This window comes from Peptostreptococcus russellii (assembly GCF_900110295.1).
In the GTDB taxonomy this organism is placed as follows: Bacteria; Bacillota; Clostridia; order Peptostreptococcales; family Peptostreptococcaceae; genus Peptostreptococcus; species Peptostreptococcus russellii_A.
The window spans coordinates 1-57,671 of the sequence record NZ_FODF01000009.1; the positions used below are offsets into that span (position 1 = coordinate 1).

The following is a 57,671-nucleotide window of genomic DNA, read 5'->3' on the forward strand; positions in this document are numbered from 1 at the left end:
TTCAACAGTAACAGTAGAAGGCTTAGGAGATGGATTAAGCTTTGAAGATGGAACAATTCAAGGAACACCGAGTGTAGACTGGAATGGAGCAGAAGAAACAAAAGATATCACGATAACAGTGAAAGCAGAAAAAGATGGAGCAACAACAAGAAAAACATTTGTAGTCACAGTGCAAAGGGATACAGATGGAGATGGAACACCAGACATCACAGATACTGACGATGATGGAGACGGAATTCCAGATACAGAAGAAAATGAAAAAGGTTCTAATCCAAAAGACCCTAATTCAATTCCAAAAAATAACTCCGATACGGGTTCAACTGATACATCTAATACAGGAAATAATTCCGGTTCGTCTGATACTAACAATCCTGACAATACGGGAAATAGCTCTGACCCTAATAATTCAAATACAGGTAAGGATGATGTGAATTCAAATAAAGCAAACGACAATGATAATACCTCAAGTTCACAGAATCCAAATAATAACGCAGGGAAAATTGATGTAAAGAAATCGAATAACTCTGTTAATAAGCTTGGGAATTTACCAAAAACTGGTGATGAATCTCAAACTGGTTTGTATGGGATTTTAGCATCGTTAGCTGCAAGCATATTACTACTTCTTGGTATCAAAAAAAGAAAAGAAGAGGGGAATGAACAAGATTAATTAATAATCATAAATCATTAGTAATTACACTAATGTATAGTGACAGGTAAGGTTTGTTATACCTAAAAAACAATGTGTCCTAATATCTTGTTATTTGCACCCTCAAAGATTACTATAGTTAGTTTATATGAAGAGTGTAGATATAGAATGTTTGGGAGGTACTATGAAAAAGGTAACAATGGTAAAGCGATATCCGTTTAGGACATGAAAAAATACAACTTAATATAGCAATAACAAGATTGATACAATTTAATATTGTACCTTTAGGAGGACTTTTTACGCCGTTGTGTAGGAGTCCTCCTTTTTTGTTTTTTAAAACGGAAAACGAAAAAGGAGGATTATACAATGAGCAAAAAAGAATTCTATTTATATGTCAAAGGGAAGAAAATTTCTGTAAATGAAGAAGTATATAAAACTTATTGGAAAAGCATTGAGCATGAAAAATATCTTAGAAAATTGGATAGAAAAAATAAATTAATACTTTTTTCAGAATTAAATCATGACGGACATTTTGAAGATAATCTTCAAGACAATAGCATTGATGTAGAAAAAATTGTGGTAACACATTCTATGATTGAAACTACAAGAAAAGCGATATCAAAGTTAAGTGAAGAAGAAAAGGATATAATAATAAGATTATATTTTATGGATGAAACTGTTCGTTCAGTTGCCAAATTCAAAGGTATTTCTCATCCTGCACTTATTAAGAAAAGAAATAAGATTCTTGAAAAGTTAAGAAGGCTAATTGAAGATTTTTAGAAAAAATGACGAGCAGTGTATCTTTAAGATGCACTGCTCATTTAGATATATAAAAAGTTTAATCAAAGTTGTTTTTACATTTATCACATTCTATGGTACAGTTTCCTTTTTTTGCGAGTTTTCTAACATCACGAGGATAAATTCCTTTAACTTTTTTAAAATAAGAACTGAATTTACTATGGGAAGAATAACCTACGGATTCAGAAATCTCTTTAATGCTAAGCGGTGAATTAAGCAATAGAGTTTCTGCTATATTCATGCGTCTTCTTTGGGAATATTCTGTGATGCTGACCTGATATTTTTGTTTAAATAATTTTTTCAGTTTTGTACCACTCATGGAGGCGATTTTTTCAAGAGTATCTTGCGCAACATCAATTGCATAATGATCATCAAGATATTTTGCCACATCCATTAATGCTTGATCATCGTCTTTTGAAATCGTGATATTTCTGTTATTGAAAAAAGCATTAATGGTTAAGCTAAGCCATTCTTTTGCTTTTGCTTCAAAAAATAATTCTGCGGCAGGAGACGCCATTTTACAATTTAAGATCTCTCTTGCTAATGGCGCAAAGGATTTTACAACGGAAGGATTGATAGAGGTAAATATATCTGAATAAGAAATATTCTGCTCTTTCTTTAAAGAAGAAAGATATTCTTCAATCATTTCTTTTTTGAAGCTAATCCCAACACTTAAATAGGGAAAGTTGTTGTGTAACAGAAATTTATAATCTTTATGCATGTTTTCTATATCAACAATATACAACGAATTTGCTGATAATGTTTGATAAGGGTTGAAACTCTCGCCATTACCAGTGATTATATAAGAAGAGGAAAAGGACATAAATTGATTCATATTAGGGGTTGCAGAATGAACAAGTTCTTTTTTTATAAAAAAATCATGTATCTCAACAATGAACAAATTTGTCTCATAAAACCAATAACAACCTTCAACTTCTTCTCTACAAACACAGAAAGTAGTTCCAAGATTACAGTATTTGGGATTTTCCATACAAGAGTCTGCTTCTAAATAGTTTTTAACGAATTCGTAGTAATTTATCATAAATATCCCCACCTTTATTGTCATAAAATATCCCAATTAGACATTATCCCTTTTAGACTTTAAACTTGTATTCTTATTGTAACATAACAAGAGAGATGATACAATAAAAATGATTAAAATAAGGACTAAGTAGAAAGAAAAGCGATTGAAAGTTGTCTAATTGGAATAATAATAGTTATTCTGTATTTTTTAAGATTTTAGCATTATTTTTACATAGAAAGAGAGGGATAAAATGAAAAAGGAAAAGAAAACACCTGTTTTAAAAAGAATAATGCCTTATGCCGGAGATAAAAAATATATACTTTTTTTAGCGATGTTTTTTTCGGCTATTTCAGGAATTCTGTTGCTAATGCCCATGTGGTATATTCATAAAATTGTAAGGATGATGATATTGGATGAAAATCTGACTGCTATAATGATTAAAGAGAATATTCTATATGCAACAATCCTTCCTTGCATTGGACTTTGTCTCTATGTGTTTGCAGGTATCTTATCCCATCTTTTTGCATTTGAGGTTGAGGATAATTTAATAAAGATTAGTGTAGAAAGATTACTGAAAAAGCCATTGGGATATTTTACAAATAAAGAAAGTGGAAAACTTCGTGGGATTATTATAGGGGGTGCGGCTGAAACGCATAATATTTTAGCTCATCAACTTCCAGACATTGCTTCAACCTTTGTTTCTCCAATCGTAATCGTGGTATTTCTGTTTTTATTTGATTGGAGATTAGGTTTGGCAAGCCTTGTCCCTGTTTTTATTGGTTTCATTTTTATGGCAACAATGATGACCTCTGAGGGAAAGAAAAATAGAGAAGAATATTATGAACATATTAATATTTTATCTGCCGAGACAGTTGAATATGTTAGAGGAATTCCAGTGGTAAAAACTTTTGGGCAAAGCGTGGAAAGTTTTAAGCGTCTTTACGACGCTATTAACACCATGAAAGACAGTGTATTGAAAATGATTATGGGCTACAGAAATAAAATGTCTATGTTTGAAGCAACTTCTGGATCGACAGCTTTCTTTCTTGTTCCTGTTGCTCTGTATATTATTGCGACAGGAGAAAGTCCTCATGGCGTTGTTGCAAATTCGGTTATCTATTTTTTAATCGGACCGATTTTTGGAGTACTTATTATGCGCTCTGCAACTATCGGTCAGTATCTTTATTTTGCAGAACTGGCTCTTAACAAAATAGAAGACGCCCTTGATTATGAGGAAATGACTTATGGAAAGGAAAAACAATCAACTGGTGGGATTGAGTTTAAAAATGTCTCTTTTTCTTATGGAAATGAAAAAGTATTAGACAATATTTCTTTTAAAGTAAATAAAGGCGAGACGGTCGCTTTAGTGGGACGCTCTGGGGGTGGAAAGACAACGATCGCCCGCCTTGCGGCGAGGTTTTACGATGCTGATGAAGGAAAAATTTTACTTGGTGGGAATGATATAAAAGAATATGACAAAATTTCTCTTATGCAGAAAATTTCATTTGTATTTCAAAATGCCCGACTTTTTAAAATGAGCTTGAGAAAAAATCTCCTAATAGGAAAGGAAGATGCGACGGATAAAGAGATTGAACAGGCACTTTCTGATGCAGGAGCAAAGGAATTTGTAGAAAATTTAAAAGATGGGCTAAAAACGGTTTATGGTTCAACAGGCACTTACTTTTCAGGAGGAGAAGCGCAGCGTCTTGTAATTGCCAGAGCTTTTTTGAAAGATGCTGACTATGTAATCTTAGATGAGGCAACAGCTTTTGCAGATCCTGAGAATGAACACATTATACAGGAATCTTTTAAAAAATTAGCCAAAAACAAAACCACTTTGATGATTGCACATCGACTTTCAACGGTGATAGACGCAGATAAAATCCTTGTCATTGAAGATGGACAAATTGCAGAAGAAGGAAAGCACGAAGAACTTTTGGGAAAACAAGGTGTATATAAATCGCTTTGGGAGGAATACCAAAGGTCAGTGAACTGGAAGATTGGAGGTAAAAATGATTAAGCATTTTATGAAAAAGTATGCCATGTCAGAGACTGGAGCAAATAATCTAACAAAAGCTATTTTTTCTCATACACTTTTAAACTTGACAAAAATGTTCCCACCAATTATCGCTTTCATGTTTATCTTTCAATTTCTAAGCGATATCGATGGAACAGAGGGATCCATACCATTAACACCACAACACTATGTATTTCTTATCTTGGTGATGTTACTGGCAATGTTTTTTGTTGCCAGATGGGATTACACTCGCTTGTACACCAATGTGTATAGTGAAAGTGCTACTGTTCGAGTGGATATTGCAAACAGACTTAAAAAATTACCATTGTCCTATTTTGGAAAACGCAATACCTCGGATTTAGCTGCTACGATGATGGGCGATATGTCACTGTATGAAGAAATTTTTTCTCATGCTGTTCCTCAAATATATGCTACGGCGATTTCAACAGCGATTATTTCCATTTTAATTCTTAGCTATAATTTAAAACTTGGGTTAGCAGCATTGTGGGTCATTCCTGTTTCTCTTTTAATTTTCTTTTTATCTAAAAATAAACGAAAAAAAAACAATGAAAAATGGATAGAAAAAAATAGAGAGGTGCTTGATGATCTTCAAGAAAAAATCGAACAGATTCAGGAAATAAAGTCGTATAACTTAGAGGAAAAGGCACAAAAACAATTTTTTGAAAAACTACACAAAAGTACAAAACTAAAGGGAAATGTCGAAATTGTAACCAATGTTGCAGTAGCTTTTTCCGGAATACTTTTGAAAATGGGGTTAGTGACGGTTGCAGTTACAGGTGCACAAATGCTTTTTGTGGGAGAAATCAGTATTTTGGTATATATTGTATTTCTAATTATGACCGCAAGTATCTATCTTCCAATTGAGGGGATCATTGCCTTTATGGGCATGATTGATATGTTGGATAGTGTTGTAGGCAGAATAAAAGAAATAAAGACAATGCCAATTCAAGAGGGGAAAACAGATTTTTCTCCCCAAAATTATGATATTGAGTTTAAAAATGTTTCTTTTGGTTATGAAGATTACTCGGTTATTAAGAATGTGAATTTTACAGCTAAACAAGGAGAAGTAACAGCACTTATTGGCGCATCAGGAAGTGGGAAAACCACTCTTACAAAACTTGCTGCAAGGTTTTGGGACATCAATGAAGGAACAATTTTTTTGGGAGGGGAAGATATTCGTAAAGTAGACCCTGAAACATTACTAAAGAATTTTTCCATTGTTTTTCAAGATGTCGTGTTGTTCAATGCAAGTATAAAAGACAATATACGCATTGGTAAAAAACAAGCGACAGATGCTGAAATTCTACGAGTGGCTGAAATAGCAAGATGTAATGAATTTATTAAAAAAATGCCAAATGGAATTGATACAATTATAGGTGAAAATGGAGAAAGATTATCGGGAGGAGAAAGGCAACGAATTTCAATTGCAAGAGCACTTCTTAAGGATGCTCCAATTATCTTAATGGATGAAGCAACAGCATCTTTAGATGTGGAAAATGAAAGCCTTATTCAAGAAGCTCTATCTGAGCTGATTAAGCAAAAAACGGTCATTGTAATAGCCCACCGAATGAGAACAATTCGAAGTGCGGACAAAATTGTTTTGCTTGATAATGGTAAAATTGAGGCGATTGGGAAAGATGACGAACTGCTTGAAAGATCAATAACCTATAGAAAAATGATAAATGACTCGAAAATGAATTAAGTAATGAAAGATATGATATTTTTATAAAGAAAAGAGGAAAACTATGAAAAATACACTTGAGATAAAAGATTTTGTTTTAATGGGAATTTTTAGTGCTCTCATGTTTGCGTTGATGATGTTCCTGATGATGGTCACTGGAATAACACCAGCGGTATATTTGTTTTATCCTGCGATATTTTCGTTTATATGTGCACCACTATATATGTTGTTAGCAGTAAAAATTAGGAAAAAAGGAACTTTTCTAATTCCCTCTGTTATTATGGGAATATTGTTAGGTTTAATGGGAGCACAAACGCTACTCATTACGATGATTGTTTTTGGTATTATTGCAGAAATCATTGTATCTTTGGATGGGTATAAAAGTTATAAAAAAATGGTATTGGCGTATCTTGTCCTAATGATCGGGTTTTATGCCGGAGATATTGCCCCGATTTATGTTTTTACTGATTGGTACATCAAACAAGCGACAGGAGGAGTAACAGGTACAGACATGAGTTATGTGAATACCCTTGTAGATGTTGCAAGATCTTATCTGGGGATTACATCAGCAGTAGCGTTAGTGATTGCTTCTTTACTGGGGGCAGCAGTTGGCAAAAAAATATTAAGAAAACATTTTGAAAAAGCAGGAATGATTTAAATAATCTGTCATTTTAAAAGGCTATTGACTTTATCTCAATCCGAGAAGTAGTCAATGCCTTTTAAAGTTTAGAAAAATGAGAGGAAGTGATGAATTGACAGATCCTTTAGTTCTATCGGACAAAAAAATGATGCCTCATATCGATCCAAGGATAAAAATTTTAAACACATTCGCACAGACCTTTCTGTTATTTGCAGTTAAAAGTAATTTGGGGATTATAATTAATTTGTGTTTTATGGCATTGATTTTAGCATATTTTAGAAAATTCCTATATGTCAAGAGGTTGTTACAGTATGGGTTCTGCTTATTTTTGTTCATGGTTTTACTGGGTTTCTTAGGATCAATTGGCAAGTTTTTTGGTTTAACGGCTTATATATTGTTTAAATTTTCGCCTGTATTAGGGAATTATTATTTAATGACAAAAACAGTAAGTATAAGTCAGTTTATCAGTGCTTTAGAGAAAATGAAACTACCAAAGAGTATAACTATTACATTAGGGGTAACATTGAGGTTTATTCCAACGATTGCAGAAGAAATTCAAACCATTAAGCAATCCATGAAGATTAGAAATGTTTCGCTGAGTATAAAAAATATTTTGACTAAACCAATTACTATGTTGGAGTATATGTTGGTTCCTTTAATGATGCGTTTTGTCAAAATCTCAGAGGAGTTAGCGGCTTCAGCGATTGTTCGAGGGATTGAAAAGCCTGGATTACGCACCTCTCTTATTGAATTAAAGATGACTTGGAAAGACTTGATATATTTGATTGTGCTTGTAATTTTTTCGGGGGTTATGTGTTTTTTTGAATCTCAAGCGTAAAGGAGGTTTCAATGGAAATAATAAATCTAAAAAATGTGTCATTTAAATATCATAATGTGCCTATAAATTCCTTAAAAAATATTAATCTTAAAATTTTAAAAGGGGAAGTTATCTTGCTAACAGGAAGAAGTGGTTGTGGGAAAACGACATTAACACGAACAATAAATGGCTTAATTCCAAAGTTCTATGAAGGTGTATTAAAAGGTCAGGTTTTGATAAATGGCAGAAGTATTAAAGATTTAAAAAGTTATGAATTAGCAAGCTTTGTGGGAACAGTTTTTCAAGATCCAAGAACGCAATTTTTCACAACAGAAACTGTTTCGGAATGTGCATTTGGCTGTGAGAATTTACACTTTCCAAGTGATGTTATTAAAGAAAGAGTAGATGAAGTATTCTCTTTATTTCAGATTGAAGAGCTTAAAAATCGCAGCATTTTTTCATTATCGAGTGGAGAAAAACAAAAGATTGCAATTGCCTCTATCTGTGCAGTCAATCCAGAGGTGTATATCTTTGATGAACCTTCAGCAAATTTGGATATGAGATCAACTATGCAGCTTGCAACAGTTATTAAAAAGTTAAAGGATATGGGGAAGACAATTATCATCTCTGAACATAGATTATATTATTTGCATGGCATAGTGGACAGAGTAATTTATATGGAGAATGGAGAGATCATAGACGAAACTTCATTTGAAAAAGCATTTTTATTGAAAGATGAAGAAATTGAAGAAAGAGGGTTGCGTCTGTTTGATTTATCCAGTATAAAAAAACCTGACCATTCATATAAGACGATTGGTACGGAAGAAATATTATATGAAGTCGAAAATTTGACTGTTAGATTAGGCGGAAGGAAAATAATAGAAGACATTAGTATAAAGGTTGACTCAGAAAACTGTGGGATTGTTGGGATAATTGGCAAGAATGGTGTTGGGAAAACAACTTTGGCAAAAGTGTTGTGTGGAATTATAAAAAGCAAAAATGGTAAAGTAACATTAAATGGAAAAAAACTATCCACTCGAGAATGCCTAAAAACTTCATATTTTGTGATGCAAGATGCAGATTATCAATTATTTACAGAAAGCGTTCATGATGAAATGCTTTTGGGCAAAAAATCGTCAAAAGACCTAAATGAGAAAATAGAAAAATCATTGAAAGAGTTGAATTTAGACGCATGTATTAATCAACATCCAATGTCATTATCTGGAGGGCAAAAACAGCGAGTAAGCATTGCAATAGCTACAATAGATGAGGCAAAAATAGTATTTTTTGATGAACCGACCAGTGGTTTAGATGGTGAAAATATGCGCCATGTCAGTCAAATATTAAAAGAAATAAGTAGAGAAAAAATAATTTTTATTATTTCACATGACATTGAATTTATTGCGAATACTTGTGAGAGAGTGCTATGCTTACATGAAGGAAAAGTTTTTGATGATTTCATTTTAGGTCATGAAAACCTAAGCAAGTTAAAGGCACTGTTAGAATAAATTTACTTGGAGCTGTGTTGTAAAAGAAGGCTACATACTTACAAGTGATAGTGATAAACAAGATAAGAACAATTATATAAGTAAATAAAAAACAGAAGAAAAAATATTCCCTTATTGAGGACTTTCTGTACTTAAATACAGAAGTCCTTAATTTTATTGGAAAATATATCAAGCAAAAATGAGAAAATTATATGTCAAAAGAATATCTTATTTAACTTGTTGGCAATGCGGAGAGTATATATTATAATAGAAAATGAAGAAACAGAGAAAAAATTTTTAATATAAAGATAAAACTTTTGAAAAAGGAGGTGTTATTATACTTTAATGAAACAAAAGAAAAGTAATTTTATGAGAATTATAGTGATTCTTATTTGTATAACTATACTATTCTTTTCGGTTTTTCAAATTGTAAAAGTAAAGATAAATGATAAGAAAGAAGCAGAGAAATTTGAAATTTTAAGGGAGCGGGTTTCTGAAGAAAAAAACACAGACAATGATAATAAACAAGATGGTAATTTCGTTGCTGAAGTAGTGCCTACAACAAAAAACAAAGATGAGCGAAACCCTTATAAAGAAATATATCAAACGAATAATGATTTAGTTGGATGGATTTCTATTGCAGATACGCCAATCGATTATCCGGTAATGAGTACTCCCGGTAATCCGAATTATTATCTTAGACGAAATTTTGATAAAGAGTATTCGTTGAGCGGGACTCCGTTTATAGGAGATGGCTTATCTCCAGAAAGTAAATCGTTTATTATATATGCACATAATATGAAAAATAAGACGATGTTTGGAACATTAGAAAATTACAAGGATATTGATTACAAAAATAATCATAAATATATAGTTTTTAACACTTTGAATGAAAATAGGGTTTATGAAGTAATCGGAGCTTTTCATACAGAAATAGATGAGGGCAACCCTAATTTATTTAAGTATTACAATTATTGTGGTAATTTAGAAAGAGAACAAATGGAGGAATTTATTCATAAAATATCTGATATTTCGATTTACGGAAAACTAAGAGATATTACTTATGAGGATCAAATTATGATGCTCTCAACATGTAGCTACTTTGCTGATGAAGGAAGGTTTATAGTTGTTGCAAAAAGAATACAGAACTAAAAGGTTGTTTATAATAAATGGCGGTTAAGAGATCTTAGCCGCTCTTTATTTGAAAAAATAAAGAAGTTAGTAATTTTTGGTTACCAAAGAGGTCAAATTTTCCTTTATAAAGTGAAGGGGAGTTTGACCTCTTATGTTTTAATAAGAAGAATATTTGATAATGCAAATGAAATGAATATAAAGTAAAGCCCTTTCGATTTTTGATCCTTGACAACAGAATAGACCAAGGTAGGACTTTATCTACTTGTGGAGAATTATGACTTACGCCATGACCTTTCTGCTAAATGTAAATTTGGTTTTATGAATACTGAGAATATAAAGGATATAAGAAAGAGAGCGATAAATAAGAATACATAAAAACAGATGTGGCAACCTGTTCTATGAAGCAAGTAGTGATAATGATACTTCAATAGTTTAAGCCGGCTCATCTTAATAAGAGGCGGAGGTGAGATTCCTATGTTGCTGCCAAGCACCTACTAATGTCAAAAAACTTTAATTAGATGGAAAATTTATGTTTTATATATAATTAGTAAATAAGGAGGGAGGCTTGTGGACAATAACTGGAATGGATTGGCGGATTTAATTGCAAATATGATTACAAAGTATGCTGGTGTTTTGGATTTAGATAATCTGCCTACTCCAATGCCAGTAAACAATCCTAAAGAAGATAAAAACAAAGAGAAAAGTATTGACATGGTAAAAACTCAGATTGAGAAATTATAATAAAAATGCTATAATAGTCTTGAGAGAAATGTCCAAACCTGTTTAGCAAAAAAATAGAGAATGAATTAATGAGGTTAATGCTATGTCAAAAGAAAAAATAAAAGTATACATTTATACAAGAGTATCAACATCAATACAGATAGATGGATATTCTTTAGAAGCACAAAAATCAAGAATGAAAGCTTTTGCTCTATATAATGATTATGAAATTGTAGGAGAATATGAAGACGCAGGAAAATCAGGGAAGTCTATTGAAGGCAGAAAACAGTTTACTCGTATGATGGAGGATATAAAATCTGGAAAGGATGGAGTATCTTTTGTTCTTGTCTTCAAATTATCAAGGTTTGCAAGAAATGCTGCTGATGTTTTATCAACACTACAAACGATGCAAGATTTTGGAGTTAATCTTATTTGTGTTGAAGATGGAATTGACTCTTCTAAAGATGCCGGTAAATTGATGATTTCTGTTCTTTCAGCTGTTGCTGAAATAGAAAGAGAAAATATTCGTGTTCAAACAATGGAAGGTCGTATCCAAAAAGCGAGGGAAGGCAAATGGAATGGCGGATTTGCCCCATATGGATATAAACTTGTAGATGGTAAATTAATAATTAATGAGGAAGAAGCAGTTGCAATAAGGATTATTTTTGATCAATATGTAAACACAAGTATTGGAGCAAACGGTATATCAAAATATTTAGAAAACCATGGCATAAGAAAAATACCAAGACAAAATGGTAAAAATCCGTTATTTGATGCAGGACTAATAAGAAAAATTCTTAAAAACCCAGTATACAATGGTAAAATAGCATTTGGAAGAAGAACATTAGAGAAAGTTCATGGAACAAGAAATGAATATAAACAGGTAGAACAAGATGATTACTTGATAGCAGAAGGTATCCATGAAGCAATAGTTTCTGATGAAATATGGCAAGCAGCACAGGTAAAATTGAAAGTACAAGCTAAAAAATATGAACATGTAAACAAAGGAAAAAACATGCGAACTCACCTATTGTCAGGAATCGTAAAATGTCCATTATGCGGTGCGGGAATGTTTGGGAATAAGTCAATTAAATATAAAAAAGATGGAACGAAATACAAAGATTTTTATTATTATGGTTGCAAACATAGGCAGATGAATAGAGGCCATAAATGCACCTTTAATAAGCAGATTAGAGAAGAGCTGTTAGATGATGCTGTATCAGAAGTGATAATAAAATTAGTGAGCAATCCAAAGTTTGCAACTATGATGCAGGAAAAAATTAACATGAAAGTTGATACATCAGCTATCGAAACTGAGATAGATAATTATCAAAAGGAATTGAGGAAAAGTCATTCAACAAAATTTAAACTCATTGAGGAAATAGATAGTTTAGATGTTGATGATAAGCATTATAAAAGAAGAAAATCTGATTTAGACGATAGACTTTATCGTATGTATGATAGAATAGAAGAGTTAGAAGGACGATTAATAGAGGCTAAAACCAAGAAAGAAACTATAGAAACAGAAAAACTGACTGGAGATAATATATATAAAGTATTAATTTATTTTGATAAACTATATAAAGTAATGAATGATGTTGAACGCAGACAACTTATAGAAGCTCTTATTTCAGAAATTCAAATTTATGAAGAGAAACAGGAGAATGGGCAATGGTTAAAATCCATTACTTTTAAGCTACCTATCATTGATGAAGATCTAAGCATAAGTTTGGACAATGATGAGCAAGATGAGACTGTTGTCTTGTTGTCAAGAAAATACAAATAAGGATTAAAAATAACTATTTTCGAGATTTTTACGAATGGATGTTTTGTATATAGATATAAACGTGTAAAAGATAAAATTTATAGAAAAGTTCGTAAAGATAGTAGTTGCTTAAATATAACACTTAATACATATGGTTCGAAATATGGACTGTAACTCACTCATGGAAATAATAATTTAATTGATCCGGTTTATTGTCAATATAAGAGCTAGAAAGTTATTTTTACAGAAAGTGAGTTAATAGTTATTAATGTTGAAAAATATTTCATAATTGATAATACAAGAGAAAACAAGATTGTGATAATGTGTAATAATGGGAGTAAATATTATTCTATACATATTTGATAAAAGTAAATAATAATATTGTACTATTTTCGAACCATTATTACACATATTTAATTTATTTTAGTACAAAGGTTAGTAATCAAGTAATTGTAATAAAAATAGTTTTGTAAAATATTGAATGAGTGTATGTAATTTTTTCTGTAAATTAGCCTTCTATGGCTAATCTGCCAATCAGGCAGTAAAAAAATAAATATTTGATTATCGGGAAGGCTGTCGAAAATCCAACCTTCCTTTAATTATAGGGACGTGTCCCAGTTGAGCTCGCAAAGCGTGCGAAACAATAAACCATCCGCTATGCGGGTGCGCGACAGGTGTTATACAAAAAAATCACCATTCCATAGTATAATTGAATTGTTCAGGCTCAATAATACTAATAGGAAGGTGATTTTATGGCAAATAGAGCGAACAGCTTATCACATACAAAATGGATGTGTAAGTATCACAATTTATGGGATACCTCAAAGGAAAAAGTGCATTAATGATATTTGATAAGCACGCAAATCTTAAGTATAAATTTGGTAATAGACACTTTTGGTCTGAAGGCTATTATGTTAGTACAGTTGGTCTTAATGAAGCAACAATAAAGAAGTACATTCAAGATCAAGAAAAGCATGATATAGCATTAGATAAAAAGAATTATCTAAATGGAGCTATGTTAATTACATATTGGTTATATTCATGTCAATGACTATTTTAAGTATTTGTTTAAGTGAGAAAACTACAATAGCGATCTCTTTAAAAGAATGTTTTTCTAATATAAGAGTATCTTATTCAATAATTGGTGCTACTTTTATAACAGTTTTAACTCTTACAAATAGATATAAAGAGGAAAAAGTAGAAGTTAGTGTAAAATGGTCTATAACTTTAGCTATAATAAATACAATAATTTTTTACTTTGTTTGTTGTTATAATATTTTGGGATTCAGTGAAGAAATATATAAACCTTTAATGCTAGTATGTATTATATTTATAGCTAATTTGTACAAAAAAGTTAGGAAAGATTATCTTAATATATTAAAAAAGTTTAAAGAATAAATATAATTACATTGTTATAATTTTCCAAAAGAAAGATATGGATTGACAAAAGTTTTTATAGTGGTATTAATTGTATAAAGGGAGAATAATAAAATGAAAATAAGAAATGAAAAATATGAAGAGCAGCTTGCTCGTGTAATTCATATGGAAGAAATATGCGATAGAGTGATTGAGGCTTTATTATCAAAAGAAGATGTATATAAGAATCTTAAAATATTGAAATCTCAAATTCAAGAGTTAAAAGCATATTATGAAGGACCAGATTGGTTAGAGGATTTTGATGCAGATAGAAGAGAACTTTTCCCCAAAGATTTGAAAAGAGGGATTTTAGCAGAAGATACACTTTATAATTTATTGTATGATGTAGATAAGGTTTTACGTATTAAAGGCAAATAGCCGAGAAATAATATATTTGGGAGGTGTATATATGCATCCAAATTTTTGGATAATTATTTTGTGTGCAGTTTCTGCAATTTTAGGTGCAATATCTGTTAATAAAATAAAAAAATAGAAATATAGCAACATATATAGAAGCTTAGGAGTATATCCTAGCTTTTTTATTTTAATTCATTTTTAAAAATTAAAATTATATTCTTTATGATTTACAGTTTTGTATAATGGTGTCATAATGAGGCTGATAATCATAGCTGATTTTTATAGTAGTTAATATGGCTTCCAATTGAAAAGATAGAAAATAAAGAACTTATTAAGCAGAGTCCTAAGTTACTAATAATGAAGTTGATGTTAGAAATTAAAGCTGAGCAAATAAAGGAAAGAGAAAATGTTTGGAATGATGAAAAGATAGAAAAGCATAATACTTGTATGATTAAACTTATTAAAAAAGATATTGAGAGGAAGCTTCTAAAATAGAAGTTTAAATTAAAAAAATTAGTATATGAAAAAGCTACCTGAATTTCAGATAGCTTTTCGTTTTTCATACACTTTTTTTAATTACCCACATTGATAATCATAAATAAAGAAGTTCATTTTTGCTTTTTGTCCTTTAATATCAAAAATATGTTCTTTTTCACAACGTCTGTTCATTCCAAGATGTTCATAGAATCCATAGTTGCAGCTAGTGTCTGTAAAAAGATAAAACTCATCAAGTTTATTTTCTTTTATATAATCAAAGGCAGAGTTTAGCAGTTTCTTTCCTATACCTTTACCTTGGCAAGCTCCACTTACGGAAAATAAGACTAGTTCTGCAGGGTAAGTCTTTCCACACTCCTCTAACAGTTGTTTGTCTATACCATGGACTGATTTAAAAATTTTAGAAACTTTTCTACCTTCTCTTGATAAAAGTAATTTTACCATGGCTTTTACTTGCTTTATTCTGTTGGAAATAGGGCATTTATGATTTTTAATATCTCTTACTAGAATTATTCCTACAACTTTTCCATTTAGCACAGCTACCTTTGAAAAAGTGTAGCTTGTTAAGCAACTACTTAAAAATACTTCAGCTAATTTAGATGCTGTTTTGGGACTAGAAAATTCATCATAGTGCCACGTTTCTCTAATGATTTCCTTTAATTGTTCAAAATCTTCTTCGTAATATTTTCTTAAATATATTTGCATTTTTAATTCTCCTTGTATTATTATTTTATATATTCTATAATAAACATTACAGTAACTGTAATGTCAATAAAGGGAAGGAAGTTTTTTGAGATGACACAGAATTCTATAAAAATGACTATATCTCAATTTGCAAAGTTACATAAAGTTAATAAAAGGACACTACATTATTATGATGAAATCGGACTGTTTTCACCTTCTAGTAAGGGCGAGAATGGATATAGGTACTATGATATATCTCAAAGTATAGTTTTTGAATATATTCGTATGCTTAAAGAAATGAATATGAGTATTGATGAAATAAAAAGTTATTGTAAGAATGCAAATGGAGAAAGTTTTTTAAAGATAGCTAGTAAAAAAGAAAGAGAGATAGATTTAGAAATAAAGAAGTTGGAAAATACTAAAAAAATATTAAACAGAAAAAAAGAACAAGTAGAGATTTGTGAAAATTTAACGGAAGAAGAAATTAGAATAGAAGAATTAAGAGAAGAAAAAATTTCAATATTGCCGTATAATTTAATAGAGGGAGGTGTACATGAAATATTTGATTATTTAAAAGATAAGTGGAGCATAGAGCAAATAAGAATGGGAATAGGAAGTTTTATTTCAGTTAATAAGTTGAAAAATAAAGAATTTGAAAAATATGATGGCATATATAGTTATACTTTGGAAGGAAGTTCTAATTCCAAAACAATTATTAGAGAGAAAGGTAAATATCTATGCGCCTACCAAAAAGGAAGTTGGGACAAAGCTTCTGTTATGTACGAAAAATTATTGAAATATGCGAAAGAAAATAGACTCGAACTGAAAGGCTATGCCTATGAAATAGGTTTAAATGAATTTGCTATATCTAAACCTGAAGAGTATGTTACAAAGTTTATGATAAAAATCGAAGAATGAATTTTATAGGAGAAGAATAATGAGAAAATATGAAAATAAAGAGGATTTAAAACTAGAAATAGAGAAAACTTTTAATAAATATATTTCTGAATTCGATGATATACCAGAAGATCTAAAGGATAAAAAAATAGATGAAGTAGATAGAAGTCCAGCAGAAAATCTTGCATATCAGGTTGGTTGGACTACTTTAATTCTGAAATGGGAAAAAGATGAAGAAGAAGGACTCGAAGTAAAAACTCCTACAGATAATTTTAAGTGGAATCAATTAGGTGAGCTGTATCAATGCTTTAATGAAAATTATGCTCATTTATCAATAAGAGAATTAAAAAATATTTTAGAAGAAAACATCAATTCTATATATGAAATGATAGATTCTATGAGCGATGAGGAATTATTTGAGCCTCATATGAGAAAATGGGCAGATGATGCCACAAAAAAAGCTGTCTGGGAAGTTTATAAGTTTATACATATAAATACAGTTGCACCATTTTCTAGCTTTAGAACTAAAATTAGAAAGTGGAAAAAAATAGTATTGTAATTTCTGAAGAAGAATTAAGATAAATAATAATGTACTATTAAATAAGTTAAAGATAAAATTTAAAATAAAATAATAATAAGCTTTTAATTTCTTATTAATAAAAAGTAAAGGTATTAAGATACTATTTTCAAGTTGGTTAAAAATAATTTAAAAACATAATAGTATATGGACAAAAAAATAGCTATAAATTATAATATAAATTAAGGGAAATAATCAAAATTAATTAAAAAGTTACAGATCAGAAATTAAAAGTTATAATAAGACTGATTCTATTGAAAGAGTCTAAAATTTATTAATTGATAGTAAAGGAAGAACTTATAATTTTTAAATTAAAATTGTAAGTTTTTCTTTCTTGTTTAAAAGTAAATATTTACAGTAGGGGGAATAGAATTAATGAAATTTAAGATACATAAAAAATATTTTATTAGGTTAAGTGAATTCAAACAATTAAAAAGAAATCCTTTTATTGCTGGAATTTTATCAATTATTTTTGGATTCTTAGGTATACACAGGTTTTATTCAAAGAGGCTTGTAACAGGATTAATATTTTTATTTATATCTATCTATTCAATTAAGATGGACAACATTCTTATTGGTTTTTTAATATTGTTTTGTTTTTTAGAAGGCATCGTGTACTTAATAGAAGGGCTATTCTTTCTAAAAGAAAAGTTTGTAAAATATAGAATTTTGAAGGCAAATAAAAAAATAGAAAGCAAAGAAAACAGATATATTAAAGAAAAAGAGAATCAAGAAGAATCAAAAGTTATAGAAAACTCAGAAGAAAGTAATACTACGTTAGTAGAAGTAAAAGAGCCAGAAAAAGAAAATCAAGAAGAATCAGAAGTTATAGGAAAAGTAGAAGAAGAAACGATTAGAGAAGTATCGGAAATAGATCAAAGTGAAGAAGATATAGAGATAATAGACGTATCCACTTTAGAAGTTAGTCCAATAGAATACGAAAATATTGAAGTTGAGGAGAGTATTAAGAATAACTGGATAGAGAAATTAGACATACCATATGAAAGAAAAATAATGGAGATTGATCAAATTAAATATGAAACTCTGAGATTTTACTTTAAACTTTGTGAGTTTATTGATAAAAAATTAAAAGATAAAAAAAGTTCGTTAAATGAAGAGATTGCAAGTATTGAGAGAGAAGGTGGATATTATAGTAATATTCTATATACTATTTATTGTATTTCTGAAGGCTGTGTAACAAAAAAATATAGTGGAGGATATAATTATTATAACCCTGATTACTCTTATCAATTGCTAGAAAAACATCTTGGAAGTGAGATGCAGAAAGATGTTTTAGAAGAAGCAAATAGAATAGAAAATCATATTTCAAGTCCAAATGAAGAAACACGAAGATACTTTGATTTAATGGATTGTGGTATAGAAAGAACTTGGTGGGATAAAGATGGAAGTATTCGAAGTTCTAGAAAATTCAATGCAGAAGAAGCTAATATATTAAATCTAACTCCTGCGAGAAATACAACGGTTTGGAATATTTATGAGATTAGAAAGAGAATAGTTTATTTATATATAGATCTGTGGAAAACGATTTTAGATGGATTATATAAAGAGTTTATATGGCAGAGAAAGAACAAAAAAATAATAAAAAATATCATAAAACACAATAATAGATATTATTTAACTAGTGATGAAGAAAAGATCTTATCTTCGCTTATAAGAATTGCAGAAAATTCAGTTAGAAAAATTATGCCGAATACACAACTTCTAGATGTTGATTATGATAAAAAAATTATTAGCAAATATTTACCTAAAGAAATTATCAGTGCAATAGAAGCTAAAATTTATTATTTTGAAAAAAGTATAGGATATGCTGATAAAAAAGAAATATTAGAAGATATGATAAGTTTGAATCCAAATGATTGGAAGTTAAAAGTAGAAGAAATATTAATGTTGAGACAGGATGGGGACATTGAAAAATTAATAGAATATAGTGAAGACGATAATTTTATAAAAATTGCTAAAAATATTATTAGGGAAAGTGAAAATGAAAAATTATTATTACTATGTTTATATGGTGTAGAAACTCATGAAAAATTAAGTCAAAAAAATAGTAAGTTATTAAATCAAATTATAAATCCGAATAATATGGATATGTATGAGGATTTAATTGAAGCTAAAGAAACTTTATCCACAGAACTTTTAGAAAAACTGTTAGAGCTAAGAAAAGCAAAAAGAAAGAAAATAGAATTGAACATGGAGAAGGTAGAAATCTCTAAAAAGGAATTGAATAAAACGGTGGATATATTAAAAGAATATATCGGAGAAGAAAGTGAAGAAGAAAGTGAGAATATAAATAACAATAGGCTTGCTATAATTTTAGAAAACAATAAAAATACTGAAATAAACGAAACAGAAAATGAAATAGAAGAAGATGAAAAGGTGGATATAAAAGATGACGATCAAAAAGAAAATTTAAAGTATATTGATTTTCTAAAACTAATAGTTGATAAAGAAAAGGTAAGCATTAAAGAGGGAAAGGAAATAGCACTTAATAATAATGTCTTATTGAATGTATTTATAAGTAATGTTAATGGAGAACTTTATGATTATATACAAGATCAAGCAATTCTGATAGAAGATGATTGTATAAAAATAGATGATTTTTATGTAGATATGGTAAAGGAGTTGGTTAATAATGAAGAATAAGGTAAATCCAAAAGAGGCAGATAATATTATAAAAGCATTAGAAGGTGGAGTTGTTCCTAAAAAAGGAATTCAGCATCTTTTAGCTGGTAGAAGTGAGGAAGTTCAAGAAATTATAAAGATATTGGATTCTATAATTGAAGGTGAAAGTGATATAAGATTTTGGGTTGGAGACTTTGGAAGTGGTAAAAGTTTTATGCTTAGAACTATAGAATCTATAGCAATACAAAAGAATTTTGTTGTTTCTACAGTAGATTTGACTCCAACTAGAAGATTTTACTCAACAGATGGCAAAGCGAGATCCTTATATAGCGCTATAGTAGATAGCATGGTTGTGAAAACATCTCAAGATGGAAAAGCAATTGAGACTATATTAGAAGAGTGGATTAATAAAATTATAATGAAAATATCAAAAATAAAAAAACTTCCAGTTAGTCAGTTACTAACAGCAGAAAATAAAAAAATAGTTGAGAATGAAATATTAGATATTACTAGTTCATTTAGTTCTGTTGGTCTATCATTTGAGCTTGGTCAAGCTATTGTAAAGTATTATGAAGGTGTTGTAGAAGATAATAGAATGCTGAAACTAAAGGCACTAAGATGGATTAGAGGAGATATATCAACAAAAACAGAGGCAAAGAGAGAGCTGGGAATTGAAAAGATTATTAGTGATGATAATTGGTATGATGCTATTAAAAATTTATCTGAATTATTTTTAGGAATAGGATATTCAGGCTTTTTAATAAACTTTGATGAAGTTGTAAATTTATACAAGTTACCATTAGCCCGTACGAGAGAAAGAAACTATGAAAGAATACTAAATATATTTAACGAGTGCAAGTCCAGTACTGCAAGAGGACTATATATTAACTTTGGAGTAACTAGAAAAACTATATTTGATGAAAATAGAGGAATGTCTAGTTATGGTGCTTTAAAGGGTAGATTAGGAAGCGAAGAAAGTATGGATACAAAACTTTTAAATACAAATAGAACTGTTTTACCTTTAAAACCATTAACTGTTGAAGAAATATATACCTTATTAGAGAATTTGAATTATATTTACAATGTCCACTACAGAAAAGATATTATTATGACACCTGAACAGATAAAAATGTATATGGAAGAGCAGTTAAACAGACCAGGAGCAAATGAATTTTTGACTCCGCGTGCAGTTACAAAGGATTATTTGGAAATTCTAGATTTAATAAGACAAAATCCAGAGGTGAATATTGAAAATATTATATATAGCAAATTTGGCAAGGATAGTTCACCAATATTAAAAGATAAAGATAATAAAGATGATGAAATAGAGGTATTTTAATGGAAAGTTATAATCTGCTAAGAAGAGAAATTAGACAATATGTATATGATAAGGGCTGGCCTTCTTTGAAAAAAATACAAGCGGCTTCAATAAAACATACTTACAATACAGAAAATAATTTTATACTAGCAGCCCCTACAGCTTCAGGAAAAACAGAAGCAGCATTTTTACCAGCTATTAATTCAATTGACGATTGGAATACCGGTTTAAAGATTATATATATATCACCACTAATAGCTCTTATAAATGATCAATTTGAAAGAATAAATGAATTATGTGATTATATGGATATAACTATAACATCTTGGCATGGTGAGGCATCTAAAACAAAAAAGAAAAAATTATTGGATAGACCAAATGGAATACTCTTGATAACACCGGAGTCTATAGAAGCAATGCTATCTTTAAGACCAGAAGAAGCTAAATTTTTGTTTAAGGGAACAGAATGGGTAATAATAGATGAAATACATAGTTTTCAAGATAATAACAGAGGTATACAATTAAAATCTTTAATTGAGAGAATAAAAAAGTATATGGAAAAAGAAGCAAGATTTATAGGTATGTCTGCAACAATAAATAGGGAAGATTATAAAAATATTAAAAATTTTTTTGGAAGTGAAAGAAAAACAGATGTTTTGTTAGATAGTAGTAAAAATAGTTTAAAAGTAACAAAAAGCTTTTATAGGGAAAATATTAAAAAAGAATCAAATAATGCTCTAGAAGAAATATACGACTATTCTCAGAAAGAATCGATGTTAATATTTCCAAACTCTAGATCAGAAGTTGAGAGATTATCTGTTAGTCTTTCTAGTTTAGCTAAAAAGAGAAAGTCGCACACAAAATATTTTGCACATCACTCATCAGTTAGTAAAGATATGAGACTAAGTGCGGAAAATTTTGCTAAAAATAATAGAGGTGAATTGTTTACTATTTGCTGTACATCTACACTGGAACTAGGAATTGATATAGGGGCTGTAGATAGCATTGTTCAGTATAATGCACCTTATTCTATAGCTAGTTTAGGTCAAAGATTAGGAAGAAGTGGTAGAGCAACTCAAAGGAATGTACTACACTTTATAGCAACCGATGAATGGTCTTTGTTGCAAGGTCTAGCTGCAATATCGCTTTATGAGGAGGGGATAATTGATAAATTTCAAATGATTATAAAACCATATGATGTTTTAGCCCATCAAATAATATCTATTTTATTGGAAAAATCTGGAGTTCCACTAGAGGAATTAAAAAATATAAACAAAGAATTTGAAACGTGGAAAGAAATTGAGGACAAGGAACTATTAGAACTTATAGAGTATTTAGTAGAAAATAAATATATAGAAATAATAGAAGAAGAGGCAATAACTGGTATGGCTTCAGAAGAATTATTAAGGAAAAGTGAGTTTTTTACACATTTTAATATAGATGATAATTTCTTTGTTTATAATAGGCATACAAAGATTGGTGAAATTTCTTCAGTAAATCACTTCGAGATAGGAACTAATATTTTACTATCTGGTAAGGTATGGAAAATAAAAGATATAGAATATAGAGCTAAAAAAATATATGTAGACAAAGCTATGGATGGAAAAGCACCTTTATTTCCAGGTGGTAGTGTAAATACAACATATGATATTAGAAAAAGAATGAAAGAAATATTAAAAGAAAAGTCATATTGGGAATCTTATAGTAAAAATATAAAGCTAGTTTTACTAGAACTTGCTGATGAAAGTTTTAGATATGACAAATTTCACTGGGTAGAATGTGGCGATGGGTTAGGGTTAAGAACTTTTCAGGATACAAAAACAAATAGAACTTTAGAACTACTTTTAAATATGATGTATGATAAAGAGGCATATACACTAAAAGATAGAGAAAGTACAATTTATGGAAAAAATATAAAAAATGATATTTATGAAGTTATAGAAAAAAATCATAATGAAAAAGATGTATTTGAATATTTAAATAAACATCCTCAAGTAGTGGAAAAGTATATATCTAGTAATAAGTATAGAGTTTTGTTACCGAATAATTTAAAAATCAAATACATTATAAACAATGTTCTTGATTTACAGAATGCAAAGAACTACCTAAAAGAAAACTATCAATAAACTATTAATAATTTATATTAAGATAGATTTTAAAATACAAATATAAAAAACGATTCTTGTATTTTATTTAGATACAAGAATCGTTTTTTCTTTGCTTTAATTTAATGATTTTAATTCCTTTTCCACATTGCTAGATACTGAATTTTCTCCACCAACTATAATTATATTTTTTATATTATTATCTATTATATAGTTTTTAGTATTTTCATCTAAACTATTAGGTTCAGTAAGAAGAATAGCTGCATTGTTATGTACAGCTGCTGTTCCTGAAGCTAAAGCATCTGGATAGTTAGTACCGTCGACAATAACAACGGTATTGATATTTTTCTTTAAAACTGGCTTGTAGGATCTAGCTATTTCTACAGCTGTTTCATAGCGATTGTTTCCTGCAATTCTACCAGTGAAAAATGAACTTTCTGGATCGTAACTTCCATCCCAACTGTGAAGATTTAAGCCCAAGCTATCTCCTTCAAAAGTTTCAAAGTAATTTGGAACACTTTGATAGCCGCCTATTATAAATCTAAATCCGTCAGTAGATTCTAAATCTTTACAAGATGCAAGATAAGTAGCCTCTTTTCTAGTAAGTTCTGATACAAATGGTATAGCTGCTAATAAATCTGGGAACTTGCTATCATTTATAATTATTCCAACTGAAGTGTCACCTCTAGGTTCTCCTGCATGGAAGGTGTTAAATATAGGAGTATCAATGTAAGATGTTATTGGATAAAAAAAGTTGTTCTCATAATCATATGTATCATAGAATCTATCAACTTTTATTCCGATTGATTTTAAACTGTTATCAATACTTCTGTTTAATTGTTTATAATCTCCTAAAATATAGCTTCTTTTAACTCCAAGTCTAGAAAGTTCATTTATCATAGATTGAGATAAACCTGAGTTTGGAATAATATAAAATGGTACATTTAAAGCGTTTGCCATATAAGAACCATAAAGTGCAACTCTAAAATTGTTACTAGGTGCAATAACTGCCAAGTTACCGTCAGCATTGTTAAAGTACTTCTGTTCAACTTTCATATTAGTTTCATGGCGATCTTTGCCAGAAATTCTTGTAACATTAGTATCAGCTAATGCTGGAATAGTTGAAGAAATAAAAATAGCTATTGATAGTGCGATAGATTTGATAGTATTTTTTTTCATGATGTCTCCTTTTAAATAATATTTAATAATTGATAAAGGAATATAGATATTACTATATTTTTAATAATTGTCCCTTATAATTATGTTAACATTTAAATAAAGAATATTCAATACATTGATAAAGAGAATATAAATTCTTTTAAAGTATAAATATAAAGTATATATTTATACCGGATAATAAAAAATATTTTCTTTAAGAATATAAAAAAATGTCTAAAAATACAATAAATGATATAATAATGAAATATATATGTAAAATAGTTTGGAGGTCGGTGTATTGAATGATGAATTAAAGCTAGCTCTTCAATCACTTTCATTTTGGAGTGATTTAAATGAGAAAGAAAAAAATGTTTTATTAGAAAATGCTTATGTTGAAAAATTTTCAAAGGGAAATCAGATAAGCTACACGGAAGAAGAATGCAAAGGACCAATAGTTATATTAAAGGGTCAAATAAGAACATATTTGATTTCTGAAGAAGGCAGGGAAGTAACTGTTTATAGACTTCATAAAGGTGATTTTTGTGTACTTTCTGCATCTTGTATTTTAGATTCTATTGGTTTTGATGTAAATATTGAGGCCATTGAGAAAACAGAGCTTCTTGTGATTCCACCAGTTGTATTTAAAGCCTTGCAAAAGAAAAATCCAAGACTGGAAATTTTTCTATTAGAAACTGTAAATGAAAGATTTTCTGATGTTATGTGGACAATGCAGCAAATTTTATTTATGGGAGTAGATAAGCGAGTAGCTATCTATCTGTGGGATGAGTTTTCTAAAAACGGCAAAAGTGAAATACATATAACACATGACGAATTGGCTAGATATATAGGTAGTGCTAGAGAAGTAGTAACAAGAATATTAAATCATTTTACAGAGGAAGGAATTGTAAGCTTAAGTAGAGGAAAGATAACTATTGAAGATAAAGAAAAATTAAAAACGATTATGTGACTTAGTCACATACATAGCCAACTATTTCTGATATATTTGTTTCAGAGCATAGGCGGCTATTTTTTTATGTCCCAAATTATATAGAAAAATAAATGGGTAGAATAGTAGATTTAATATTATAAATAAGGATATTATTGAATTTCTAAAAGCAGTTTTATTATATTAAGTAAGGAGTGTTTAAATGTTATCTAAAAGGTATGCAGAAGTAGATAAAAATCGTTGTGTGGCTTGTGGCGCTTGTGGAAATGTATGCCCCAAAGGAACGATAAATGTTTGGCGTGGATGTTACGCCGTAGTAGATAAAGAAAAATGTATAGGCTGTGGTTTGTGTGAAAAAACTTGTCCTGCAGGGTGCATTGAAATAAAGGAGCGATAAAACTATGAAGAAAAAAAGATGGAATGAATATTTATGGATTTGGCCGATAATATATTTTACACTAGGATTTTTTAACATACTATTTGCATGGCTTGGTATGATCGACTTTCTTTTACCACTAATAATAGCAATTGTAGGAGGTAATAAGGCCTTTTGTAATAGTTATTGTGGAAGAGGTCAGTTACTTGCAAAGATCGGAAGTAAGTCGGGATGTAGCCGTAATAAGTTAGCACCAAAATGGCTTTCTTCAAAGTGGTTTAGATATGGATTTTTGGCTTTCTTCCTAACGATGTTCGCTAATATGGTATTTCAGACATATTTAGTTGCAGCAGGTGCAAACTCACTTAGAGAAGTAATTAAACTATTTTGGACAATACGCGTTCCATGGGGATGGACATATACAGCGGGCACAGTTTCTAATTGGGTAGCACAATTCTCATTTGGATTCTATAGCTTGATGTTGACATCTCTTTTATTAGGTCTTATTGTTATGGCACTTTATAGACCTAAAACATGGTGTACATTCTGTCCGATGGGGACAATGACTCAAGGAATATGCAAGATCAAGGCTAATAATAAATAATTTAAAAAATATTATATCTAGGTAAAGAAAATTCTTATAAAAAATAATTGTATATATTTTTTATAAGAATTTTTATATATAGTTCTATACTCAATGAAAAATAGTATATTTATTATTAAAAAGATTATTTCTAGCTCTTAATGATGTATAATGAATAAAGTAGTATTACTATGGGTAATCTACTTATATTAGAATAAAATTAAAGGAGTGAAAAAATGAAATTAATTTCGTGGAATATCGATTCTTTAAATGCGGCTCTAACATCAGAATCAGCTAGAGCAGTTTTATCAAGAAAGGTATTAGATACAATTATAGAATACAATCCAGATATAATAGCTTTGCAAGAAACAAAGTTGTCTAGCAAAGGACCTACAAAAAAACATTTAACTATATTAGGGGAGATGTTTCCAGATTATAAAATAGCATGGAATAGTTCAGTAGAGCCAGCTCGCAAGGGTTATGCAGGTACAATGTTTCTTTATAAAAATAATTTGGAACCTAAGGTTATATATCCTGAAATAGGTGCACCAGATACAATGGATTTAGAGGGAAGAATAATTACATTGGAATTTGATAAATTCTATATTACACAAGTTTATACGCCAAATGCAGGTGATGGATTAAAGCGTCTAGAAGAACGTATGGAATGGGATAGAAAGTATGCGAAATATTTATCTAGTCTAGATAAGGAAAAGTTTGTACTGGCAACAGGAGATTTTAATGTGGCACATAAGGAAATTGACCTTGCTCATCCAAATAACAACAGAAGATCTGCAGGATTTACCGATGAAGAACGTAAAGGATTTACAAATCTTTTAGATAAGGGATTTGTAGATAGCTTTAGATATGTTCATGGTGATATAAAAGATGTTTATACTTGGTGGGGACAGAGAGTCAAGACAAGTAAAATAAACAACTCTGGATGGAGAATTGATTACTGGCTAGTAAGTGAAAGAATAGCCGATAAAATTTTAAAATCTGAGATGATTGATTCAGGTGAAAGACAAGATCATACACCAATATTAATAGAAATAGATTTATAGTATACAAAACCACTTAGATAAATTCTAGGTGGTTTTTTTAGAATCTATTTAGTAAAATAATATATTTTCAGATATTAAAATCATCATATATTAAAATCAATAGATAATTCTCCAATAAACAATATATTTTAAATTATATAATAGCTAAAATATAATATCTAAAAATATATAAACCTTTTAGTATTAAATATGACATTGAAAAGTTTATATACAGATCACCTAGAGACACAGTCTTCAAAAATATATATAAAAAATTTAGGTATTCTTTTAATTTGATAAGAACTTTCATTATCAATATTGAGAGGATTCTTTTTTTATAATAAGATGTTCTTATTATAGGAGGTGTTAAATGATAGAAAAAAGTTTATTTAAATTTTGCGGAAGTGCAAAGAAATATATATATCAAGGAGTAATTATAAATTCAATTAGGTTGTTTGCAAATATTTTGTTTTCAGTTTCTTTTGCATCCTTAATTAGTAGATTTTTCTTTGATTTTGAAATAATATCAGTCAAGATAGCAATTATATCTATTATAATATCTTTGATTGTAAGGCATATTTGCATAAAATTATACTCAAAAAAGAGTGATATGCTCGTTAATGAGGTCAAGGTAAATCTTAGAAATGCCATATACAAAAAAGTTCTATCTATTGGAATGGCTTATCAAGAAGTGATGACAACACAAGAGATAGTACATTTGGGAGTTGAAGGGGTAGAACAGTTAGAAAACTATTATGGTCTTTATCTTATTCAATTTTACTATAGTTTTGTATCAGCTTGGATTTTATTTTTATTTATTATGCCAATAAGTATAAAGGTTGCATTGCTGTTATTGATTTTGTCACCAGTGATACCGGCATTTCTTTTATTAATTTTGAAAATTGTAAAGAATGTTCAGAGAAAGTACTGGTCTAAATATGCTGATGTAGGTAATCTATTTTTAGATAGTTTACAAGGGATGACCACTTTGAAAGTATTTAAAGCTGATGAATATAGAGCTAAAGAAATAGATGAGATGTCTGAAGGTTTTAGAAAGGAAACAATGAGGGTTTTATCTATGCAATTAAATTCTATTATGATTATAGATTGGATTGCATATGGAGGAGCTGTATTGGCTATAATAATGGCATTGTTTGAGTACAAGTCTGGAAATTTAAATATCTATGAAATGATATTAATTTTGATGTTAATAGCGGATTATTTTGTTCCTATGAGATTATTGACTTCATATTTCCACATAGCTATGACTGGCGTAAGTGCAAGTGAAAGAATGTTGGATTTTTTAAATAGAGAAGGAAAGATTTCTTATGGAGAACAGAAATATACTTCTAATTGTCATATAAAGATAGATAACTTGAATTATTATTATCCAGATGGAACACATGCCTTAAAAAATATGAGCATGGAATTTAAAAATGCAAGTTTTACTGCTATTGTTGGTGAGTCTGGATGTGGAAAATCTACTTTGGCGAGTTTAATATCTGCAGAATATATAGCATCAGAAAAATCAATTTTTTATGGTTCAAATGATTTGTTTATGATGCGTAAAGGTGAAATAAATAAAAATGTAATCAGGATAACTCACGATGGACATATTTTCTCAGGTACAGTAAGGGATAATTTATCTATAGGAAAATCAAATGCTAGTGATGAGGAAATGATAGAAGTTTTGAAAAAGGTAAATCTTTGGAAAACATTCTATGCAATATCTGGTTTAGACAGTGAAATATTGTCACAAGGTAAAAACTTATCTGGTGGTCAGGCTCAGAGATTAAGTTTAGCAAGAGCATTATTACATGATGCTGAGGTGTATATTTTTGATGAGGCTACTTCAAACATAGATATAGAGTCAGAAGAAATAATATTGTCTATAATAGAAGAATTATCAACTAAAAAAACAGTAATATATATTTCTCATAGACTTTCATCTGCAAAAAATGCAGATTGTATATATGTTTTAGATAAGGGTGAGTTAGTTGAAAAAGGAAAACATAAAGAGTTAATGGAATTAAATAGCGTTTACAAGAGTTTATTTACCCAACAAGAATCTTTGGAAAAATACAGACTCAATAAATCTTTTTTAGAGGAGTCTAAAGAATTTACAAATTCCAGATTAAATAAGGAGGTAAAAAATGAAGCGTAGGAATTCTATTGAAATAATGAGAAAATTAATAGTGCTAGTGAAACCTATGAAAGTATATATGATGATAGCAGTGATATTAGGGGTATTAGGATTTTTACTTTCATTTGGAATAGGGATATTTGGAGCATATGCATTTATATCAACAATTCCTAAAAATTTGAGACTTGAATTTGCAGGAATTCCTTTTGGTGGAAAGAGCTTTAACTATTATATATATGCACTACTTATTTGTGCTTTATTAAGAGGTGTGTTCCATTATATAGAGCAGTTTTGCAATCATTTTATAGCCTTTAAGATACTGGCAGAAATAAGACATAAGGTATTTGCTGCTATGAGACGACTTGCACCGGCAAAACTTGAATGTGAAAATCCAGGTAAGTTGATATCTATGATTATGGGAGATATTGAACTTTTGGAAGTATTTTATGCTCATACTATATCGCCTATTTTAATTGCCTTTTTAACAAGTATAGTTCTATTTGTATTCTTTGTAAGTATTAACCCCATTATAGCGATATTTGCTTTAATAGCGCAGATTTATATTGGCGTAATAGTTCCTATAAGTTCTTCAAAAAGAACAAACTCTACTGGAGTTTCTTTGAGAAGAAATATATCTTTACTAAATGGAAAGTTTTTAGATGAACTAAGAGGGATAAGAGAAACGATACAATATGATGTTGGTCAAAGAGGTATTCGTGAAATTAATAGAGCAAGTAAAAATACTATTAAAAATCAGTCGAAGTTGAGGATGGAAGTTGCTAAGATGCAATCAAGGACAGATAGAGGGATAATAGTTCTTTCTATGTTGCAATTGCTAGTATGCTATCTTTTATATAAGAATGCTATTATAGATGCAAGTTCTGCAACTATTGCTGTAATTGTTCAAATTTCTACTTTTTCTCCATATATAGCGCTTGCCAACCTTGGAACAACCTTGGCTCAAACTTTGGCTTGTGGAGATAGAATAATTTCTTTATTGGAGGAAGATGCAGAGGTAGAAGAAGTTGAAGATGGTCAAGATGTGAGTATGAGAGAAATGAGCTTAGAAAAAATTAATTTTTCTTATAAAGATGTAGAAATATTATCAAATTTAAGTTTAAATATTGGATTGCAAGAAATAATAGGTATTATGGGGAAAAGTGGAAGCGGAAAGTCTACATTGTTGAAATTAATGATGAGATTTTGGGATGTAGATTCTGGAAGTATCAAAATAAATGAATTTGATATCAGGAAGGTAAACACAAAATCAATTTACAGTAATATTGATTATATGACACAGAGTACAGTTTTATTTGCAGGAACAATCAGAGAAAATTTGTTGCTTGCAAATAGGAATGCTAGTGAGGAAGAATTAATATCAGCTTTGAAGAAAGCTTCAATATATGATCACATATTGAAACTAGAAAATGGTCTTGATAGCAGAATTTCTGAACTAGGTGATAATTTTTCAGGTGGTGAGAGACAGAGATTAGGTTTGGCGAGATGTTTTCTAACTAATAGTAAGATGATACTTCTAGATGAACCAAGTTCAAATTTAGATTCTCATAATGAAGCTATTATACTTAGATCTTTAACAGAAATGAAAGAAAAATTAGTGATTATAGTATCTCATAGAGAATCAACAATGGGAATATGTAAAAAAATATATACTATGAAAGATGGTAAATTGTACAAAGAAAGTAATTCATTAAATTAAAAAATGCTTTAATTGTAGTAAATAGGAGGAATTTAAAATGAAAATAGCAATAGTATACAGCTCCTTAACAGGAAATACAAAAAAACTAGCTGAGGGAGTTTTTAATAAGATACCTTCAAATTTTGAAAAGTCAATATTCAATGAAAATGATGAGTATGATTTATCGGAATATGATATAGTAATACCTGCCTTTTGGATTGATAGATCTTTTCCAAATAAATCTATGAAAAATTTTATATCTAAATTAAAAAATAAAAAAATATTTTTTATGGGGACAATGGGATTTTTCCCTGACTCCAAGCACGGAAGAGATTGTGCAGAGAATACTTTATCTATTATAGACGAGTCATGTGAAGTGCTGGGATATTTTATATGTAATGGAAAAGTAGATATGAATCTATTGAAAAATATTTCTAAAATGAAAGCTGAAAGTGTTGGAGAAAAGGCATTTAAAGCACATATGTTAGATGAGAAAAATATTTTGAGATATAAAATATTAGGAGAGCATACAACAGACCTAGATGTAGATTATGCATCGGCAAGATTGAATGAAAGATTATTGATGGAAGATGAAATAGCAAAATTATAAAAATATGTTTCCTCCTATGAGTTCATAGGGGGATTTATTTTGTCAATATACAATGATAATTAATTTCATTGACAAGATGGCAATTTAGTAATAAAATTAGTTATGTAAAAATAGTTATTTTTATAAAGTGAAATTCTTATATATAAATATAATAAGATTAGATTGCTTATGTTTATTTTTATAAATTAATAATTGAATGGAGTGATGTAGATGACAGAATTAAGTAATTTAAATAAATATAATATACAGCTAAACTATAAAATGCTGTGTGAATCCATTTGTAATGGAAAGGTGAAAGATGCATATAATGAATTCGTAGAGAAGTCCTCAAAATTAACGGATTTTAGTGGAATAGATATGATTTTGGCATATAGATTAGCACTAAATAATCTAAATTATAGTATTTATTATTATCTATTATTTACTTATGATTTACAACTTACAGAGTGTTGCTATTCTAATACCCTGATTATGCATACTAAGCTTACTGCAGAAAATATAAATAAAGTAGCAGAAAATATAATAAGCTCTTATTATTCGGAACTGCTAGATATGAAGGTGTTAAGTAAGAATCCAATTATACAGGAAATTTTAGAATATATAGAGGAACATATTAGTGAGCCTATATTAATAAAAAATATAGCCAAGAAAATGCATATTAACAGTACATATTTATCACAATTATTTAAGCAAAGTATGGGTCAGAGTTTCAGTTCTTATTTGGCAGAGCATAGAATACATCATGCAAAAATATTATTATTGCAAACTAATGAAAACATCGATAGAATAGGAGATTTGTGTGGTTTTAGTTCACCATCATATTTTTCAACAGTATTTACAAACAAAACTGGTATGAGCCCAGGAAGATATAGAAGAAATCATGAACTAAGTTTTGGTGCTAAAGAAAAGAAATAGTTATAAGGATATAGATTTAATAGCAGTATCCAAAAAATTTAAAAGAATACCTAAAAATACTTAATTGAAAATGACTATTAATTTCTGATATTATGTACTTAGTTTATTAGGGGGATATTATCGTGCAGAAAAAATATTTATACATAAAAAGTAAGATTAAGAGTAGAAAAAAGAATATATTTTACAAAGTGATAACTTTTTTGCTAGCTGTAATCATCTCTTTTTCCAGTGCATTGGAGTATAGTAAAGCATTTCAAAAAATTAAAGATGGCTACTACAAAGTAGACATTAGTTTGATGAAAAAATATGATGATGAGGCTTCAATGGGAAATAATGCATTAAAACAATATGCAATAGTTGAAGTATCTAATGGGAAAATCAAAATGAAACTTAGATTTTTACCACTTCAATTTATGGGATTTACTGGATATTTATCTAATCTTGAAGTGAAAAACAGAAAAGTTAATATTATTTCTCAATATGATAATTATGATATTTATAACGATCCTATAAATGGGAAAAATGAAAAATACAAGGGTGTTAAGTATCCTAAAGATATGGAATTTGATATTTCTGCGGATGAAGATACAATTCCTGTAAAAGTATATGTTCCAGTTATGGCAGAACTAGGTTCTGGGGAGCAAGAAGCTAGGTTGAAGATAAACTGGCCGAAGGAAATAGAAAAATGTAGAATTAAAAATAATGATTTTGATAATCAAAATGAATTTAATGGCAATGTGTCAGAAGAAAGAATAGAAAATCAAGAGCAAGCTTTGGAAATAGGTGAAGAAAATGCTTATAAAGATAATAGAAAATTACCAAAACTTGAAAAAGGAGAAAAACTTAATTTAGAAGATGGATATTATGAAGTGAATGTTAGCCTGTATCATGAAAGAGAAGATAAGCCTTCTATGGGGAATGGAGCTATGGTAAATAAGGCAAATATATTATCAAAAGAAGGTAAGTATCATATGATAATAGCAAGTAATAAAATGACAGTTCAAAATATAACTGCATCTTTAGTGTCTTTTCAAGTAAGAGATGATAATGAATATTATTATTTTTCAAAAGCATATGCATATGATCTAGAAATAGAAGGAGAAAGTCAAAAAAGACCGAGAGTATTTGAATTTAGTATAAATAGAAAAGATCCAATGATTTATGTGAAGGTTGACCCTAAAGTAAAGCCTATGGGTGAAGTTCCTATAGGAGCTCGTTTAAAAATAGATTGGTCAAGTCTTAGACAAGTTGAAGAAAGTAAGGCTGAGCTTTATGAAATAAAGAAAAAGGGAACTCCCAAAAAAACATTCAATCCAAATGATAGCATTGATAGACTAGACGATGGAATCAGATATAGAGCTCCTAAAGGAACATTCACTCGAAATGTAAGATTTAAGTCAGATAAAATATTTGGTGGAAAAGAATACTTAGAGACTGTAAAAAAATTAGGAAGATCTACAAAGTTTGATATATATAGTTTTTCTGCAGAAGATGATTTTGGTAAAGTTCAAAAGAATAAAAACCCTGTAAGTATCACTATGAAAAAGGGGGAACTATCTGGAATTCCTATAAGGGCTAGATATATTGACGATTTGAGTGAAATAGCTACAAGTGTTAAAGGTGATGAAGTTACTTTTAAACTTTCTAGGTTGGGCAAAATAGCTATTATTTATGAAGAAAATAACTCTTCTAAAAAGCCTATAATTAAAGCTAGTGGGGAAATAAAAAAGGCTAATATTCAAATAAATAAAGATAAAAATAGTTCTCCATCTAGAAATATAGAAAAGTCGAAAAAAGAAACTTCTAAGAGTGCTAATTTAAAGAATAAGAATGACAAAAAAGATGAATCAGAGAAGAAGAGTAATTTGAAAGGGAATCCACCTGTTACAACTCTTACAAATGACAATCAAGAGTTTAATAAAAGTATAGAAGAAAATGATGACAAAAATGAAAATACTCTTGAAGAGAACAATGAAAAGCTAGAAACACAAGAAAATTTAAAAGTAATATTTTTTGGAATAATGGCAATAGTTATGAGTGTTATAGCAGCTATTTATGTGTATGTAAATATTGGTAAAAAACTTTTATACGAAATAGATTTAAGTAAGAAGCTCAAAGAAATTATAAATAAGGGGGATATTATATGATCAAAAATATAAGCAATCCCATATACTATAGTTTTAAAAAATATATAGGAATAATTTGTATAGTATTTATTTTCCTATTTGTTTTTTTTAAGCAAGATGTAAACGCAGGGGAGTTGTATACCGCTGAAGCCGTTGGACACTACGAAAATCCAGTTAATGGTGAAATTGAAGATCCAGGAAATAATTCTGGAATAGGTGAAGGAATGGTTAGTAATACAGTGTATGGACTAGCTTTAGTAGAAAAAGATGATGATGGAAAGTTGTTTGCCACTATACGTTTGAGAAGAAGAAATCATATTAAAGATGTAAGAATGTGGGTTCAAACTAAGGGGACGAGCGGCTTTTCTGAAGTTCCTGTTGAAGAAACAAAAAGCAGTGGAGATACAGGGGATTTTAGATTTGAAATACCATCCACAGATTCAGTTATCAAATCTAGTTTTTTTGTAAATCAAATGGGAAGGGCTGTAATATTTTTTATTACCCTAGATAATATGGAAGAAGGAAATACAGATTTTAAGGCATTAGTTTCAACGTCAGCTTCGAACAACAATGTTCAATCATCAAATTCGAATACAGAAGGAAGTAGTGAAAAAAATCAGGGAGAAGAAAATAAATCGCAATCTAGTAAAAATAGTGTCGAAAAGAAAAGTGAAAAAAATAAAGGCTCAAAGTTAGAAACAGAGAATAAGAATAAGGCATTAAATAAAAAAAAAGAGGGCAAAAAAAATGTTTTGAAAAGTAAAGATAAAGATTCTACTATTTCAGACAAAGAAAGCGATGATAAAAAAATAGAGCAATCAGAACTTGGATATGACCACGGACTTTTAACAAACAGTGACTTTAATGACAATATAAAAAAAGAAAAAGAAAAAAGCAGACCATTAGGACCTCTAAGTTTAGGAATAATTGTATTTTTAATAGTTGTATCAGCAATTATATTCACAATATTTATACTAGGAGCAATATTTGTATGGATACTATATGAGAAAACTAAAAAGGAAAATCTACAGATAGAATCAAGATTCTATGATTGAAAGTTATAGAAGGTCTAAATGTAGAAAGGGGGGGCTATGTGTAAGTTTAAAAAAATAATATTAATAATAACTTTATTTTTCATTTTGCCACTAATGTCTGCTTGTGTGGATTATAGTTCTGATAGCAAAGTTGAAGAGAGTATAAATAAAGAAAATCCAAAGATAATTGCAACATCAATGTCAACGGTATTTATAATGGAAAAGCTAAATGTAGATTTAATAGGTGTACCAGATAGTAAAGTAGATAAACTTCCTAAAAGATATGAAAATGTTGAAAAAATTGGAATGGCTATGTCTCCTGATATAGAAAAAATAAAGTCAGTTAATCCAGATTGGGTATTTTCTCCTGTTAGTCTAGTAAGTGATTTACAAGTAAAATATAAAAATGCACATTTAAGATATGGATTTTTAAATTTGAATAATGTAGAGGGGATGTATAAATCTATAAAGGATCTCGGTAAAATACTTAATAGGCAGAAAGAAGCAGATGCTTTAATCAAAGAATACGATAATTTTATGAAAGCCTATAAAGAAAAAAATAAGGACAAAAAGAAACCAAGTGTACTTATTCTTATGGGGTTGCCAGGGAGTTATGTGGTGGCAACAGATAAATCTTATGTAGGTTCACTAGTAAAAATGTCTGGGGCGAAAAATGTTTTTGAATCAGAAAAGGAACAGTTTATCAATATTAACACAGAAGATATGTTAAAAAAAGATCCAGATATAATACTTAGAACAGCTCATGCAATGCCAGAAGATGTAATGAAGATGTTCAAAGATGAATTTGAAAAAAATGACGTATGGTCTCACTTTAGAGCTGTTAAAGAAAAAAAGGTGTATGACTTAGACAATCGTAAATTTGGAATGTCAGCTAAGTTTAACTATCCTAGTGCTTTGGAAGACTTACAAAAAATATTTTATGGAGGGAATGAGTAAATTGAAAGAATTAAAAGAAAAAATTATATCATTGATTACATCTCCAAACACAAAAGGATATGCAGTAAATAATAAGAGAAAGCTAACGGTATTCTCTATAACACTATTGATACTGCTAATAGTATTTTTTATTGGAGCAACTACAGGAAGTATAAATATGAGTATGGGAAGATTATTTAGAGGACTGTTTATTGCAAAAGATCCAGATGTAGCTACAATATTGGATTTGAGGTTTCCAAGAGTTTTAATCGCTATTTTAGCAGGAGCAGCAATATCAACATCGGGAGCTATGTTACAGTCAGTAATGAAAAACCCACTTACAGATCCCGGAATAATTGGTATTTCATCAGCTGCATCGTTGATGAGTATATTGATTGTTACATTTATTCCACAACTTTATTTTTCTATACCAATATTTGCGATTTTAGGAGGACTTGCGGCTTATTTTCTTATATATTCTCTAGCTTGGGATGGTGGAGTAAATCCTGTCAAACTAATATTGGTAGGAGTGGCATTGAATATGACCTTCGTAGGATTTGGAGAGTTTTTTAAGGCTGCAGCTGGTGGAGGTGCCAATTTATCTCAAGTTCAGTCAATAGTTTTAGGGAATATATCTCAAAAGACATGGGCTGATGTAAAATTAATGACAGTATTTGTAATATTTGGACTTATCATTTCATATTTTTTATATAAAAAATGCAATATTTTGTCTCTAGAAGATAAGACTGCAAGAGCTTTGGGAGTAAATGTTGATAGAGATAGATTTTTGGTGGCTCTTGTAGCAATTATATTGGTAAGTGTATCAACTTCAGTAGTTGGAGTTATAGGTTTTTTGGGCTTGATAGTGCCGCATATAGCAAAATTGTTGGTAGGAAGTGATCATAAGATCAAGCTTCCATACACGATGGTATTAGGAGCTTTAGTTCTATTGCTTTCAGATACAATAGGAAGAAGTCTTTTTGCGCCATATGAGATACCAGCGGCGATTATAATGTCTATATTTGGAGGTCCTTTCTTCATTTTCTTATTAAGAAGAGGAGGTGAAGGTTTTGGAAGTTAAAAATTTGAAATTTTCATATGGAGATAAATTACCGATAATAATAGATGATATATCTTTCAAATTAAAAAAAGGAAAGATAACAACCATTCTAGGACCAAATGGTTGTGGGAAATCGACGCTTTTCTCATTAATGACAAAAAACTTAAGGGCAAAATCTGGAGAAGTTTTATTTGGCATAAGAAACATAGAATCTCTGACTAATAGAGATTTTGCTCAAAGAGTGGCAATTGTACATCAGTACAATAAGGTTGCAGATGATATTACAGTTGAACAGTTAGTTAGCTATGGTAGAACACCATATCAAAAAATGATGAAAAGGCAGACTGAAAAGGATGAAGAAATGATAGCTTGGGCTATTGAAGTAACTAATCTTCAAGACGTGAAAGATAGAACCGTAAATTCTTTATCAGGAGGTCAAAGACAGAGAGTTTGGATTGCAATGGCAATAGCGCAGGGAACAAAGTATCTATTTTTAGATGAACCTACTACATATTTAGATATAAAGTACCAGTTAGATATTTTAAGATTAATAAAGAGATTGAATAGAGAACTTGGTATTACCATAATAATGGTTCTTCATGACATTAATCAAGCAATAGCTTATTCAGACTATATTATAGGTCTAAAAGATGGAAATATATTAATGGAAGGAAAGCCCTCTGATGTAATAAATGAAAAAAAAATAAAAGAGTTATATGATATAGATTTAAAAATAGTTGAAATAGATGGTAAGAAGTTTATTTTAGGAATTTAAAAAAATTAATAGAATTATAAGAAGGAGAATGATTTATATGAAGAATTTACTTAAAAAAGGGATATATGTGTCTATGGCAGCAACATCTGCAATATCAGGTTTGGCAGCAACAAATTCTTTTGCAGAAGATGTTGCATCTGTAAAGGAATATTCAGTGCCAGTAAAACTAAAAAGAGTGGATTCAGAAGAAAAGGAATCTATGGGGAATAAGGCTCTGAAACCTATTGCAACAGTCGTTGAAAAAGAGGGAAAGGCGGAAATAACAATTCAGTTGCAAGGAATGAAATTTATGAATATGAATGGTCATGTTATGAGAGTTCAGTATTTTGATACAGATCAGAACTCAAAATTAAATGATTCAGAGATTATAAAGAGTGTAAAAGAAGAAGATTTAACTGGAAAGTTAAGAGACTTTCCTTCACAGGTCAAAATAAGAAGAAATGCCAATAAGGAAAAACGTATTTTATTGAAGCTTTCGGTAGATGCTATGGATTCCATATCTTCACAGGGAGGAGATCCTTATTTAGAAGAAAATATTGGTAAGGGGGCGCAGAATGCTTATCTTGAACTTGATTATTCAAAGGCAAAATTAATAAATGATAGTTCTCAAGATAATAATAGCAAAATAAAGAGTTCAAGAATATCTGGTAACGATAGGTATGAAACATCTGTATCTATATCAAAAGAAAATTATTCTAAGGCAGATACTGTAGTTCTTGCAAATGGTATAGTTTATGCAGATGCGCTTGCAGCAGCACCACTAGCTAGTCTAAATTCTGCACCAATGCTTCTTAGTGAAGCTAAGACTATCTCTAATGCAACTTTAAATGAAATATCAAGATTAGAGGCAAAGAATGTAATTATAGTAGGAGGAGAAAATTCAATTTCATCTTCAGTAGTAAAAACACTGGAAAAGAAAGGTTTGTCTGTAGAAAGAATTTCTGGAAATAGTAGATATTCAACAGCATTAAATATTGCTAAGAAGATTCGAGAAAAAAATCCTGAAAGCAAGAATGCAATAGTAGTTAGCGGAGAAAATTTTGCTGATGCATTGTCAGTATCATCTCTTGCCAATGAAAGTAATTCACCAATAATTTTGACATCATCAAAGTATATGCCTAAGGATGTAAAGGATACTATGAATTCTTGGGGAATAAATAAGCTCACAGTAGTTGGCGGCAAAAATTCTGTAAGTGATGCCAGTGTGTCTGGAATAAAGTCAAATAAACTTGAAAGAATACAGGGAAAAAATAGATATGAGACATCTGCACTAGTTGTTGGAAAGTTAAACAATACGGGGAAGATTATGCTTGCAAGTGGAGAAAAATCTGCAGATGCACTTTCAGCAGGTGCTGTAACACATAAATCACAAAGACCATTGCTTTTAGTTTCTAAAAATACAGTATCAAAAGAAGCAAAAGATTTAATTAAAAAGAATCAAATAAGTGATCTACTAATAGTTGGCGGATTTGGTTCTATATCAGCAGATATATTAAAGGGATTATAGTTATTAATGAAAGAGTATTTTAAAGGAGAATAATATGAAAAGAAGAGTTGAACTAGTAAGGACAATCAAAAAAACAACAGCAGTTGCTATGGCAGCTACAACAGTTTTAGGTGCTACATCTAATGTGGCTCAAGTAGTTAGTTATGCTATGGATAAATCTGATTATATACTACAGAGTGATAAATACTCTACTAGATTAAAAAAGGGTTACGATGGTAAGGTAATATTTGAATTCGGATTTAAAGAAAGTGATCATGAAGAAGGCAAAATATATTTCACTCATAAAACAGCTGAAGATATGGTGAAAAAAGCAAAAATAAAAATTAATGACGGAAAAACATATAGTTTTAAAGATGCTGGAATAAACATAGCTAAAACAGCACAGGGTGGAGATACAAACTCATATTTTGATACAAAAAACTTAGACTTTATAAATACTTTTGTTGATGAAGATAATTTTAAAGTAACAATAACAACTCCAGAAGGGCATGAAATATCTGTAGAAAATATAGAAAATCAGTTGTCTGAGGAAGAACGTAAAGAATTCAAAGAAGGTCTTGACAAGCCACAAGAAGGAAGTGGTGATTCAGAGCAGGGAGAAAATCATGATTCTGAAAAAGAAGATACTTCAGAACAAAATCTTCCTAAAGAGGACTCACAAGGTGAAAAAGACCAGCAAAATATTGAAGATGTAGGTGTCTTTCAAAAACTAAAGGTATCTCTTGTAAAGTCAGGACATTACGATACTGAATCTATGTCAGGAGCTACTTTAGAGGAGGAAGCAGAATTACTTACAGACAAAGAAGGAAATAACAAGCTAATACTTCATTATAAGCCTGCAGTTATAAATGGAATACTTGCATATGCTACTAATCTTACTTTTAAAGATGGATATAAATCAGAGTTTATACTTAAACAGGATAATTCTGCTGTAGCTGTTGTGGATTTGCCAAAAATAGAAAATGATTCAATAGTATATGAAGGACATATATATTCATCTGTAATGGATGCAGATGTTGCAATAAAGCTTGAATCTATAAACAAAGTTTCAGACAATAAGACTAAATACCTAGAGTTGAAAAATAAGGCAAAAAAACTTTTATCTGAAAAAGAATACTATGAAAAATCAACTAAAAAAATAAATGAATTATTAGAAAAAGAAGATATTAATAATTATGCCATTGAATATGCGAATTTAGAAAAGGCAATTGCATCTTTAAAAGAGAAAAAAGGCAATCCATTTGAAAATGGAAAATTATTCCACTTAGAAGCGATAGATACTTCAGTTGTAGGGAAAAACTCTCTATATAAGTATGCTAGAGTTGAAATAAATAGTAAGGGAAAACCAGAAATCACTTTAAAATACAATGCCTATGACAATTGGGAAGGTAAAAATTATTTTACCATGGTAAAAGTTTTTGATGAAGAGAAAAAAGAGATTCCTTCTACTTATAAGTTAGATGAAAATGGAAATGGTGTGCTTAAGTTTGAAATGAAGTACATACCAGCAGGTGGTATTTTTAAGACAGAGCTTACAGAAGGCAATACCTCTAAAAAGATTCAATCAGATATACAGTTGGATTACTCTACAATTCAAGAGGGGGTATTTAGAAAAGCACTTACAGATGCAATCAATGAGTGTGATACATATTTAAAAGATGATTATTCTACTATTGGAAAGCTGGAAGAATTAAGGGGAGATTTTACTGAAAAAACTTGGAATGACTATACTAAAATTTTGAATAAGTGTAAAGAAGATCTAAAGAGAGCTAGTTTAACTCAGGATGAAGTCGATAAGGATATAGAAGAGATTATAAATGCTAGAAAAGATTTACTTTATAAAATAAAGGCTGGACACGGAAATACTGCTAATATATCGATTGATGGTATAAATAATCCAGAAGTATATAGTAAATATGTTGAAGGAATGAATGAATATCCAGTAGTAGTGGGCTGGTCAGGCTCTAAGATCAAGTTTGGTAAAGGTGGTTATGTATATAGAGTATTGAACAATGGACAGAGCAGTGGAGAAAGTGGCTCTAAAAAAAATACAGGAAAAATGCTTTTAATGGCAGAAGATTTAAGAGTGAAAAAGCCATTTACAGATCAAGAAAACAAAGTAGTAGAGTATAAAGACAGTATATTAAGAAAGTATTTAAATGGAGAGTTTTATGATAATAACTTTAGCAGTGCAGAAAAAAATATTATTTTAGATAGTAAAATATCAACTAGAGATGCTACAGAACAAGGTTTTATAATAACTGAGTTAGATAAAACTGTGGAAACTGATGAAAAAATATTTGCTCCTGATTTATCTATGGTTAGAAATATAGAGTATGGATACTCTTCAAATGATGCTAGATATACTAACAACTCATACGTGTTAAGAAATCTAATGGAAGATATGTTAGATGAAAGTATGAAAAATCCATTGTCTGTAAAAGCAAGGGGAAGAATTGGAACTGAGTTTAGATTAAATTCAAAAAATATGCAAACAGCTCCTTGTATGTATATAGATACAAGCAAGATTATGATGACTATCCAAGCAGATAAAGAACTTCCTAAGGGTATAAAAAATGTTGAAAAGACTGAGAATAACACTTGGCAATTAGTTTTAGAAGATGATAATTCTAAGTTAAATATAAAAGATTCTAGTGTTAGAGGAAGAAAAGTAACTGTAAACTATTCAACAGAAAATGCTGATGGAAGAACATTAGTTGCAGCCGTAGTAAGAGATGGAAATATTAAGGATGGTAAGCTTCAGTCTATAGGACAACTTGGAAAGCTAGTAAAAAATGGAAAAATAGAGTTTGAAGTATCTAAATTTGATAAAAATAAAGACAAACTTTATTTGATGGCGATGAATTTAAATGATAAAAAAACAATAGAGTCAACTCCAGTGGTGGAGATTGATATGAGTAATATATCAGTAGATAAGTCTAAGCTAGAAGGATTGATAAAGAAGGCAGAGGCTTTAAATAAGTCTAAGTACACTAAGGAATCTATATCAGAATTAAATAGCAAAATAGAGAAAGCAAAAAATATAAATAACAAATCAAAATCAGAACAAGAAGATGTAGATAAAGCTTATGATGAATTAAATGAAGCTATTAATAAGTTGAAATTGGATACTAAGGACAAAGCTATTTCATACGAAGCTCCTGTAAAAATGATAAATTATGATGATTCAACAAAAGAATCTATGGCAAATAATGCAATTGATAATACTGCTAAAATTACAGAAAAAAATAATAAGACAAGTATAACAATGAATTTTAAGGCAATTATAAGAGAGTTTGGAAATGCTAAACTAGAAGGTCATCTACTAAAAATGAAAGTAAATGGAAGGGAAGTAAATGTTCTGAAAAAAGATAGCGAAGGAAGACCACTTCAAGTAGAGTTTACAGTCGAAGGACACCCTAAAAAGATCGAAGCTGAAGTTGAAGTAGATGCTATGAATCAAATTGCAGGAAAATCTAGTCCACAAAAAGTAAATATTGTTGTAGATTGGGAAAATAAGGATAAAATAAAAGAATTAGATGAGAATGATAATCTTAATGGAGAACAAAATGAAATAGTTATTCCAGAAAATGTTAAGAAGGAAAGAATATCAGGAAAAGACAGATATAAGACATCAGTAGAAATAAGTAAAAAGTACTTTAATAAGGCAGATCATGTTGTGATAGCTAGTGGTGTGAACTATGCAGATTCGCTAGTATCAGCCTCATATGCTAAGTATAAAGATGCTCCAATTCTTTTAGTTACTAAAGATTCTATACAGAGTGAAGTTTTAAATGAAATAGAAAGATTGGGAGCTAAGAGTGTTACGATTATAGGAGGTCTTGAAACTTTATCAGAAGATGTAGAAAATGAATTAGAAGATCAAGATCTGAAAGTTAAAAGAATAGCTGGAAAAGATAGATTTGAAACTAGCGAAAAGTTAGCGAATATATTAATAGAAAATGGAGATCTTAAAAAGATAGCTTTAGTAAATGGTCTTAAGAGTGCAGATGGATTGTCAGTGTCAAGTTTGGCAACTAAAGAAGATATGCCCGTAGTAATGATAAACAATGAGCATAATAATGAAAAGTTGAAAAAGAAGATATCTGACTGGGAAGTAAAAGAAGTATTGGCTATAGGTGGAAAAGACTCTATTTCAGATAATACATTAAATTCTATAAATGTAAAGAAAAAATCTAGAATAGCTGGAAAAGATAGATATGAAACATCTTTAAAGATAGCAAATAAAAGCTACAAAAAAGCAGAATCTGTTTTCTTGGCAAATGGTGACTCTATGATTGATGCTTTGGCAGCTGGAGCAGTTACACACAAAGAAAAAGCTCCGATAATACTTACTAAAAAGAGTTCTATGCCAAAGAAAATAAAAAATAAAATCAAAGATTTGAAGAAATTAATTATTCTTGGAGGAAATGACAGTATAAAAATAAAGTAACAGCAAAAATTAAGTTGAATTTTTATTAAAAAACTCACATATATATAATAATACTCATATTAAAAAATTAGCACTGTACCTTATTTTACAATTAAGTAGAAATTGATACAGTGCTATTTCTATGATTTATTTAAAGATTAATTTAGGAGCCAATATACTTTATATAAGCTTGATATTCAGTGCTTTCACTATTTTTCATCTATTTAGCAAATATTTACATCACTTCTTACAAAGATAAAAACTAAATATTTATATATATAATATATACCCTTTAAATATATTTTTAAAATTAAAAGTAATAAAAAGATATTTTATAACAGTAGAAATATCAGGATAAAATAAAATGCTATAGATATTTACAATTATATAATACTAAGCTATAGTTTTTAGTTATAAGGTATATTTTTAACTAATATGTTAATACTCTATGTTATACTTATTTAAGACAATAGTATAATGGGGAGGTTATTATGGATAAAAAAGTTGATTCTAAAAAAGAAATCACCGTTGAAGAAAAACAAAAGAAAAAACGAGAAAGAAAAATTGGTAGAATAATAGTTCTTGTATCTTTTGTAGTATGTTTAGCGGTATATTTTTTAGTGCCTTCAGTAAATAAAAAGCTGAATCATGCGGTGTATCTACTATCACAACTTGATGTTAAAGCAGTTGTAGAGTATATAAGATCTTATGGAAAAATGGCAGCTGTTATATCATTTTTCTTAATGATACTTCAGTCAGTTGCGGCACCTATTCCTGCGTTTTTAATTACTTTAGCCAATGCTACAATATTTGGATGGGTTAAGGGAGCACTTCTTTCTTGGTCATCAGCTATGGCTGGGGCAACACTATGCTTCTTTATTGCTAGAGCATTAGGTAGAGATGCAGTTGAAAAGCTAACAAGCAAAGGTGCTATGGAAAATATAGATGTATTTTTTGAAAGATATGGAAAATACGCTATTTTAGTATGTAGATTACTTCCATTTGTGTCTTTTGACTTTGTAAGTTATGCAGCTGGTCTTACAAATATGAGTTTTTGGTCATTCTTTATTGCTACAGGGCTAGGACAGTTACCAGCAACAATAGTTTACTCTTATGTAGGCGGAACTTTAACAGGAGGGGCACAGAAGTTATTTATAGGATTACTTGTTCTGTTTGCACTTTCAATCGTAATAGCTGTAGCTAAAAAAGTATATAGTGACAAACATAAGAAGAAAAATGAAACAATAGAAAATAGTGATGCACAGTAATATATGTAAATAAAATTTTTTAGAAAATTGTATCTGTGATAATCAAATTGCCTTTGAGGTTTTTATAAACTTTAGAAAAATGATAAAATAACATGATTATTATATAATGAATCAAATAATATATTTTTACTGTATACAGATCTTATATTGTATAGATTATGTTATTAAAGAAGGATGTATTATGTCAGAAAAATTAAAGAAGAAAATAATAATAGTAGTGTTTGTGGTGATATGTATAGTTATTTACAAATTATTTCTTCAGGGCGTTACAGCTCAAGGTATAAGAGACTGGGTAAATGGATTCGGCATACTTGCTCCAATTGCATATATAGGAGTATGGGCTATATTACCGATATTTTTTTTCCCAGTACCAATACTTGCATTAGCAGGTGGTCTTTCTTTTGGACTTTTAGAAGGAACGATACTTACACTAATAGGGGCTATGGTAAATAGCACTTTAATGTTCTTGTTGGCAAATGTTCTTGCAAAAGATATGGTAACTAAATATCTTTCAAATAAATTGCCAGCAAAGTGGTGGAATAAATTTTACAAGGCAGAGAAAAAAGAAGGTTTTTTAATCGTGCTTATATGCAGATTAATACCGATTATGCCGTATAATGTTATAAATTATGTTTCAGGACTTACAAATATAAAATTTGGAAGTTATTTTATAGCTACACTTATAGGAATTACACCGGGAACAGTAATATTTTTAAATGTAGGTGATAAAATTTTAGATGTTAGATCTCCAGAGTTTATAATGTCTATAGTCTTTGTAATTATTTTAACAGTTGTTTCGCTTATACTTGGTAAGTATGTTTCGAAAATAAGTGAAAAAAAGAATATTGATAAGAAAACAAAGAATGGTTTGTAAATAGTTTAAGGTTCCTATAAATATAGGAGCCTTTTTTATAGAGATACTTTTAATTATAGATTTTAAGTTAAAAGGAAATAGGGAGTGTAATATTATGAATGAGAATAAAATATCCAAAGATTGTATACACTGTGGTATATGTAGTAAAAATTGCGATTTTTTAAATAAATATAAGTTAGATTTGGCAGGATTTGAGGATAGAGAAGATCTAGCCTATAACTGTTTTATGTGTGGTAAGTGTAAAATAGTATGTCCTAAAAATATAGATGGTAAATTGATTGCAAAAAAAATGAGAGATAAAAAATGTGCTGAAAATAATGGCAAAATTCCAGAAAAAGGATATTCAGGTCTTTTATTGGAAAAGAAAAACTATATTTTTAAGAATTATAAAAATGTGGATACTAAAAAGTCTCAGTTAGAGAAAGATACTAAGGGAAAAAGTGTTTTATTTACAGGATGTAATTTTCTTTCATATATGCCACAAACAGCGGATAAATTAATAGAAGAAATGAGGGCAAAAGATATAGGAGTAGTATTTGATTGTTGCGGAAAGCCTATATATGAGCTGGGCCTTAATGATGAAAGCAAAGATATAATAAAAAATCTTGAAAAAAGATTAGCAGATAACAATATTACAGAATTAGTTATGGTTTGTCCTAACTGCTATTATTATCTTAAAGATAAGATTGATATCAAAATGGTAGATATTTATACAAAGATGAAGGAATTAGCTATTGGAAAAGAGTTAGAAGGAGAAAAAATACTATTTAGACCTTGCCCAGATAGGGAAGAGGGAATTCTTTTAAATAGTATAAAGAATTCTAATAAAAATATAAGCGTAGAGTGTTTAAATGAACAATGTTGTGGTGCTGGGGGCTGTGCCACTGTAAAAGAAGGGGAACTATCTAAGTCTATGAGAATAGATGTAAAAGAACAGATTTCAAGACAGAAGTTAAGTACTTATTGTTCTACTTGCTTTGGATTTTTTAAGTCTGAAGGAATAGACGTAAGCCACATTTTAAGTGATATGCTAGAGGTAAAAGAAGAAAAAAAATCTAACTCTCTTATAAATAGGATGAAATATAAATTTTATAGGGAAAAATAAAATAAAATAAGAAATTTTTATCTTTTTAGTTACTAGATTGAAATAAAAATAAATTGATTTAGAAGAATTAAATACACAATAAGAAGTAATGTTATATAAAATAGGGTTTTCTGCTTAATATATTTAATAATTTGTTGCTATAATAAGCAATGAAAATATTGAAATATCAATGAGTAGAAGACCTATTTTATTGCTTTTAAGGAAAAAATTGTATATAATATTCCATATGTAAATAAGAAAGATAAATATTTTAAATCGATAATTAATATGTACTTGTTTTTATGTGTGTAAAGTGGGTATAAAAAGTGAGTAATGATAATACCAATCAATTAAAAAATAAAATAAATAAAGCATATTTGAAAGGAGGAGGACAGCTGCCTAAAAAGACAGGTGTTCTAGCATATATGAAGGAATTTTTATTGGAACAAGGTGTTCCCGAAAAACTATTAAAAGAGCTTGAAGAATTTAGAAATTTTTATAAATTAGATGACAATTTAAAGGATAGAGTACCGACACCTAAATATAAATATTATGGTGGTGAGGTATTGAGCAAATCCATAGCAGCGCTATTGGCAGGATACAATATTTTACTTTCTGGTCCAAAAGCAACAGGTAAAAATGTATTAGCAGAGAATTTAGGAATGTTATTTGGCAGACCTATGTGGAATATTTCAATGAACGTTACATCAGATAGTAGTAGTCTTTTAGGTACAGATACATTTGTAGACAATGAAGTAAAACTTAGAAAAGGACCTGTTTATAATGCAGCTGAAAGTGGCGGTTTTGCAGTATTTGATGAAATTAATATGGCAAAAAATGATTCTCTTTCAGTTATATATTCTGCACTTGATTATAGAAGGGTAATAGATGTACCTGGATATGAAAAAATTAATATGCATGATGCTACAAGGTTTATAGGTACTATGAACTATGGATACATAGGTACAAAGGAATTAAATGAAGCACTTGTTTCAAGATTTTTAGTAATAGAAATGCCAACGATTACAGAAGAAAACTTTAAGATGATTTTAAACGATGAATTTAATTTAAAAGATGAATATCTTGATACTTTTGTAAGATTATTTATGGATTTACAGAAAAAGTCTTTAAATGCTGAGATATCTTCAAAGGCAATAGATTTGAGAGGACTTTTCTCTAGTATAGAAACTATTAAGAGGGGTCTTTCTATAAAGTCTGCTCTTGAAATGGGTATAGTGAATAAGACTTTTGACCAATATGAAAAAGATATAGTAAGAGATGTTATTAATTCTCTTATTAAGGATAGTGTGAAACCGGAAGATATTTTTATAGGATAATAGGTGATAATAATGAGTAGTAAGTTAAGAAAAGAAAATCTGGTATGGACTATATCAGAGGATTATTCTTATGTTCCAACTCTCAATCTTTTTGACGAATACCAAGATGCGGATATGAATTACTATAAAATGGCTGTTTTAGGATATGTCTATAAAGTAATAGACATGGAAAAATTTTTAGACTTTTTATCTGTTTGTATGGAAAACACAAATATGAAAAATGAGTTCTTAAAGACTGTAGAAATTTTTCTAGATGAATGTTTTTCAGATAAATTAATAGAGGATAGACCAGGAGTAGAGGACTATAGGAAAAAATTTCTTAAAAAAATTACAGATAAGTATAAAAAAATAAGAAAAGAAGATGATAACTTTTTGGAAAATCTGACAGTTGAAGAAGAGATAGAATATGTCTATTATTCGCTTTTAAATAATGAATTTGTTCAAGGAAGAGGCGTAGTTGAGGAAATGTCATTATATCTTAGACGAAGAAGTGGATTTTTGGAAGAGAAGATAAATGATTTTGTAAAAAATATAGAAAAAGCAGATATTATAGATGAAGACAAGGATAAGACAGCACGAGAAGATCTGACTGAAGATATAATTTCCCATCTTAATGGTGTTTTTTTAAAATTCTTTTACGAAAATATGCGTTCTGAAAATAAAGAAGGAAAAGAGGATATTGAAAAGAAGCATAAAAAGGATAAAAAGCCAAAAGATGAGAAGTTGAAAGCTGCTAGACTTAACTTTAAAATGAGAAAAAAACACATTAATAAAATGAAGGAAACAGATAAGTTAGGTATGTTTTCTATAGAGTCAGCAGAATTTACAGGACAAATATCTGATGATATACAAATAGATGATGAAAGGCTAAAAGGCAGTACAAGTCAGACTGCTGTAAATACAAATAATAAAGTCAAGGATATGCTGCTTGCAAGATATGGTGAGTCTATTTATCCAGATTATATTACAGATTTTCTTGAAAGTAAGTTGTGTACTGGTATTCATGAGGGAATAAAACTTCATTTTACACAGGGAAAGTTTGTAGAAGGAAAATACGATAAGTATTTTGCAAATTCTATACAAAGACAAAGAGAAAAAAATATTGATTACTATAAGGATAATGAACTTATCTTTAGAAGGTCGATAAATGAATTGAAGGAAATTTTAAGAAAGAAGATTTTGCTTGAAGAAGAAGATTCTCCAGAGCTTACAAGAAGTGGTGAATTAGTTGTTTCTAAAATATGGAGAAATAAGGTTTTAGGAGATGAAAAGATATTTATGAAGAGTAATAAAGACCAGTTGGGATCACTTTCGGTAGATATTCTTTTGGATTCATCTGCATCACAGTTGGAAAGAGAAGAACTTGTATCTTCACAGGCTTATGTAATTGCAGAGGCTCTAACATCTTTAAATATACCGACTAGAGTTTTTGGATTTTGCAACTTTTTCAACTTTCTCGTAATGACAGAATATAGAGATTATAAGGACCCTATTACAGCAAACAAAAGAATATTTAATTATAAGGGCTCTGGAAGTAATAGAGATGGTTTACCGATAAGATTTTTATCTAAACAAATGGATTCTTTAGAGTATGATAATAGAGTTTTAATAGTATTGAGCGATGGAAAGCCAAATGATAAAATTGACCTGGGAACAGTGGGCTTTTTAAAGGTTGATGGAATTGACTATGAAGGAGATACTGCTATAAAGGATACAGCTCAAGAAGTATTTAATATGAAGATGAGAGGGCATAATGTATTAGGCGTATTCACAGGTTTGGATGAAGATTTAGACGCAGAAAAGAAGATATATGGTAAAGACTTTGCTTATATAAGAAGATTAGATAGGTTTTCTCATATAATAGGTTTTTATTTAGAACAGTTGATAGATTAATAACAAAAGACATCAAGATAAGTATATAATATATAAATAAAATCAATTTATAATTTAATTTTAAAAATAAAGGGATTAATATATTTAGCTTGAGTAAATCATTTATCAAAACTATAAGTGATAATTTTAAATTAGTAAGATACTCTGAAAATATCTTTACAAAAAAATATATAATGAAGAAATTTACACAAATAGTATCAGCTTATAGAATAAGTTGGTACTATTTTATCAAAATTCAATGATTTTTAAAATAAAATCTATATTTTCTTTATTAAACATTAGAATAATGTGTAATATTGATAAAAATCTAAAAATATTATATAATAATAGATATAAATATTAATAAACTTAAAGAGGTGATTTAATGTCTACATATGAAAGAAGAATAAATGTTTTGGAAGAGTTGAAGAAAGCAAGAAAACCATTATCCGCCTCTTTTTTAGCAGAACAGTTTGGTGTAAGCAGACAAATAATAGTTGGAGATATAGCTTTACTAAGAGCTGAAGAAAATGAGATAATTTCAACTAATAGAGGTTATGTTTTAAAAAAGGATGATGGACACAGTAAGAAAATAAAAGTAAGTCATGGCAAGGATCAAATAAGAGAAGAATTGAATACGATAGTTGATTATGGTGGAAGAGTTGTAGATGTAATCGTTGATCATCCTACATATGGTGAAATAAAAGTGGATTTAAATATTTCAAATAGACTAGATGTAGAAAAGTTCATATCTGAAATGGATCAAAATAATATTCCTTTAAGTGTACTTACGAACAATGAACACTCACATACTATAGAAGCAGAGTCAGATGAAAATTTAGATTATATAGTAAAAAGATTGGAAGAACTTGGCATTATAAGATAGTTGTAAAATAGGAAGTGGATATGGATGAAGAAGAAAAAGATATATGATTTTCATACTCATATAGATGAGTTAAATACAATAGGAAAATATTATGAAAGTAATATTGTTCCAGTTATTAATTGCCAAAATGAAGATGAATATTATGAATTTAAAGAATACTTTGAAAAATTAAAGGAGAAACTTGAATATGCAAATGAAGAATTTTATTTTAGCATAGGCATTCATCCAAATGATTCTTTGAAGTATAAGAAAGATGTTAATGATGTATACAAGGATATAGTATTAAACTCTCCTATAATAGGGGAAATAGGAATGGATGGATGTTGGTGTGATATATCCTTTGATGTTCAGGAGGAAGTATTTAGAAAAAGTTTGGATATTGCAAAAAAATATTCAAAGCCAGTAATTCTTCATACGAAATTTATGGAAAAAAAGATTTTTGATATTATAAAAGACTATGAACTTGACTTTATAGTTCATTGGTATAGTTGTGATAACTATATTGATGAGTTTATAGAGAAATCTTGTTATTTTACTATAGGTCCTGCGGTACTAGTTGATGAAAATGTAAGAATGCTTGTAAAAAGAGCTCCAATAGATAGATTACTTTTGGAAACAGATGGGCTAGAGGCTTTGGAATGGCTATTTAAGAAAAAGTACAGGGCTGATGATTTAAGGTCTGTTTTAGAGATAGTTTGTGAAGAAATATCTCTTCTTAAAAACATTGATATAGATAGGACATATTCTATATTACAAAAAAATTCAGAAAAATTACTTAAAATAAAGTAAATTAAAAATGGGTGGTTATAATATCCACCCATTTAAATTTACCATTAAAAACTTATTGTATATTTAATTAATAAGGTAAAAACATAAAAAGTATTATTTTTAAATAGTTAGTGAAAAATATGAAAACGTTTATTTTTTTTACGAAAAGTACGTTATTTATATATTTTTATATACAAGATACTACTATTATGGTAAAATATTACATATATAAATAAAGAATAGCGAACTAAAAATACAAGTGATAAAATTTTGTTCGAGAAAATAGAAGGAGTGAAATTATGGTAAATTACGGCGAAGGAAGTAAGAGTCCTATAATTATTAATTATAAGAACACTTATTTCAAAGATATATTCGAATTGGCAAACAGCAGAGAAATGGATGAAATAATCCTTGATTATATTTCTGTAATCAAAAAGAGAAATGGCAAGATAGCTAAGTATATAATTAGAGATAAGTCAATGCATCAAGCAGCAGCTGATTTTATATCATGTTTAAAGAAGCTTCTAATATATGAGTTAGAAGATATAGAAGATGAATACCTTGAAGATAAGGATTTATTCTTAAAAACTTTTGAAGATATATATACTTATTTTAGAAGTAGACTTAAATTTAGTTTGATAGAGCTAAATGATAGCGTCTTAACTTCAAAGAGATTTATGGATATAGACAATCACTTCAATAACCTTGTACTTAACTTTTATAGAACTATTGGGGAAAAGGTTCAGGGACACGCAAATAGAGTTTATAGACAGTTAAACCCTGGTTCAAATGCTTGTATATTACTTAATAGATTAGAATGGCCTACAGGTGAAACTTATAGAAAGCTTGCAGCGATACCATTTATAGATACTATAATGCTTCGTTCACCACTTCTTGTTCACCCTGCATCTAATAAAAGAGAAGGTAGCTTTGATGAAATATTTGAACACCCTATGAAGAGCTTCAATGAAAGTCCTGAAAACTGGTTCTGTTATCCAGCTAAGATAGGTGAAAGTTTGGCATATATTTATTTCCACAAGGATTTTATAGCTAGTGGAGCTTCACTTGCTAACTTATTTGAGTTGGCTAATGAAAATGAAATAAGATATAAAAAACCAGATTTAATTTGCTTATTTGGTATGAATACAGATACTCCAGGATGCAAGTTCTATTATGACAAATATGAAGATATATTTGTAGGTCAAGTAGCTTATGATAAAAAGGCTGAATACTTTGGTTATATAAAGAAGACTTGTCTTACTCTTCATAATGTTTCAATGTTGAAGAAGGGTAAACTTCCAATTCATGGAGCTATGGTAGCAATTACTCTTAATGACGGAAGTGTAAAGAATGTAGCTTTCTTAGGAGATTCAGGAGCAGGAAAATCAGAAACTATAGAAGCTTTAAGAATGATTTCTGAAGACCAGATTAGAGATATGGATATAATATTTGATGATATGGGAAGTTTCTATCTTGAAAATGGAGAAGTATATGCAAATGGTACTGAGATCGGAGCCTTTGTAAGACTTGATGATTTGGAAAGTGGCGCTGCATATAGAGATATGGATAGAAGTATATTCTTTAACCCAGAAACAACTAATGCAAGAGTAGTTATACCTGTTTCAACATACAAGGAAATTACAAAGGGAACAAAGGTCGATATGTTCCTTTATGCTAATAATTATGACGATAAAATAGGACTTCATTATTTCAAGGATACTAAGGAAGCGAAGCCAGTATTTGTAGAAGGAAAGAGAAGAGCCCTAGGAACTACAGATGAAAAGGGAATTAGCAAGACTTATTTTGCAAATCCATTTGGACCTCAGCAGAAGCAAGAACTAGCTGAGCCACTTATAGATGATATGTTTGATGCACTTTTCAAGACAAAAGTGAAGGTAGGAGAAATCTATACACAGCTTGGTATCAATGGTACAGGAGATGGTATAAAAGAGTCAGCTAAGCAGCTTCTTGAAGAACTATATAAATAAAAATTAGAATTTTTGACCATCCGTGACAGATTTAAATGAAGCGGGTGGTCTTTATTTTCTAGAAGGTCAGATTTAAAAAAACTTTTATATCAAGAAATTTTCAATAAATATACTTCGAATGGGGTATAAGTTAAATAGTATTGAATAAAATTATCACATGATAAATTGAAAAAAGTATTTCAGTAGATTATAATAAAATTATAAATAGGAAAATGGCTTAGGTGGTGATTGTGTGCAAAATAGAGAAATAATAAAAAAGTCTTATACCCATGGTTTGTTTGTTTTTGTAATTTTAATGGCTTTTAATTTTTTATTATCTAGCTTTAATTTTGTATGGGCAAAAAAGTCTTATGAAATAATCATCATAGTTCTTTTTTCCTGTATAGTTTCATTTTCTGAGATGACTATCAAATTAAACAGACGTGCAAGGTATAAAAAGAATAGGTTTCCCTTTTTATTAATCGGGATTATATCATCTATAACTGTAATATCCTACGTTAGAGATGTGATCAATGATACAATTACAATTACAAAAAATGGGATACTTACAGATGAAAGTTGTATATTTATCATAGGAGTAATGTTTTTAGGTCTATTTTTTGCGTATTTATATAAAGAATTTAAAATAGGAGAGGAGATGAATTCACGTTAAGTGTAAAATCTATGGATAAAATGAGTAATTTTAAATTAATAAAAAGCGTGGCGCCATATTTTAAGAAATATAAGAATATACTTATATTGGACTTAATATGTGCGGCACTTACAACAGCTTCAGAGATGATCCTGCCTTTGATATTGAGAAATATAACCAATCTTGGAATGACTGACAGGGCATCACTTACAATTCAGCTTATATTGAGAATGGCAATCTTGTTTATTGCTATAAAAATAGTAGAGCTTGTAGCAGTATATTATATGGCATCTATTGGTCATATAATGGGGGCAAAGATAGAGACTGATATGAGAAATGATATATATGTTCATTTACAGACTCTATCAGATAATTTCTATAATGAAACAAAGGTAGGTCAAATAATGTCTAGAATGACAAATGACTTATTCGATATTACTGAGTTCTCACATCATTGCCCAGAAGAATACTTTATAGGATTTATAAAGATAGTAATATCATTTGTAATACTTATAAATATAAATGTTCCTTTAACGTTGGCTATATTTATAATGATTCCAATAATGTTTATAAGTTCAAGCAAATTTAAAAACAGAATGAGAATAGAACAAAAGAAGCAAAGAGTTCACGTTGGAAATCTTAATTCAAGTATTGAAGACAGTCTATTAGGGGTAAAGGTTGTAAAAAGTTTTGCCAATGAAGATATAGAACTTAAGAAATTCGAAAAGGATAACAATAACTTCCTTTCAATTAAAAAAAGATTCTACAAGTCTATGGCTGGATTTAATACTGTAAATAGAGCTATAGATGGCCTTATGTATCTTCTCGTTATAGTATTTGGTGGAATACAGTTAATTCATGGTAAGCTTGAAGCAGGGGATATGCTTGCATATGTAATGTATGTAACAGCACTTTTGACTACTGTAAAAAGAATAATTGAATTTACAGAGCAGTTCCAAAAGGGAATGACAGGTATAGAAAGATTCAATGAAATTATGAGTATAGAATCTGATATAGTTGACAGCAAAGATGCCAAAGAACTTGTGCATGCAAAGGGTGATATCGAGTTTAGAAATGTAGGATTTAAATATAGTGAAGGACTTGATTATGTACTAAAGGGCTTTAATTTGGATATTAAAAAGGGACAAAATATAGCACTTGTTGGACCATCAGGAAGTGGTAAAACAACTGTTTGTACTTTGATTCCAAGATTCTACGATGTTACAGAAGGTGGAGTATATGTTGATGGAGTTAATGTAAAAGATTTTACATTAAGTTCTTTAAGAAATAATATAGGTATAGTTCAGCAGGATGTATATCTATTCTCTGGAACAATAAGAGAAAATATTAGTTATGGAAAGCCTGGAGCAAGTGAAGAAGAAATAATTGAGGCAGCTAAGCTAGCAGGAGCATATGACTTTATAGTAGATTTGGAAAATGGTTTTGATACTTATGTAGGTGAAAGAGGAGTTAAGCTTTCAGGAGGTCAGAAGCAAAGAATATCAATAGCAAGAGTATTTTTAAAGAATCCTCCTATATTAATATTGGATGAAGCTACCTCTGCTTTGGACAATCAAAGTGAAGCAATTGTTCAAGAATCTTTGGAAAAACTTTCAAAGGGAAGAACAACTATTACTATAGCTCATAGGCTTACAACAATACAGAATGCAGATACAATAATAGTAATGAATGAACAGGGAATAGTGGAAAAAGGAAACCATAAAGAACTTATGGAAAGAGAAGGATACTATTACAATTTATATACAAGATCTAATTTATTAGAACAGTAAACTTTAAGGCAGCCGAAAAATTCGGCTGCCTTTTTTAAAAAGATTCTTTACAAAGCTAGAATAATATATTATAATGATGTTAAAAGATATATGAATACTTGCTCATATATTTGTTACATGATCTAGTATGAATATATTTTTTTATCGAATAGATGAATGTTTGTTCATATGTTTGTTGAATGTAATAAAAAGTATATACAGTATAGAGAATGTATATTTATTTTTTAGGAGGTATATAATGTCAGATAAAAAAGATATAAAAAAAGAAGATATAGAATTATGTCAAGGATATTGTCTACATAAAGGTCTTGTAGAGGAAGTAAGAAAAGAACAACCAACAGACGAAATGTTAGATGATTTAGCGAACTTATTTAAAATTTTTGGCGATAGTACAAGGATTAAAATAATATATTCTCTTTTTGAAAGAGAAATGTGTGTTTGTGATATTGCAGAGTTGCTAGGAATGACGCAATCAGCAATATCTCATCAGTTAAGGGTATTGAAAAATGGAAGACTGGTTAAGTTTAGAAAAGAAGGAAAGACAGTTTACTATTCTCTAGATGATGAACATGTAGGAAAGATTTTTGATTG

General features: G+C 29.4%; 46 protein-coding genes and 1 pseudogene (1 of these 47 running past the window's edge). 44 read left to right on the top strand and 3 right to left on the bottom strand.

The genetic code is table 11. The features are described from left to right. A partial coding sequence (locus tag BMY82_RS06250; RefSeq protein ID WP_144019723.1) for a sortase B protein-sorting domain-containing protein occupies positions 1 to 667 on the top strand: 667 nt, incomplete at its 5' end. Positions 668 to 1,012: 345 nt separating this feature from the next. Then, positions 1,013 to 1,426 carry an RNA polymerase sigma factor gene (locus BMY82_RS06255; RefSeq protein WP_091975705.1) on the top strand — a complete coding sequence of 138 codons (414 nt, stop codon included), beginning with the start codon at positions 1,013 to 1,015 and terminating at the stop codon, positions 1,424 to 1,426. 58 nt (positions 1,427 to 1,484) lie between these two features. Here BMY82_RS06255 and BMY82_RS06260 read toward each other — a convergent pair whose 3' ends face one another. Beyond that, positions 1,485 to 2,486 (bottom strand): helix-turn-helix domain-containing protein, encoded by a 1,002-nt coding sequence (locus BMY82_RS06260; protein ID WP_091975706.1) that lies wholly within the window; start codon positions 2,484 to 2,486, stop codon positions 1,485 to 1,487. A 232-nt stretch (positions 2,487 to 2,718) separates the two neighbouring features. Between BMY82_RS06260 and BMY82_RS06265 the strand changes: the two genes are divergently transcribed. The 11 genes and pseudogenes from BMY82_RS06265 to BMY82_RS09635 all read left to right on the top strand — a co-directional run bounded on the left by BMY82_RS06265 (position 2,719) and on the right by BMY82_RS09635 (position 15,018). Beyond that, positions 2,719 to 4,488, top strand: coding sequence for an ABC transporter ATP-binding protein (locus BMY82_RS06265; protein WP_091975707.1), 1,770 nt, complete (start codon positions 2,719 to 2,721; stop codon positions 4,486 to 4,488). Beyond that, positions 4,481 to 6,208: an ABC transporter ATP-binding protein gene (locus BMY82_RS06270; RefSeq protein WP_091975708.1), complete on the top strand. Its 1,728-nt coding sequence runs from the start codon at positions 4,481 to 4,483 to the stop codon at positions 6,206 to 6,208. Before BMY82_RS06265 ends, BMY82_RS06270 begins: the two co-directional genes overlap by 8 nt. A gap of 43 nt (positions 6,209 to 6,251) precedes the next feature. After that, complete coding sequence (locus BMY82_RS06275) at positions 6,252 to 6,845, top strand: MptD family putative ECF transporter S component (RefSeq protein WP_091975709.1); 594 nt, start codon at positions 6,252 to 6,254, stop codon at positions 6,843 to 6,845. Positions 6,846 to 6,921: 76 nt separating this feature from the next. Next, positions 6,922 to 7,665 (top strand): energy-coupling factor transporter transmembrane component T, encoded by a 744-nt coding sequence (locus tag BMY82_RS06280; protein ID WP_091975710.1) that lies wholly within the window; start codon positions 6,922 to 6,924, stop codon positions 7,663 to 7,665. Positions 7,666 to 7,676: 11 nt separating this feature from the next. Then, the gene (locus tag BMY82_RS06285) at positions 7,677 to 9,152 is read left to right on the top strand and encodes an ABC transporter ATP-binding protein (RefSeq protein ID WP_091975711.1); all 1,476 of its coding nucleotides are present in this window, start codon (positions 7,677 to 7,679) and stop codon (positions 9,150 to 9,152) included. Between the two features lie 324 nt (positions 9,153 to 9,476). Then, positions 9,477 to 10,283 (top strand): class B sortase, encoded by an 807-nt coding sequence (locus tag BMY82_RS06290; protein WP_091975712.1) that lies wholly within the window; start codon positions 9,477 to 9,479, stop codon positions 10,281 to 10,283. Between the two features lie 549 nt (positions 10,284 to 10,832). After that, positions 10,833 to 11,006 (top strand): hypothetical protein, encoded by a 174-nt coding sequence (locus BMY82_RS09450; RefSeq protein WP_091975713.1) that lies wholly within the window; start codon positions 10,833 to 10,835, stop codon positions 11,004 to 11,006. 82 nt (positions 11,007 to 11,088) lie between these two features. Continuing rightward, on the top strand, positions 11,089 to 12,771 hold the full coding sequence (locus tag BMY82_RS06300) for a recombinase family protein (RefSeq protein WP_091975714.1): 1,683 nt from the start codon (positions 11,089 to 11,091) through the stop codon (positions 12,769 to 12,771). Positions 12,772 to 13,549: 778 nt separating this feature from the next. Beyond that, positions 13,550 to 13,801 (top strand): annotated as a pseudogene (tnpA, locus tag BMY82_RS06305) (IS200/IS605 family transposase); the annotation flags it as partial. A gap of 440 nt (positions 13,802 to 14,241) precedes the next feature. Further along, entirely contained in the window at positions 14,242 to 14,544 is a 303-nt protein-coding gene (locus BMY82_RS06315; RefSeq protein WP_091975716.1) for a DUF4298 domain-containing protein, read from the top strand. Positions 14,545 to 14,889: 345 nt separating this feature from the next. Next, positions 14,890 to 15,018 carry a hypothetical protein gene (locus tag BMY82_RS09635; RefSeq protein WP_278308742.1) on the top strand — a complete coding sequence of 43 codons (129 nt, stop codon included), beginning with the start codon at positions 14,890 to 14,892 and terminating at the stop codon, positions 15,016 to 15,018. An 81-nt stretch (positions 15,019 to 15,099) separates the two neighbouring features. Here BMY82_RS09635 and BMY82_RS06320 read toward each other — a convergent pair whose 3' ends face one another. Further along, positions 15,100 to 15,723 (bottom strand): GNAT family N-acetyltransferase, encoded by a 624-nt coding sequence (locus BMY82_RS06320; protein ID WP_091975717.1) that lies wholly within the window; start codon positions 15,721 to 15,723, stop codon positions 15,100 to 15,102. Positions 15,724 to 15,813: 90 nt separating this feature from the next. Between BMY82_RS06320 and BMY82_RS06325 the strand changes: the two genes are divergently transcribed. The 5 genes from BMY82_RS06325 (at position 15,814) to BMY82_RS06345 (ending at position 23,263) form a co-directional block, all read left to right on the top strand. Further along, on the top strand, positions 15,814 to 16,620 hold the full coding sequence (locus BMY82_RS06325; RefSeq protein WP_091975718.1) for a MerR family transcriptional regulator: 807 nt from the start codon (positions 15,814 to 15,816) through the stop codon (positions 16,618 to 16,620). Between the two features lie 19 nt (positions 16,621 to 16,639). Continuing rightward, a complete protein-coding gene (locus tag BMY82_RS06330) occupies positions 16,640 to 17,158 on the top strand; it encodes a ClbS/DfsB family four-helix bundle protein (RefSeq protein WP_091975719.1) in 519 nt (172 codons plus the stop codon). 393 nt (positions 17,159 to 17,551) lie between these two features. Next, positions 17,552 to 19,840: a TM2 domain-containing protein gene (locus BMY82_RS06335; protein ID WP_091975720.1), complete on the top strand. Its 2,289-nt coding sequence runs from the start codon at positions 17,552 to 17,554 to the stop codon at positions 19,838 to 19,840. After that, positions 19,830 to 21,158 carry a BREX system ATP-binding domain-containing protein gene (locus BMY82_RS06340; protein ID WP_091975721.1) on the top strand — a complete coding sequence of 443 codons (1,329 nt, stop codon included), beginning with the start codon at positions 19,830 to 19,832 and terminating at the stop codon, positions 21,156 to 21,158. Before BMY82_RS06335 ends, BMY82_RS06340 begins: the two co-directional genes overlap by 11 nt. Next, positions 21,158 to 23,263, top strand: coding sequence for a DEAD/DEAH box helicase (locus BMY82_RS06345; RefSeq protein ID WP_091975722.1), 2,106 nt, complete (start codon positions 21,158 to 21,160; stop codon positions 23,261 to 23,263). The genes BMY82_RS06340 and BMY82_RS06345 overlap by 1 nt, the downstream gene beginning before the upstream one ends. Positions 23,264 to 23,359: 96 nt before the next feature. Here the strand turns inward: BMY82_RS06345 and BMY82_RS06350 are convergent, their stop codons facing one another. After that, complete coding sequence (locus BMY82_RS06350) at positions 23,360 to 24,421, bottom strand: cell wall-binding repeat-containing protein (protein WP_091975723.1); 1,062 nt, start codon at positions 24,419 to 24,421, stop codon at positions 23,360 to 23,362. Positions 24,422 to 24,698: 277 nt separating this feature from the next. On the opposite strand from BMY82_RS06350, the gene BMY82_RS06355 reads away from it, so the two are divergent. The 26 genes from BMY82_RS06355 to BMY82_RS06480 all read left to right on the top strand — a co-directional run. Further along, positions 24,699 to 25,367 (top strand): Crp/Fnr family transcriptional regulator, encoded by a 669-nt coding sequence (locus BMY82_RS06355; RefSeq protein ID WP_091975724.1) that lies wholly within the window; start codon positions 24,699 to 24,701, stop codon positions 25,365 to 25,367. 181 nt (positions 25,368 to 25,548) lie between these two features. After that, on the top strand, positions 25,549 to 25,743 hold the full coding sequence (locus BMY82_RS06360) for a 4Fe-4S binding protein (protein WP_091975725.1): 195 nt from the start codon (positions 25,549 to 25,551) through the stop codon (positions 25,741 to 25,743). A gap of 4 nt (positions 25,744 to 25,747) precedes the next feature. After that, positions 25,748 to 26,326: a 4Fe-4S binding protein gene (locus BMY82_RS06365; RefSeq protein ID WP_091975726.1), complete on the top strand. Its 579-nt coding sequence runs from the start codon at positions 25,748 to 25,750 to the stop codon at positions 26,324 to 26,326. Positions 26,327 to 26,541: 215 nt separating this feature from the next. Then, complete coding sequence (locus BMY82_RS06370; protein WP_091975727.1) at positions 26,542 to 27,369, top strand: exodeoxyribonuclease III; 828 nt, start codon at positions 26,542 to 26,544, stop codon at positions 27,367 to 27,369. Positions 27,370 to 27,718: 349 nt separating this feature from the next. After that, positions 27,719 to 29,512 (top strand): ABC transporter ATP-binding protein/permease, encoded by a 1,794-nt coding sequence (locus BMY82_RS06375; RefSeq protein ID WP_091975728.1) that lies wholly within the window; start codon positions 27,719 to 27,721, stop codon positions 29,510 to 29,512. Further along, positions 29,502 to 31,208, top strand: coding sequence for an amino acid ABC transporter ATP-binding/permease protein (locus BMY82_RS06380; protein WP_091975729.1), 1,707 nt, complete (start codon positions 29,502 to 29,504; stop codon positions 31,206 to 31,208). Before BMY82_RS06375 ends, BMY82_RS06380 begins: the two co-directional genes overlap by 11 nt. A 37-nt stretch (positions 31,209 to 31,245) precedes the next feature. Next, positions 31,246 to 31,797, top strand: a complete 552-nt coding sequence (locus tag BMY82_RS06385) for a flavodoxin family protein (protein ID WP_091975730.1) — start codon at positions 31,246 to 31,248, stop codon at positions 31,795 to 31,797. 210 nt (positions 31,798 to 32,007) lie between these two features. Beyond that, positions 32,008 to 32,712 (top strand): helix-turn-helix domain-containing protein, encoded by a 705-nt coding sequence (locus BMY82_RS06390; RefSeq protein ID WP_091975731.1) that lies wholly within the window; start codon positions 32,008 to 32,010, stop codon positions 32,710 to 32,712. 188 nt (positions 32,713 to 32,900) lie between these two features. Continuing rightward, the gene (locus tag BMY82_RS06395; RefSeq protein ID WP_180366750.1) at positions 32,901 to 34,859 is read left to right on the top strand and encodes an NEAT domain-containing protein; all 1,959 of its coding nucleotides are present in this window, start codon (positions 32,901 to 32,903) and stop codon (positions 34,857 to 34,859) included. Then, positions 34,856 to 35,893, top strand: coding sequence for a heme-binding Shp domain-containing protein (locus BMY82_RS06400; RefSeq protein ID WP_091975733.1), 1,038 nt, complete (start codon positions 34,856 to 34,858; stop codon positions 35,891 to 35,893). Before BMY82_RS06395 ends, BMY82_RS06400 begins: the two co-directional genes overlap by 4 nt. A 36-nt stretch (positions 35,894 to 35,929) precedes the next feature. After that, positions 35,930 to 36,829: a heme ABC transporter substrate-binding protein IsdE gene (isdE, locus tag BMY82_RS06405; protein ID WP_091975734.1), complete on the top strand. Its 900-nt coding sequence runs from the start codon at positions 35,930 to 35,932 to the stop codon at positions 36,827 to 36,829. Continuing rightward, on the top strand, positions 36,822 to 37,889 hold the full coding sequence (locus BMY82_RS06410; RefSeq protein ID WP_091975735.1) for a FecCD family ABC transporter permease: 1,068 nt from the start codon (positions 36,822 to 36,824) through the stop codon (positions 37,887 to 37,889). The genes isdE and BMY82_RS06410 overlap by 8 nt, the downstream gene beginning before the upstream one ends. Beyond that, positions 37,879 to 38,643 (top strand): ABC transporter ATP-binding protein, encoded by a 765-nt coding sequence (locus BMY82_RS06415; protein ID WP_091975736.1) that lies wholly within the window; start codon positions 37,879 to 37,881, stop codon positions 38,641 to 38,643. The genes BMY82_RS06410 and BMY82_RS06415 overlap by 11 nt, the downstream gene beginning before the upstream one ends. A gap of 37 nt (positions 38,644 to 38,680) precedes the next feature. After that, on the top strand, positions 38,681 to 40,150 hold the full coding sequence (locus tag BMY82_RS06420; RefSeq protein WP_180366751.1) for a cell wall-binding repeat-containing protein: 1,470 nt from the start codon (positions 38,681 to 38,683) through the stop codon (positions 40,148 to 40,150). A 34-nt stretch (positions 40,151 to 40,184) separates the two neighbouring features. Beyond that, the gene (locus BMY82_RS06425) at positions 40,185 to 44,603 is read left to right on the top strand and encodes a cell wall-binding repeat-containing protein (RefSeq protein WP_091975738.1); all 4,419 of its coding nucleotides are present in this window, start codon (positions 40,185 to 40,187) and stop codon (positions 44,601 to 44,603) included. 470 nt (positions 44,604 to 45,073) lie between these two features. Continuing rightward, positions 45,074 to 45,850, top strand: a complete 777-nt coding sequence (locus BMY82_RS06430; RefSeq protein ID WP_091975739.1) for a TVP38/TMEM64 family protein — start codon at positions 45,074 to 45,076, stop codon at positions 45,848 to 45,850. A gap of 181 nt (positions 45,851 to 46,031) precedes the next feature. Further along, positions 46,032 to 46,724 (top strand): TVP38/TMEM64 family protein, encoded by a 693-nt coding sequence (locus tag BMY82_RS06435; RefSeq protein ID WP_091975740.1) that lies wholly within the window; start codon positions 46,032 to 46,034, stop codon positions 46,722 to 46,724. A gap of 94 nt (positions 46,725 to 46,818) precedes the next feature. Continuing rightward, positions 46,819 to 47,829, top strand: coding sequence for a heterodisulfide reductase-related iron-sulfur binding cluster (locus tag BMY82_RS06440; protein WP_091975741.1), 1,011 nt, complete (start codon positions 46,819 to 46,821; stop codon positions 47,827 to 47,829). Between the two features lie 404 nt (positions 47,830 to 48,233). Further along, positions 48,234 to 49,145, top strand: a complete 912-nt coding sequence (locus tag BMY82_RS06445) for an AAA family ATPase (RefSeq protein WP_091975754.1) — start codon at positions 48,234 to 48,236, stop codon at positions 49,143 to 49,145. Positions 49,146 to 49,157: 12 nt separating this feature from the next. Further along, entirely contained in the window at positions 49,158 to 51,038 is a 1,881-nt protein-coding gene (locus BMY82_RS06450) for a hypothetical protein (RefSeq protein WP_242938933.1), read from the top strand. A 364-nt stretch (positions 51,039 to 51,402) separates the two neighbouring features. Then, on the top strand, positions 51,403 to 51,903 hold the full coding sequence (locus tag BMY82_RS06455) for a transcription repressor NadR (protein WP_091975742.1): 501 nt from the start codon (positions 51,403 to 51,405) through the stop codon (positions 51,901 to 51,903). A gap of 24 nt (positions 51,904 to 51,927) precedes the next feature. Beyond that, positions 51,928 to 52,692, top strand: a complete 765-nt coding sequence (locus BMY82_RS06460) for a TatD family hydrolase (protein WP_091975743.1) — start codon at positions 51,928 to 51,930, stop codon at positions 52,690 to 52,692. A gap of 278 nt (positions 52,693 to 52,970) precedes the next feature. Further along, complete coding sequence (locus tag BMY82_RS06465; RefSeq protein ID WP_091975744.1) at positions 52,971 to 54,659, top strand: phosphoenolpyruvate carboxykinase (ATP); 1,689 nt, start codon at positions 52,971 to 52,973, stop codon at positions 54,657 to 54,659. 232 nt (positions 54,660 to 54,891) lie between these two features. Beyond that, positions 54,892 to 55,311 (top strand): hypothetical protein, encoded by a 420-nt coding sequence (locus BMY82_RS06470; RefSeq protein WP_091975745.1) that lies wholly within the window; start codon positions 54,892 to 54,894, stop codon positions 55,309 to 55,311. 20 nt (positions 55,312 to 55,331) lie between these two features. Beyond that, positions 55,332 to 57,080: an ABC transporter ATP-binding protein gene (locus BMY82_RS06475; RefSeq protein ID WP_091975756.1), complete on the top strand. Its 1,749-nt coding sequence runs from the start codon at positions 55,332 to 55,334 to the stop codon at positions 57,078 to 57,080. A gap of 238 nt (positions 57,081 to 57,318) precedes the next feature. Next, positions 57,319 to 57,671: the 5' portion of an ArsR/SmtB family transcription factor gene (locus BMY82_RS06480; protein ID WP_091975746.1), read on the top strand. Its footprint extends 34 nt past the window's final position; the window shows 353 of its 387 coding nt (coding positions 1-353); the start codon lies at positions 57,319 to 57,321; its stop codon lies beyond the right edge, outside the window.

Bases quoted from the DNA above. Each gene is read 5' to 3' on its own strand.
- BMY82_RS06255 (WP_091975705.1), top strand. From the start codon at position 1,013: ATGAGCAAAAAAGAATTCTATTTATATGTCAAAGGGAAGAAAATTTCT.
- BMY82_RS06260 (WP_091975706.1), bottom strand. From the start codon at position 2,486: ATGATAAATTACTACGAATTCGTTAAAAACTATTTAGAAGCAGACTCT.
- BMY82_RS06265 (WP_091975707.1), top strand. From the start codon at position 2,719: ATGAAAAAGGAAAAGAAAACACCTGTTTTAAAAAGAATAATGCCTTAT.
- BMY82_RS06270 (WP_091975708.1), top strand. From the start codon at position 4,481: ATGATTAAGCATTTTATGAAAAAGTATGCCATGTCAGAGACTGGAGCA.
- BMY82_RS06275 (WP_091975709.1), top strand. From the start codon at position 6,252: ATGAAAAATACACTTGAGATAAAAGATTTTGTTTTAATGGGAATTTTT.
- BMY82_RS06280 (WP_091975710.1), top strand. From the start codon at position 6,922: ATGAGAGGAAGTGATGAATTGACAGATCCTTTAGTTCTATCGGACAAA.
- BMY82_RS06285 (WP_091975711.1), top strand. From the start codon at position 7,677: ATGGAAATAATAAATCTAAAAAATGTGTCATTTAAATATCATAATGTG.
- BMY82_RS06290 (WP_091975712.1), top strand. From the start codon at position 9,477: ATGAAACAAAAGAAAAGTAATTTTATGAGAATTATAGTGATTCTTATT.
- BMY82_RS06300 (WP_091975714.1), top strand. From the start codon at position 11,089: ATGTCAAAAGAAAAAATAAAAGTATACATTTATACAAGAGTATCAACA.
- BMY82_RS06315 (WP_091975716.1), top strand. From the start codon at position 14,242: ATGAAAATAAGAAATGAAAAATATGAAGAGCAGCTTGCTCGTGTAATT.
- BMY82_RS09635 (WP_278308742.1), top strand. From the start codon at position 14,890: ATGTTAGAAATTAAAGCTGAGCAAATAAAGGAAAGAGAAAATGTTTGG.
- BMY82_RS06320 (WP_091975717.1), bottom strand. From the start codon at position 15,723: ATGCAAATATATTTAAGAAAATATTACGAAGAAGATTTTGAACAATTA.
- BMY82_RS06325 (WP_091975718.1), top strand. From the start codon at position 15,814: ATGACACAGAATTCTATAAAAATGACTATATCTCAATTTGCAAAGTTA.
- BMY82_RS06330 (WP_091975719.1), top strand. From the start codon at position 16,640: ATGAGAAAATATGAAAATAAAGAGGATTTAAAACTAGAAATAGAGAAA.
- BMY82_RS06335 (WP_091975720.1), top strand. From the start codon at position 17,552: ATGAAATTTAAGATACATAAAAAATATTTTATTAGGTTAAGTGAATTC.
- BMY82_RS06340 (WP_091975721.1), top strand. From the start codon at position 19,830: ATGAAGAATAAGGTAAATCCAAAAGAGGCAGATAATATTATAAAAGCA.
- BMY82_RS06345 (WP_091975722.1), top strand. From the start codon at position 21,158: ATGGAAAGTTATAATCTGCTAAGAAGAGAAATTAGACAATATGTATAT.
- BMY82_RS06350 (WP_091975723.1), bottom strand. From the start codon at position 24,421: ATGAAAAAAAATACTATCAAATCTATCGCACTATCAATAGCTATTTTT.
- BMY82_RS06360 (WP_091975725.1), top strand. From the start codon at position 25,549: ATGTTATCTAAAAGGTATGCAGAAGTAGATAAAAATCGTTGTGTGGCT.
- BMY82_RS06365 (WP_091975726.1), top strand. From the start codon at position 25,748: ATGAAGAAAAAAAGATGGAATGAATATTTATGGATTTGGCCGATAATA.
- BMY82_RS06370 (WP_091975727.1), top strand. From the start codon at position 26,542: ATGAAATTAATTTCGTGGAATATCGATTCTTTAAATGCGGCTCTAACA.
- BMY82_RS06375 (WP_091975728.1), top strand. From the start codon at position 27,719: ATGATAGAAAAAAGTTTATTTAAATTTTGCGGAAGTGCAAAGAAATAT.
- BMY82_RS06380 (WP_091975729.1), top strand. From the start codon at position 29,502: ATGAAGCGTAGGAATTCTATTGAAATAATGAGAAAATTAATAGTGCTA.
- BMY82_RS06385 (WP_091975730.1), top strand. From the start codon at position 31,246: ATGAAAATAGCAATAGTATACAGCTCCTTAACAGGAAATACAAAAAAA.
- BMY82_RS06390 (WP_091975731.1), top strand. From the start codon at position 32,008: ATGACAGAATTAAGTAATTTAAATAAATATAATATACAGCTAAACTAT.
- BMY82_RS06400 (WP_091975733.1), top strand. From the start codon at position 34,856: ATGATCAAAAATATAAGCAATCCCATATACTATAGTTTTAAAAAATAT.
- isdE (WP_091975734.1), top strand. From the start codon at position 35,930: ATGTGTAAGTTTAAAAAAATAATATTAATAATAACTTTATTTTTCATT.
- BMY82_RS06410 (WP_091975735.1), top strand. From the start codon at position 36,822: ATGAGTAAATTGAAAGAATTAAAAGAAAAAATTATATCATTGATTACA.
- BMY82_RS06420 (WP_180366751.1), top strand. From the start codon at position 38,681: ATGAAGAATTTACTTAAAAAAGGGATATATGTGTCTATGGCAGCAACA.
- BMY82_RS06425 (WP_091975738.1), top strand. From the start codon at position 40,185: ATGAAAAGAAGAGTTGAACTAGTAAGGACAATCAAAAAAACAACAGCA.
- BMY82_RS06430 (WP_091975739.1), top strand. From the start codon at position 45,074: ATGGATAAAAAAGTTGATTCTAAAAAAGAAATCACCGTTGAAGAAAAA.
- BMY82_RS06435 (WP_091975740.1), top strand. From the start codon at position 46,032: ATGTCAGAAAAATTAAAGAAGAAAATAATAATAGTAGTGTTTGTGGTG.
- BMY82_RS06440 (WP_091975741.1), top strand. From the start codon at position 46,819: ATGAATGAGAATAAAATATCCAAAGATTGTATACACTGTGGTATATGT.
- BMY82_RS06445 (WP_091975754.1), top strand. From the start codon at position 48,234: ATGAAGGAATTTTTATTGGAACAAGGTGTTCCCGAAAAACTATTAAAA.
- BMY82_RS06450 (WP_242938933.1), top strand. From the start codon at position 49,158: ATGAGTAGTAAGTTAAGAAAAGAAAATCTGGTATGGACTATATCAGAG.
- BMY82_RS06455 (WP_091975742.1), top strand. From the start codon at position 51,403: ATGTCTACATATGAAAGAAGAATAAATGTTTTGGAAGAGTTGAAGAAA.
- BMY82_RS06460 (WP_091975743.1), top strand. From the start codon at position 51,928: ATGAAGAAGAAAAAGATATATGATTTTCATACTCATATAGATGAGTTA.
- BMY82_RS06465 (WP_091975744.1), top strand. From the start codon at position 52,971: ATGGTAAATTACGGCGAAGGAAGTAAGAGTCCTATAATTATTAATTAT.
- BMY82_RS06475 (WP_091975756.1), top strand. From the start codon at position 55,332: ATGAGTAATTTTAAATTAATAAAAAGCGTGGCGCCATATTTTAAGAAA.